Consider the following 57,671-nt stretch of genomic DNA (forward strand, 5'->3'; position numbering starts at 1 on the left):
TGCCTCTGTCGTAAGCATTGACTATTTTTTCTCGCAAATCTACTGAGTACGGTTTCATTATGGTCCTCAATACCCTTAATGTTCCCTTGAGTGTACCTCATATCTCTCAAAAGTGCTGTATCTTCTGACCTATAAATTTTGAAGTGCTTGCAGGTTGAGTAACTACGCTAACTTCTCCCTGTGCAGTTTTATTCACAAAGTAGGCGATTCCTCGATAGATCAATTTATAAGCTAGTGGTTGTACAGGAACTTCACTCTGCTCTGTATTCGGATCGAATCGATAGGTAAACCCACGGTAAATCAAATTATAAGCGGGACCAGAGCCACGAACTTGCTGAGAGGGCTGTCTTGTATTCTGGCTTTCAAGCTTTGAGGGGTCGTATTCGTAGCTAACACCGCGATAGTAAAGTTTCATGGTTTTACCTTTTGAATGAATGTAATTGGTTGATTTCAAGGCGAAAGAAGGTGCTGACTCGACATCTACCTTGTTGTTCTCATTCTTCACCAGACATTCCGTTTAGACCACGCAAGTTCTTTGAATTAAGCTGCAACTTATCGTGAAGCGTGGTATTCTTCAGGAAAAAAGACCCTGATTCAGTGGTTTGCAATTTGCACAAAAGGATGTAGCCCGCTATATAGCGTTTCTTACACGAGTGAGGTATCAAAGATTCAGTATTATCAAGCTTTCCAGCTTTGAAAATGTACCTCACGTAACCGAGAAACGCTATAATTGCTTTACTTTTTGAGCAAAAGGCTAAAGATTCTATGCAATAACTTGGAAGTCGCTGCTAAATAACCTGGATGTCGCTGCTAATCAGAGCTAAACCTGTTGAGAAGCTAGCAATTTGTACTTGTGCGCTTGCTCCTGTACCATCTGAATCAAAGAAGAGTGCGCCGTTTGATGAGTTGTAGATAAAGCGATGATCGGAATTAGTTGCCCCAACGCCGGTAACAAACTGAGAAGAAAGCAGAGGTCCATTTGCAGCTCCTGTTTCGGTGGTTATGTTGCCCCCAAAAACTGGGCCTGAAATCGCAAATTTATCTCCTTCTGCCCTGTTAAAGTCGATAATCCTATCAATACCATTACTGTCGGATGAGATGTAAAAGTAATCTGCACCGGCACCTCCAGTCAAGACATCGCTGCCAATACCTCCAATAAGGAAGTCGTTACCGTCACCACCTAGCATTGTGTCACTGTCGTTGGTGACAGCTCCAAAATTTGTGTCACCTCCAAAAATGGTGTCATTTCCTGCACCGCCCCAGAGGTAGTTATTGCTATTATTGCCACTGATATAGTTGTCGAGTGCATTGCCACCTCCGGAATTAGCACTACCGAGTAGCTCGAGGTTTTCTACGTTTGGGCTTAAGGTGTAATTGTTGGTAACAGAGAGGACAACATCTGTGCCGGCATCAACGCCTTCAATAATCACATCACGGTTGTGGTCTACGCGATAAATGTCATTACCCATGCCGCCGTCCATTATGTCAGCACCCTTATCTCCATCAAGGATGTCGTTGCCGGCTAACCCAATGATGCTATCTTTACGATCAGTTCCAGACAGATAGTCGTATTCAGATGTCCCAATGATTGTAGCCATGTTGATTACCCCTGATTAGTGCCGTTAAGTTTATTAAGAATGTGTGAGTGAGTTGAATCTCTACACTTCCTAGATTAGAAAGCAATACCCCTAATCACCATAAGCTCTACTTACTTGCAGGAATGCGTTTCCACAGCTCTGTAAGCTCAATAGTATCGAAGAATGCTATTACCTTGACAATACGCCCGTTTTTCATGGTCATATACCAGGAATAGGTGTTGGTATAGGGTTTGCCGTCTTTGGCTGTAGCTGTTCCATCCCATAAGGCGATTACCATATCGCCCTCGGTATAAATGCCTCGGACACTGGGTACTATTCTCTCGCTCAATCGCTCATTGATTGGTACTATGGCTTCCTCCAAAAACTGCTTGCGGCTGGTATAGGTTTTGGAAATTGGACTTCTGCCTGTAATCGTCCATTCCACATCATCAGCCAGCAGATCAAAGAAACTACCAGTGTTATTAGCCCATTTAGCAAAGCCTTCGCGTACTATTTCTTTATTCTGGCTCTCATTAGATTGCACAATTTTGCGAATCTCTGCTTGCTTTGGCTCGGCTTTAGTACTGGACACAGGTGCTGCGGTGGCTATCATCAAACCAAAGCCAATTAATCCAAAGCTAATTAGTAATTTACGGTGGGGGGCGGTGGTGTATTTTTTCATAAATCCTCTTTCTGGATTAAGCCTGTGTAGAAAACGCTATTTTGTCTTTGTTATCGAATCGAAACGTCAGGCTGCCTGATCTATCAGTATTTCCCATGCAATCAAAAACACCAGAGATAGGGCTGCCTTTTCATGGCTGAGTCTTCCACTCCTTATCTGAAATCGGTAGACTCAGCTAGAGTTCGCCATTTTGCCGTCTCTTGCTCGACGTAAGCATTCTTCTCGGCTATTGTCTGAAGTGTATCTGTGCCTAGAGGTAACCGCAGAGGTGGTTCCTCTGAGTTGACAATCTGAAGAATAGCTGGGGCGAGCTTAGTGGGATCTCCTGGCTGTTGGTAGTTAAGTCCAGCCGCTACGTCACGGATTTTCCCGACCGTCTGGGCATAATCAGGGATTTGCACTGCACTCGGACGTAGCGAACTGTTATCGAGAAAACCAGTGCGGAAGTATCCTGGCTCAACCACCGTCGCATGAATCCCCAACGGGGCTAACTCGCCATGCAGGGCTTCGGTAATGCCTTCGACGGCAAACTTGGTTGAGCCATAGATGCCCCATCCTGGGGAAAAGCGATAACCTCCGATCGACGAGATATTAATGATGTGTCCAGAGCGGTGCTGACGCATACTGGGCAGCACAGCACGGGTGACATTCAGTAGCCCGAAGACATTGGTACGATAAACACTCTCAACCTCTTCGGCACTGCACTCTTCGACAGATCCTAACAAACCGAATCCAGCATTGTTGACCAACACATCGATTTGTCCAAATTTTTCTAGACTTGTGGTGATCGCTGCTTTTACCTGAGCCTCATCGGTGACATCCATGCTCAGCACTAATACATCTTTGTTGGTATTAAACTGTTGTAAATCAGCCTGATTGCGGGCAGTGGCAATTAATCTGTCACCTGCTGCCAAAACTGCTTTCGCAATCTCGGCACCCAAGCCCCGTGAAGCACCAGTAATGAGCCATGTTCTCTGAGTCATGATTTATCTTCTGAAAATTCTTAGGGTTAGTAGCAAAGCTTCGATATGCAATATCTTGTATCCAGAAAAGTTGAATTTTGTAACTGATTTGCTATTGGCATTTGCATAAATTCAATATAGGAAATTGACTTGAACTTGTCGTCCCCTGAAGGTTGAAAGTTTTAGACAATAGAATGAGTGATGAATTAGCCAATCTAAAAATGGTAGGGTGATTCCAACTTTAGTTGGAATCTACATTCATCCGAAGGCACAACTTAGTTACAAAACAGGTGCTTCAGGTTTATTTCAAATATTTCTCGAACCATCTCAAGGCAGTCGTACTGGCAATCTCGAAGCTCGCGCCCTGGAAGGCATCAAAGTGTCCGCCCTTCAAGATTGTGAGAGACTTTGGCTCCATCGCTCGCGTATAGACAGCTGCGGCTAAGTCGGCAGGTGCAAGAAAGTCCTTCTCGCCAACAATCAGGCATAGCGGGGTGGGAAAGATTGCCTCTATGTAAGGAATCGGTTCGTAATAAAGACAGTGTTCAACCGATTCAAAGGTGAGCCGATTCTCCCATCTTCCGTCGCCGGCACTCTTAGCCGATTCAACCCAATCGAAAGCGTCGGGTGTTGGTAGCAAGCTGGGTTTACCGGGTGGAGCAACTAACGGGAAGTAGCCCACTTCTCCGGTTTGATACCGTTTTACCCGGTCTTGTGAAAGCAGTTTTGTGAGTTCTTCGAGTTCAAGTGGGGAGGTCTGGCGGCGGGAGTTAAGAAACCCACTCACTGTAGGCATCTGTGCCACGATCGCTTTCACACGCCGATCAAATGCGGCTAAATGCAGCGCGTGACCGCCGCTATAAGAAAAGCCCCAAACACCTATGCGCTCCGGGTCAACTTCGCTTTGTAGCTGAGTCCAAGTGATGGCATTGCGGTAGTCTTCATGCTGCTCGGTAGGGATAATTTGCCCACGAGGTTCTCCCTCACTAGCACCAAGGTAGCGATAATCGAACAGCGTGACAACGAACCCAGCTTGAACAAATAACTCAGCGAACTGAGGTAGCCCCATCTCTTTGGTCAAGCCAATTCCATGAGCCATAACAATTGCGGGATAGCGATCGCCAGATCCGATTTTATCCGGAGTATAAAAGGTGACGGAACACTTTAGATCTTTACTTTCAAAGCTGGTTCTTCTTTGCATAGCTGATGTGGGAGTTAGTAAATTTGTTGAAGATTGGTTCTGTTTTGAAATGAGTTCCTTATATGCTTTGCTATTGCCCGATATATCCACTTTTAGCCCGCTTCAAACCTTTGTCATATCGCCATCTATATGGACGGTTGTCACTATTGTGGTCGCGCTTTGCGGCGCTTTGACAAATTCCTAAGCAAGTTGATGACTGATATTGAGAACACTGAGCAATTGTGTTTTTTCAAGACATTGCACCATGTTTAGTTCTCCTTCAGCAATTTATTGTTCTTGCTGCCTCATGCTTGAGGTGAATTACTTGCAGTAGTAATGGCTGTTATCAAAGGATTAAAGTTCCAGTGACCGCTATATCGAATTCCATTAATAAACAAAGCTGGGGTAGCCGTTATTCCGCTGTGGATACCACTTTCAATGTCTTGATTGATGCGCTCAAGATGTATATGCTTAAACATGTCTTGTAGAAATTGGGAGATATCGAGTCCTAGATCGTTGGCATACTCTACTAAATAACCATCTCCTAACTGTTGTTGATGGATGAACAAAATATCATGTATTTGCCAAAACTGACCTTGGACAGCAGCAGCTTCAGCTGCTTCAGCAGCACGTAAAGCTTGAGAATGAAATTGTATCTGCGGAAAATGACGGAAAATAAAGCACAAATAATCCTCTCCCAGCGCAATACTTAGTTGTCGCCCAATGACTTTCAGTAACCGATAAACACCCGCACTTTCTTGACATTGATAATCTCCATACATCACCAGTATCACGGTTGCTCTTAACATACCCTGTTGATGATCCTGGGCTGAAGGTGGGACAAATAATAAACGGTGTTTAGGGTCATTATTCACTGAAACCTCCGAGGGGAAGTATGTTTACCGCAAGTAATACCTGCAGTGGGCTACGCTTACATTAGGCATCTCCAAAAATTGAATGTGTGTTACTTGAAACCCTTGTAAATACGTTGTATACATTGCACGACATCTTTCCGGTGAGATAGTAATAAAGAGGAGAAATAAAGATCTTAATGGTGATGGGAGCAAGAACATGGTCTTGGAGATTTTGACTCACTCCAGGTAGATCGACTACGACCGGAATGCCCAATGATTGCAGGTGTTCGGCACCACCAATACCCGAGAGCAACAATAGTTTGGGCGAGTCGAATGCCCCTGCACTGACGATCACTTCCTGGTTGACCCGAATCTGGTGCACCGTTGGCGTGGAATACCTCCACGCCAACGGTGCGAGTGCCCTCAAACAACAACTGAGTCAATAATGCACCTGTCGTTATTGTCAAACGAGGACGCTGGAGAATCGGTAGAAGGAATACCGCATCTGCACTATGGCGCTTCCCATCTTTGAGGGTTAACTGATAAAGCCCTGCCCCTTCTTATTGACAACCGTTGAAGTCAGGATTATCGTCATAGCCCATTGCGCTCGCGTTATCGACAAAGACGTTGAGACGTTACAGCCGGAGCCGCAATATCGGTGACGCTTGCAGGTGTCAATTGCGACTCAACATCAATTAACTTTGCTTCGGTTTAGTGAAGTAGTAACTAACTAGCGATCGCTTTCCTTGAGATCTGCGTTCTTTACGAAGCTAAAGCTCTTTCAATACGGCGATCGGGGATAAGCCACATGATTGCAACTAGGACATACAGCAGACAAGCCAGTTCTGGGTTTACAAAGGAAAGCAGAATTGCTAGGGCATAAATCGCCACTGATATCTTGCCCTTAAAATCTCGACCTAGCGCAACAGCAAGAGCGGAATCTTGACCGTGGCAAGCAATGAGGGTGCGAGTAAGAATGAAGTAAGCGATCGCCGAAAACAACAGCACTGTACCATAAAAGGCAACTGGCAAGGCGGCGAAGAGATTCTCGCCTGCCCATGCCGTGACGAAGGGAATAAGCGACAGCCAGAACAGCAGATGCAGATTTGCCCACAAGACGCTACCACTCACACGCCGAGATGCTTGTAATAAATGATGATGATTGGTCCAATAGATGCCGAGATAAATAAAACTCAGCACGTAGCTCAAAAACACCAGGATTAGGGGACGCAGCGCAGCTAAATTGGCTTCATGGGGCGCTCTCAATTCCAACACCATAATGGTGATAATAATGGCGATCACACCATCGCTAAATGTTTCTAACCTCCCTTTACCCATCTGTATACAGGCTCCTTTTTTGCTTAGTTCAAAGATTGTTTTCCTGCTGACAGCTTACGAGTAGAATCGCTCGTAATCATCAGATCTGTTGCGTTATAAGCTTGAAAAAGTTATGAAACCTAACCGTAATAAGGCTTTTGGGAATTTTTTTGGCCAAGGCTGTAATCCTTGCCCCGTGGGATTTCCAGCGATTTTTTCCCTTATAAAGCAACAGATCTATTAACGGCCAAGCTCACCTGCCCGAACCCTCGATGAGCCACGAACTCCGAAAAACCTATCGGCTGGGTCGGATGCAGCGCTTGGTTCGGATTGCCTTGATTGCTCAAACGCCAACACTACTTCGAGATCCTGCCCTGCGAGCATTTGCGCTCGCAGGGCAGCAGAGCCAGTCAGTATTTGATAACGGCCCGACCTACAATGTCACCCGTCCGCAGGAGGTCGATGTTTTCATTGATGTCGTCGAAGCGAATAGTCTTGACGGCATGCCGGATCTTGCCCTGCTGCGCCAGTGAAATCACCTCGCTGAGGTCGTTATAGTTGCCCCAGAATGAGCCGTGATAGGTGTGCTCGCGACCGACGAAGGGAAAGAGCGGCAGGCTGATCTTGTCTCCAACAAGTCCCACAGACGAGTAATGACCGGAAATGGAAAGCAGCTCGAATCCCAACCGGATCATTTCTTCGACCCCAGCGCAATCAATGACTGCATCGACCTCACCTTGACCTGTGGCTTTGCTCAACTCCTTGCGAATGTCATCGAGCGACTTGCCCCTCGTACTGATGGCATGATCAGCCCCGAAGTCCTTGGCTACGGCAAGTTTCTCTTCATTGCGGGCGAAAGCAACAACCGTCGCGCCGCCACCGAGTAACTTCGCGTACTGAACAGCGTAGCAACCGAGTCCGCCGATTCCAAAGACTGCCAAGATACGGTTCGGTCCGAGGGCACCGGCATCGCGCAATTTCTTGATGCCGCGGTATGGCGTTAGTCCAGCGTCGGTGAGCGGAGCGAGTTCCTCGGCTTTCAGTCCGAAGCGCTTGTCCACCTTGATGATGTACCTGGGGGGCACGGGCACGTATTCTGCATAACCGCCATACGGACCGAACCCAGGCCAATTTCTATGTGCACAGATTTGCGTATTGCCCTGCTGGCAGTGCCGGCACGTCCCGTCGCCCCAACCGCCTACAATAACCACTTGGTCGCCTTCCTGAAGTCCAGACGACTTGGGCACCCTACTTCCGACCTTCTGCACCTCACCCGCGATTTCGTGACCGGGTGTCGTGGGAAAGGCTAGCTCAGCATACTGCCGAAAGTAGCCATCCACCAATTGCACGTCGGTTCGGCACATACCCGCAGCCGTGACTTTGAGTAGCACCTCATCGGCCCTGAAGTCTGGGATCGGGATATCTTCGAGGACAAGGGGTTGCTCGTAACCGTGCATTCGCGCTGCTCGCATGGTGTGTCTCCCTACCTGTTTGTCGGATGAACGATATATTGGGTGTGTTGCAAAAATCCTTTAATAACCAACCAACTTGATCGTTTGCGTTCTTTTAAGCAGTCACTCCAAAGATTGCTTCGATAAATCTGGCTTGAGAGACATTTGTCCCCTTGTTAGATGTCTTGCATTTGCCGTTGCCGCATCACATTCATTGCTTCGATTCCACTAAAGGTTCGTTTGGCACAACTGAATGTTTTGAATCCCGTCATTGGCTTCATAATTCGCTTGATCGCTCGATGATCCTGCTCAATCACGTTATTCAAATATTTGCTTTGTTGTAATTCAGTGCGGGTTCAGTAACAGCGTTGGAAGATGGAGCTTAAACGGAGAGGGGTTCTCCAACAATCCAAGTGTCATGCTGAGATGAAAGCTCAGTCCAACCTTCAGGAGGCGTTTGACCTATTTGGGGGAAGAATTCCTCAATATCGCCGGGTACAAAGAGGAAAAGCATCCGAGCCACTCCGGGTCCAAGATTCACCCATCCATGCACGCTGTTACGGGGTACAACAACTGATGTTCCAGGCCCGACCTCGAACTCTTCACCCGCGCAGTGAAAGCGAAATCTGCCTTCAATTACTTCAAATATCTCCTCTCTCTCTTTATGATAGTGAAGTGGCGGGCCTGAGAACGGTGGGGTACGCACTTCGAGGATTGTGAAAGCCCCGCCGACATCTTTGCTATGTACGTGGATAGCCATTTGCTCACCAGGCATTGTCTCGAACCAATTGAGGTCTTCGCTCCGGCTGACAATTGCAACTTTGTTTTTACTCAATGCGGTGTTCATCATTATTTTATGTCTGATAATTGTGGGATTGAGGATCAAAGCACATCATTACTTACAGCGATAATTGCTGCCATCAACTCTGTTTTCAATCTTGGGTTGAAGATGAAACAAATAATTAACAGTGCTTTTGAGGATGAGCATATTGACCGCAAGTGATACCTGGGTTAGACTACGCCTACATTCCTCTGTGTGTCATCTGTATTCAGCAACCTTGAATCTTGTAACCCGATTGCTAGGTGTGTTTGCATAAAATTAATATATGCAATTGACTCTGGATTGTCGTCCACTCAGAGTTGGTACTTTTATTTAGTCGCATAGACGAGTGCATAACCCATCTCACAATGGAAGACTAACTCCAACTAAAGTTGGAATCGAAAGTTAACCAAAAGCATAGCCTACAAACTAATAATTCCGCGTTTGAACGCAATAATTACGGCTTGAGTACGATCACTTACTCCCAATTTACTGAGAATGCGATTGACATGGGATTTGACAGTGCTTTCTCCAATAGTTAAAGCAGTTGCAATATCTGAATTACTCATTCCTTGCCCCATTAAACCCAGTACCTCTAGCTCTCGAACGCTCAGTTCTGGGTTACTCATGCGCTGCACTAGCTTTGCCCCCACTAGGGGCGGAATGTACTGCTGACCGTGATTAATCATGCGAATGGCATTGAGAAGTTCGTTGGGTCTTGCATCCTTGAGCGGATAGCCTTTCGCACCTGCTTGCAATCCGCGATAGATATCTTTATCGCCATTATAGGTTGTTAGCTTCAGACGGCGACAAGCAAGCACCAATATAGATAAAGGGGTTCGTGGCACAAACCCGGTCGAAAAATCCCTGCTTATTGGCAGCAGGCTCTTTGTAGAGAAAAAATACGAATTGTAATAAATAAGTAAAGGTCGAGTTAATCTCGCAGGACCATTAACAAAATGATGCCCTCATTCTACTAAAATATCTGGAAGGATATCTGAAACCAGCACAGTTGATTACCTAAAAGATGGTGGTGTGGTTATTACAGCCCCAAAAGCAGGTAAGAATTGAAAGATTGGCAACAAGCTTGCCGTTACCAATTTTAGAAAATAGCCGTCGTCATATTCAACGGTTTTTAGCTCTAAGTAAATGAAGCGTATTGGCACTGTGGCTTCCGATTATTAAAGAAGTGAGTTTTCATCAAATTGAGCCGGGGAGTCAACTGATTATCCTCTTGGGAAGAACTCACCATTAAGAAAATAGTTTCTTAATGGTAAGTTCAATTCATCAAAAAAGAGTCTTTCCCCTATTTTGGAGGTTGTTGGATAAAAAAGGAGCTTGTAATTTCACAGAATAAAACTAAGTAGTATGTCCAGTTATCTGATTATTAAGTAAGTATAAATTATTGATTATTGGGGATAGAGAGTTTCAGAGTATAGAACTGGTGCAATAGTTACACATCAGCATCTTGGTTCTGTATCGCTAAAAATCCACCACACCTTTTCGCCAAAAGAGACAGCCATTTCAATTTTTAAGCACTATCCCGATTCAACCAAGTATTCATTTATTCTACCAGTATATTAGTTTCATGCAAAAGAAGGGTTTTGATCGGTTTAATTTAGCAGTTTTTTGGAATCGAAAATATAAAAGTAAACAAGAGTCAGAGCCTTGGTATTTATTGACTAATCTCCCAGACAAAACACGATAATTCGTGTTTATAGTCAACGTTAGGTCATGGAAACCATGTTTTAAGATTGTTTAACTGGCGGTTATAATCTCGAAGCTTCTAAAGTATCACTTAATAGATTAATTAGCTTGATCTTATTAATTATTTTGGTAATAAATTTTGTTTAGCTATAAGGTTAAAAAAAACTAAGATGCAAGACAAAAAAAATATGTTTTTCATATGATAAAAGCCTGTAAAACTAGAAGGAGATATAGTAAATTTTGGTTTGGTCTTTATGAAGAAAGTTGATTAATCGCTTTCTACTCTTGTCAATTATTAGTCGAGCAAATGCTTAACTATATTCAAAAAAAATTATTTTATCAACAAGATTTGAGAGCTATAACTCTGATCCAGCAAACTCTTTAGCTTTATTGCCGCCCCCCTGAAAATTGATTCGCTTAAGGGGCTACTTGTGCCTGAAACGCCTCGTAGTTTTTTGGTGTATCGAGATCGATAGCACCTTCTGGGAAAGGAACTCCAAAAATGGCTTGGGCGTGCTGTTTGATGATCTGTCTTGCACCTACATCGCCGCTGAGTGCGCTCAGTTCCGAGAACAAAGCGCGGCTGAATAGTGCAGGTACACCCAATATTTCTGCATATTCAGATGCAATAATTGGCTTACCCGTAACTCGGTAAGCTGCAACCAACCTATCAATAATTTGAGTGGAGACGAAAGGCTGATCGCAAAGCATCAGCACCACAGCTTCTACCTCTGAGTTGATTGCATTAAGAGCTTCTATACCAGTGCGAATTGAGGTACTCATTCCCTCTGCCCAGTGCGGGTTTTCGACGACTCGTGCATCGAGTGGCTCAACTTCCGGTTTAATGCGATCGCCACTTGCCCCCAGCACAACAATAATTGGATTGCAAACTGAGACGATCGCAACTTCGACAACATGACCAATGAGGCTCCTCTGTCCGAAATGTAGCAGTTGCTTCGGCATTCCCATCCGAGTGGATGCGCCTGCGGCTAACACGATCAGACCGACAGCAGACATAAGCTAATTTAAAAATGAAAGGTAGAAGGCTGATGGCAGGTGGCAGATGGCTTACTTTTTCTCTCATACATGAGCGGTTTTTCGACCGAAAGGGAGCAAGAGTTTGACTCTCCCACCAAAATCTTTAATTGGGTTGCTAAGAATTGAGCAGGGTTAAGACCCCATCCATACTCTTCGCTTCTGCCATCTGCCACCTGCCATCTCCCTTCTTTACTTCCTCGCTATGAATGGAGCCAATTCGTTCTCTCAATGCACCGCCAGAACGATTGGCAAGAACGGCTTGAATTTCTGCGACAATCGCTAGGGCAATTGCTTCTGGTGCATTAGCACCGATATCAAGACCGATTGGACTGTAAAGGCGATGCAGTTGAGCGGCTGTGGGGATGAATCCGTCGGCTTGCAAGTCCTGAAGCAATCGTTGAGTGCGACTTTTCGGCCCTAAGATGCCCACATAACGAAGCGGTGATGGAAGCAGTGATCGCAGCAGCGCTTGATCGCGCAGGTAGTTGTGGGTCATCACGACTGCAACCATGCGCGGATTAAAGGTGAGATGTGCCTGAATGTTCTCCGGTTCACTGCAAATAATTTCGTCTGCCAACGGAACGCGATCTCGTGTGGTGTAACCTGGTCGGCTATCAATTACCGTAACGTGCCAACCGAGTTGTTTGGCAAACTCAACAACAGGAATTGCATCGTGACCCGCTCCAAATACTAGCAGGGGGACGAGGGGTTGAATCACTTCGATGAAGACTTCTGCTGTACCGTTGGCTAACGTATAGGATCCTACCTGTGATAGCGTAGCCTTTCCGTCGGACAATTGCGCCTCGCCCAGCACCCGACGGGCATCTTGTAGCACGCTGTGAGCAAGCTGACGGTCTTCAATACCATTAACCACAGTACCATCCGGTTTCAACAGGAGGCGGGAGGCAATGCTAGCACGGGTTTCTCCCTCGACGCGGAATACCGTTGCGACCGCTCCGGGTTTGCCCTGATGCAGACAGTCTGCGATGAACTCAATCTGACTTCTTGCAGACGCATCGTTCAGGGACTCAATTAGCACGTCTACCACACCATTGCAACCCAAGCCCAATCCCCACACAATATCTTCGCTAGAAGTGGTATCGTACTGCACCACAACTGGTTTGCCGGAGTAAAACATCAGAGGTTGCGATCGCTCAAAGACATCACCTTCAAGACATCCGCCACTGATGGAACCGATGGTTTGACCGTCCTCTACGAGCAACATCCGTGCCCCAGGCCGGCGATAGACTGAGCCTTTGGTTTTCACGACCGTAGCAAGGGCACAACACCTACCATCATTTGCTATCTGCTTAAAGGCTTTAATGATGTCTTGGAATTCTCTCATAGCTGTTATGACCTGATTTTAGTTGTGCTGTTCACAGGAGCTTGTCAGGTGTGATAGGCAAATCGCGGATGCGCTTACCCGTAGCGTGGAAGATGGCGTTAGCAACTGCTGCTGCTGCGCCGACGATGCCGATCTCGCCGATACCCTTGATTCCTAAAGGATTAACGTGCGGGTCGTTCTCTTCAACAAAGACTGCATCGATGTCGGGGATGTCAGCGTTAACGGCAACGTGGTACTCTCCAAGATTGCCATTGACATAGTTGCCGTAACGTGCATCTAGTAGCGTTTCTTCATGAAGCGCCATGCTAATGCCCCAAACGACACCACCGACGATTTGCGATCGCGCTGTCTTGGGATTCAGGATGCGACCTGCGGCAATAACGCAGAGGAAACGCGGAATCCTTATTACGCCTGTGTCTGGGTCAACGCTCACTTGGACAAAGTGTGCGCCGAAGGCGTGCATGGAAAACTTCTGTGCTGCGTCATCGGGCTTCGAGTCAACCCGCACTTCCACGCCTTGTGCCAAGTTGTGCCGTTGCATGATGGCGACGTAGGACTCTCCCCGTGCGGGTTGCCCTTTGGTAAAGAGCCGTCCGTCAGCGGCTGTGATCGCCTCCTCGTTTGCGCCCCGGAGTGGGGAGTTGGCATCGTCACGCACCAAGGCAGCGAGGCGCTGTCGCAGTGCAACACACGCTTCCTGCACCGCCGTACAGAAGCTTGCTGCACCAAATGAACCGCCCGACGCTGGAGTTGGCGGAAAGTTACTGTCGCCGATTTCCACCTGCACTCGCTCCGGTGGCACTCCCAGTGCATCTGCCGCCACTTGCGTCAATACCGTGTAAGTGCCAGTACCCAGGTCGGTAGCGCCAGTGTGTACCTGCACGCGACCATCCGGTAAAACTCGCACGATAGCTGACGATGGACGGCGGCGTGCTGGGAAAGTTGCACTCGCCACACCATAACCAATGAGGTAGCGACCCTCGCGCATCGAACCGGGTTCGGCTAGGCGTTTCTCCCACCCAAAGCGCTTTGCCCCTTCGCGAAAACACTGTACTAGAGAGCGACTTGACCACGGTAAACCGCTTTCTGGGTCACGCGGAGGTTCGTTACGCACGCGCAGTTCGATCGGGTCGATCTTCAGCGCGTAAGCCAACTCATCCATTGCCGACTCCAAGGCAAATGAACCCGGAGCTTCCCCCGGTGCCCGCATAATCATCGCTCGCTCGAGGTTAAGAGGAACAATTCGGTGCGTCACCAAGCTGTTCGGACACTCGTACATCATGCGCGACATAACGCCATTTTGCTCGGCGAACTCGTCAAACACAGCCGTTTCCATAATGCTTTCATGGGCAAAGGCGGTGAGGCGACCATCGCGCTTCGCTCCGAGTCGCATGCGCTGCTGCGAGTGGGGGCGGTGTCCTACGCAGGTAAACATCTGCGCTCGCGACAGAGCGACTTTCACGGGGCGACCGATTTGTTTAGCAGCGATTGCGGCTAAAATAACGTGTTCGCGTGTGGGTACTTTGCTGCCGAAACCTCCTCCCACATACGGACAAACCACCCGCACGTTTTGCTTGGGGATGCGGAGCGTGCTGGCAACGCTTGTCTGGTTGGCATCAACGTGTTGGGTGGAGTTGTAGAGCGTCAGGCGATCGCCTTCCCACACAGCAATCGTGGCGTGCGGTTCGATTGGGTTGTTGTGTTCGATCGGTGTCGTGTACGTTACATCAATGCGGACATCCGCTGCACTCAAGCCCCGTTCCAAATCACCTTGCTGAGTATCTGTCGGGTAGCCTGCATTTATCCTTTCCGGTGCATAAGCGCGGTTGAGATTTGCTGCAAACTCCAGTGCCGGACGTTCTTGTGTATATGCAACGCGCACGAGTGTTGCGGCATATTGAGCTTGCTCGAATGTCTTGGCAACAACCAAGCCGACGTGCTGCCCATAGTGGTTAATCCGGTCGTCTTGCAGCACTGGAATCACTTTGAGGTAGCGATCGCTGACTTCGGGCGGGTCAGTGGTTGCAAGCTTGGGCGCGTTGAGGTGGGTAATAACGGCAATGACTCCGGGAGATTTTTCTGCTGCGCTGGTGTCGATGCTCTGGATGCGTCCACGGGCGATCGTACTCCGTACCACGACGGCATGAGCTAAGTTCTTCATTGGGAACTCAGCCGCGTAACGTGCTGCTCCCGTAACCTTGAGCCGCCCGTCAGTTCGATCCATCGGCTTGCCAATCGCTGAGTTCGTTGGCTTGTCAGCGTTACTTTGAGCTGAAAACTGCATAGGTAAGCGTTGTCCTTATTCTGTTCAGAGGAGCTTATCGGGTGTAATCGGTAAATCGCGGATGCGCTTGCCAGTGGCGTGGAAGATGGCGTTGGCGATCGCTGCCGATACGCCCACTATGCCAATTTCCCCAACGCCTCTTGCCCCTAGCGGATTTGCCTTGAGGTCTGGCTCTCCCACAAAGTACGTTTCGATCGCGGTAACGTCGGCATTCACGGGTACGTGATACTCACCGAAATTGGCATTGACAAAACGCCCATTACGTGGGTCTATTTGGGTGTACTCCATCAGCGCCTTGCCAATGCCGCCCACAACCGCACCAATCACCTGACTGCTTGCCGTTTTGGTATTAATCACCCGCCCGATATCGCAGACTGAGACAACCCGCGATACTCTCACCAGTCCAAAGTCCGGATCGATATGCACCTCAGCAAAGTGTGCGCCAAAGGAGTGCATGGAGAAGCGCTGCTTCTCGTCCCCCGGTTCAGAATCCTTTTCGGTTTCAATGTAGTCTCTGTTAGCGCGTTTCAGGATGTCTGTATAGCTCTCGCCCTTCGACGCATCCTGCTTTAAAAACAGGCGTCCGTCTTCCACCTCTACCTCATCTGCCTTGACGTTGGACAATAGTGAATTCGGCTGAGTACTTGCTAGAGACAGTGCTTGTTCGCGGACTGCTAGACACGCCGCTTGCACCGCAGAACCCAGACTAGCCGTGAGCATCGAGCCGCCTTGCACGGGGGAGTAGGGGAAATTTGTATCCCCCAACTCAAACCGCACTCGCTCGGGTGGCAAACCCAGAGCATCTGCCGCAATCTGGGTCATAATCACATAAGTTCCCGTGCCAATGTCGCTCCCTGCACTTTTCACCACCGCCGTGCCGTCAGCCAGGAGACGCGCTTTGGCAACGGCTCGCAAGCGATTCATCGGGTAAGTAGCAGTTGCCATGCCCATGCCAACCAAGTAGCGACCGTCACGCATCGATCTTGCTTCCAGTTTGCGGCGCGACCAGCCAAACTTTTCTGCTCCGACCTGGTAGCATTCCTTGAGAAATTTGCTCGACCAAGGCAGCCCATCTTCGGGATTGACTTCGGCATAGTTCCGCATCCTCAATTCGAGCGGATCGAGCTTGAGGGTATAGGCAAGTTCATCTAGACAGCATTCGAGGGCATACACGCCAGAAATTTCCCCCGGTCCCCGCATAAAGGTGGGCGTACTGGTGTTGAGTCGGACGAGACGGTATCGCGTTACCAGGTTTGAGCAGGCATAAAGCATCCGAGTCGCATTAAGCGTAGCTTCAGTATACTCTTCGTACATGGAGGTTCCCGCCGTTGCCTCGTGGACGATCGCAGTAAGCTTGCCACTCTTTGACGCCCCCAGTGCCACCCGTTGCACCGTGTAAGGTCGAAATCCCACTGAAGTGTACATCTGCTGGCGGGTGAGCACCAGCTTGACGGGACGCCCCACCTGACGGGCAGCGATCGCGGCTACAGTGACGTGGGGCCAACTCCGCAGACCCGATCCAAATCCTCCGCCAACGAAGGGCGAGATAACTCGCACGTTCTCTTCAGGCATTCCAAAGGTTAGGGCGACGTGCTTCCGGGTGTTGTACACCCATTGAGTTTTGTCGTAAAGTGTCAGTTTGTCGCCTTGCCAAGTTGCGATCGTGGCGTGTGGCTCCATCGGGTTGTGGTGTTCGATGGGAATTGTGTAGCTGCCCTCAACCCGCACCTCAGCACTCGCCAGAGCATCGGGATTGCCGCGTACCACATCGGAAGGTCGTCCTCTTTGGCTAGATTCGGTAGGCGGGAAGGCTTGCGCCATTGCTGCTTCTACAGTTGTCGCTGGAGTTTGCTCTTCGTAACGAACCTGCACCAGCGAAGCGGCATACTGGGCACGCTCCAGGGTATCCGCGACCACAACTGCAATGGGCTGACTGTTGAAGTAGATGGTGTCGCTTTGGAGGACGGGAAAGTGTTGCCCCACTTTGGGATCGATAATCGCCCGCTGCTCTGGTTTGTCAAAGTTCAGCTTTGGCGCGTTGAGATGGGTAATAACGGTAACTACTCCGGGAGCACGTTCTGTGGCTTGGGTGTCGATTTGCCGGATGCGCCCTTTAGCGATCGTACTCATGACCAGTACGGCGTGTACGAGGTCGGGTACTTCGACTTCTGCCGAATAGCGTGCTGCCCCAGTCACTTTCAAGCGCCCATCAACGCGATCCATCGGCTTGCCAACAGCAGCATTTTTCCCCTGGCTCATGCCGCACCTCCCTCGGCTACTGTGGTCAGCGCCTGCACGATCGCCCGCTTGCCCATCTCGATCTTGAAGGCGTTGTGTTCGTAACCCCGTGCTTCGCGCATCGTTGCTTCGGCGGCTTGCTGGAATGTCGCTGCCGTCGCCGGTGCACCTGTCAGTATCTTTTCTGCTTCCACTGCACGCCACGGCTTGTGTGCCACTCCCCCCATCGCTACCCGTGCTTGGCGGATTTTGCCGCCCCGGATGTCCAACGCGGCAGCAACGGAGACAAGAGCAAATGCATAAGAGGTGCGATCACGCAATTTTAGATAGTACGAGCGTGGCGCGAAAACGGCAGATGCAGGGGGTAAGTAGATCGCAGTAATCAGTTCGTCGCGTCGGAGATTCGTATCTACCTGTGGCGTATCCCCAGGCAAGCGGTGAAACTCCGACATGGGAATACTTCTTTGCCCTTGCGGCCCCTCAACTTGCACGATCGCATCCAGCGCCACCAATGCAACGCACATATCCGATGGATGGGTGGCAATGCACTGTTCGCTGCTGCCGAAAATAGCATGAATGCGGTTGTAGCCTTCCAGAGCACCACAACCCGTACCGGGTTCTCGCTTGTTGCACGGCATTGCTGTGTCGTAGAAGTAGTAGCAGCGCGTTCTTTGCATCAGGTTCCCGCCGTTGGTTGCCATGTTTCGCAATTGGGCGCTGGCTCCAGCCAGGATAGATTGAGAGATAAGCGGGTAGCGCTGGCGCACCAGTGGGTGATTTGCAGTATCGCTGTTGCGTGCCAAAGCACCGAGACGCAAGCTACCATCGCGTTCTTCAATGCCAGCCAGTTCCAGCCGCGAGATATCCACAAGGCGATCAGGCTGTTCCACGTTGTCCTTCATTAAATCTAGAAGGTTTGTGCCGCCAGCAATGAACTTAGCTGTTTGGTCGCTGCCAACAGTCTGGATGGCTGCGCCTTGCTCTGTCGTGCGCGTGTAAGCAAAGGGTTTCATGATGTCACACTCCTCTAAGCTTAGGGATTTCCGCTTGCTTCGCGGACAGCCGCGACGATGCCAGGGTATGCGCCGCAGCGACAGATGTTACCACTCATGCGTTCGCGTATTTCCGCATCCGTTAGCTCCACGCCTCCGGTTTGCCTAACATCAACCGTTACCGCACTTGCTGTACCTGCTGCTACTTCATCCAATAGCGCTACAGCCGAGCAAATCTGACCGGGCGTGCAGTAGCCGCACTGAAAGCCGTCATGCTTAATAAACGCCGCTTGCACTGGATGCAGCTCGTCTCCCTTAGCGAGACCCTCAATTGTGGTGATCTCATCACCTTCATGCATCAGCGCTAGGGTGAGGCAGGAATTGATGCGCCGTCCGTTAACCAGTACCGTACAAGCGCCGCACTGTCCGTGGTCGCAACCCTTCTTGCTCCCGGTAAGCCCAATGTACTCGCGCAAGGCATCGAGCAACGTGACACGCGGTTCTATTTTCATGGCGCGTGCTGTCCCATTCACCCGCAGTGTCACATTAACCGTGTCTGTTCCTGGGATAGTGCTAACTGATGGAGAAGATTGCGGACGAGTTTGGGCAAAGGCTTTAGCCGCCCAGTCTTCCAGTGCCGCAAGAATTGCGCCGAGCAGCATGAGCTGACCGAACCGTCGTCGTCTCAACCGAAATCTCATCGGCGTTCTCCTAAATTAAATCCTCTGGCATGGATTGATTAAACTTTGGATAATTGAAGATGTAGCTTACCTTAAAGCGACTTAACTTACATTTCAACTCAGGAGAGTTTTTGATTATTCTTTCTTAAAAATATTATTTGTTACAAAGGTAGTTCACCTAGCTTTAAATCAGTTGTCTTCATTCTTTAACTTTTATTCGATTGAGAACAGTCAAGTTTCCCAAGTCAATATGCAAGTTAAGCAGGGTGTACCCAATTCTATGAGTCTTCAGGGATGGTGGGGTAAAATGTATGAGCAGTTAGCGAAAACTTTGTATCACCAGCTACATTTTATTCGTCTTTAGGATGTGATCTCAAAAGTTTTCTGTCTACTGACATTGAAAACATTGATAGTCTCTATACATCACCAGCACCCTAAGCACTCCTTGAATGCGGTACTGGATTGAAGCTGGAACGAATAACAAACTGGAGTCACGCGTATCGCTCACTGATATCTCCTTTGAAAAGTATGCTCATCGTAAGCGACCGCTTACAACTATTTTTCCGCAATCTCTGTAAAAAAAAAACTCAAATTTTGGAATCCGATTGCTAGGTGTGTTTGCATAAAATTAATATATGCAATTGACTTTTGGTTGTCATCCACCCACAGTTGACACTTTTATTTAGTCGCATGGATGAGCGCATAACCCATCTCACAATGGAAGACTATCTCCAACTAAAGTTGGAATCGAAAGTTAACCGAAAGCACAGCTTACAAACTAACAATCCCGCGTTTAAACGCAATAATTACGGCTTGAGTGCGATCGCTTACTCCCAATTTACTGAGAATGCGATTGACATGGGATTTGACAGTGCTTTCTCCAATAGTTAGAGCAGTTGAAATATCTGAATTACTCATTCCTTGCCCCATTAAACCCAGTACCTCTAGCTCTCGATCGCTCAATTCTGGATTACTCATGCGCTGCACTAGCTTTGCCCCCACTAGGGGTGGAATGTACTGCTGACCGCGATTAATCATGCGAATGGCGTTGAGAAGTTCGTTGGGTTTTGTATCCTTGAGCAGATAGCCTTTCGCGCCTGCTTGCAATCCGCGATAGATATCTTCATCGCCATCATAGGTTGTTAGCACAATAATTCGGGCAAGTTTAAATTGGGTACAAATCGCAGTAATGGCTTCCACTCCTCCCATCTGCGGCATTCGCAAATCCATCAAAGTGACATCTGGTTGATGTTCGCGAAAGCAAGCGATCGCCTGTTGTCCATCTTCTGCTTGAGCAATTACCGTCATTTCAGGATCGCGGTTAATGATGGTTGCCAATCCTTGTCTTAGAATGGAGTGATCGTCAACAATTAAAACGCGAATTGTACTGGATTGGTCGCTCATAGTTCTCATCCTCGATTGACGATGACAATAATTTCTGTTCCTTGTCCTAGTTGGCTTTCTATTCTCAATTGCGCTCCAATTCGCTCTGCTCGTTCGCTCATTCCTAGCAATCCAAATCCGCCAACCGAGGAAGTACTACCTACGCCAAAGCCTTGTCCATTGTCTTTGATGCACAATGTAGTTAGCGTATCTGCATACACTAACTCAAGGCGAATTTCGTCAGCTTTTGCATATTTAATTGCATTGGTCAATGCTTCCTGTCCAATTCGCAGTAAATTATTCTCTACTTCGGCGGGTAAAGAGTAGGCTGTACCCTGGATTTCGTAGATCAAAACAGTATCGTCGGTAGCAGATCTCATTTGCATTACAAGACGATTGAGGGCGCTAGATAAATCACCTTCCTCTAACAACTGAGGGCGGAGTGCTGTGACTGAGCGACGAGCTTCACTCAGCCCGATTCGTGCCAATTCATCGATTATATCCAGATGTGTCTGTGTTGCTTCTGAATCATCTTCTAGGACTTGGATGGCTGCACCAACTTGAACCAAAATGCCTGTAAATGCTTGAGCTAGCGTATCATGAATTTCCCGTGCCATGCGGTTGCGTTCTTCTAAAATTGAGGCTTCTTCGGCACGTTTGCGATCGCTGATGTCTGTGATTAACCCATAGTATCCTTTCACTTGACCATTGCCATCGAAATCAGGAATGAGGAAATTACTGATATATTTCTTGCCAGACACACAGGAAATTTCTGACTCATAGGTTATGACTTGCCCTGCTAGTGCTTGATTGATGTACGGTTGTACAACTTGATAAGCCGCCTCACCCAAGTTTTCGCAAATGTGCTTGCCCCGAATCTCACCTCGGCTACAACCAAACCATTCCTCATAGGTGCGGTTGGCGAACCGATAACGCTGGTTGGCATCTATATATGTGATACAAACAGGTATAGCGTCCGTAATCACTCGTAATTCCTGTTCTCGTAAGCGAAGCTCGTCGTAGACATCGCGCAATTGGGCTTCGCTTTTCTGTAAAGCTGCTGTTCGTTGGGCAACCTGCTGCTCTAAGGTACGATTGTAATCGGCTAACAATTTCTCGGCTTGTTTTCGCTCGGTAATGTCTTCAAAGGTGGCTATCGCATAACTCACATTGCCCTGCTCGTCAAAGACAGGAGTTGCCCATACCTCAATGGGGATTGTGGCGTTGTTGCGGTGAATTTCCATATCATCAACTCTAATGCGTTCACCTCTTAGCGCTCGGATAATTGGTATTCTCTCAGCTAAATATTTTTGATCCGTTCCAGCTATATAAAGTTGATACTCTTCTGCAATTTGATTGGGTGTCACAGAAAGATCAAAATCTTTACCCAATAGTTGAGTTGCTCGATGGTTAAAATAGAAAAGGCGACCCGATGTATTTGCAACTGCAACACCGACTGGCATTGCTTCCATAAATTGAGTCATTTTACTTTCGCTCTCAAGTAGCTTTGAGTAGAGCCTAGCATTTTCGATCGCAGTGGCGGCTTGAGTTGATAATAGATGTAAAACTTGCGCTCGCTCTGGTGTAAATGCCCCAGCCGCTAATTGATTTTCAAGATACAACACACCTACTAGCTTGCTTAGATTCAGTAGTGGTAAACACAGGACTGATTGTGGTTGATAACGTTGAATGTAGGAATCATTAATAAAATTGCCTTCATGAGTTGCATTATTGAGGATGACTGATTCATGAGTCCGAATTACATATTGAATAATTGACTCAGGTAAGCAATTTGCTGTTGGAATTGATTGCAGCACTTGTGTCGTGGCAACACTTTCACCTTCCGCCAGTTCACAGTTCGCTTCAATCGTCCATTTTCCTGATTTTTCTAGAATTAGAAATCCAATTTGTGCGCCAGCATTCTCAATTAAGATTTGCATCAATGAACGAAGCAACTGCTCTAGTTCAATTTCCCGAGAGATGGCTTGTAATGCTCTTATCACTGTTGCTAAATCGAAAGCAATATGTGAGGTGATAGAAGTACTTCCACCAGTGGTGCGAACTGGTGTGGGAACCACATTCATCTGTTGAGGAAAGAACTGTGGATAGCGCATTTCTAAATCTTTGACTTTTGCAACTGCTCCCCATCGCTCATAGCAATAGTGAGCCTCTTTCATGTAGATCTGAGCAAATTTTTCCAAATCTCGTGCCAAATAATGCCTGGCAGCTAATTCATAAGCTAACGCTTCTTCTTGAATATATCCGTTTTCTCTAGCTCCTCGAATTGCTTGCTCATAAAGCCCTTCTGCCTCCAGCAACTGACCCAAAACTCGCGCTTTTTCTGCCTCAAGCAAATGATACTTATGCAAGTAATTCATTGGCGCATGATGTGCCCAGGATTTCATTTTCTCCTGGCCAAAGACAACTTTTTTAAGGATTTCTTCCTGCACTTGAGTGCTGCTTTCAGAATATGTAGCGAGTCTTGCTAGAGAGTCATAGAGGTAGTACAAAGGTTCGCCAGGGCTCGCCGTCATGTGGATTAAATAACGTTCAGCTATGATTGAGTTTTCAACTGCCTGAGAATACTTATAGAGCAGATAGCATAGGAAAAGTTTGTTGAAATAGACGATAAAGATTGAGCTTCTATCATTTGCTGCTTTGTGTTGTGGCAATCCAATTTCCTCATTGTAGGATTCGCCAATGAGACAGCATGGATTGGCCGAGTATCCCATCAAATTTAAAACAGCTTGCTGCCATACTCGATTCCAAGCGAGTACTGTTTCTTGCCTAATTTGACGGATTGCTTCGCTGTATGTTGTCATCTCGCGTTCAACCTCTACGAGTTCCTTTCCAAGGATAAAAAATTGGAGACAGTAGGCGTGAGCGCAATAGGCGGCATACTCTAAATCCCCAGTTTCTAATCCGCTTTGATAGCCTTCTAGTAATAGCTTTAGTGACTCTCCAATATGTTTTTTCCAAGGATTGATACACTGATTCACAATGGCCAAGGTCCTAGCTCTCAGTGAATGGGTATTCGACTGCGACAACAAACCCAAAGCAACCTGTCCAAATTGGTAGCCAGACTCGATATCTCCGCTTATCCCACAAAGCCACCCAAAGTTGGCATATACAAAGGGAGACATAAATGTATTGCCATACTGCATTAACAAGTTGACTTGTTTAGACATAAGCAGAGGCATCAGATCGGAATCAGCAATATAGGCAGCAATTGTGATGCTTGACAGGATTCGTATCGCTGCAAGATGGTTCGGCTCGGTCATTTGGGACAAATAGAGCAAGTTCGCGATCTGTTTCTCACTAAAGAGCGATGTAATTGTGTTTAGTTCAAAGCGAATATCTAACTGACTTGGGGTTTCGGGAAAACTAATCCCCATCTGCTGCAAAACTTGCAATGCAGTATTGATTGCTTTCAATGGCAGACTCTGCGCCATGAATGTTTGAATTTTAACTTCGTAAACTTTTACGGTATCGAGAACCGTTTCAGCTTCTTGCAGAACGATTGCTGCCCAGTATTTTACCTGCTCAAAATCGCCACACAAATACGCGACTTCTATGGTTTCTGTATATAACCTTAATGTTAAATCATAGTTTATTTGCCAGCTTGAAGCTGCTAGCCAATCTCTCCCGGTAGCTAAATATTTGTTTGCCACACCATAGGCGATCGCAGCCTTTGCCTTCTGACCTGCCAGCAGATTCAACTTGGCAATTTCATCACGTTCTGCTCGCTCGGTAACCAGTTCGATCCCATGATTGAGATGATCGACAATTTCAAATAGCCAGTCTGATAGCGATTCCGATTCAGTCTTCTCAAGTAAATTGCGCCCAATTTGAAGATGAATTGCCTGTCTCTGCGCCCGATCGATTAAGACATATGCCGCTTGCTGGACGCGATCGTGCAAGAATTTGTAATCCTGAACCAAGAGTTGTTCATCTAACTCAGATGTCGGCACAATTAAACCTGACTGAGCCGCTGCTATTAGCTGCGGGAAAATTTCCCTAGATGAGCTTTTACAAATGATAGAGAGGGTGCTTAAATCAAAATCAGCGCCAACACAAGCGGCGAATTGTAAAACTTGCTGGGTTGCTTGAGGCAGTTTTTTCAGTTTGCTAAGCATCAACTCCACTACATTATCGGTGATGTTCTTGGCTTCAATGTGAGTGATATCCCATCGCCAACTGAGATTTTCCAGGTCGAAGCTTAACAAGTTCTCTGCATAGAGCGTTTTCAGAAACTCATTGACAAAAAAGGGATTTCCGCCGGTTTTTCGCAATACTAATTCTGCCAGCGAGATGATTGTACTGATGTCACTGTGTAATGTGTCTGCAATCATTTGTGCGATCACGTTTAGTCCCAATGGTGCTAACGTAATTTGGCTGATAGTTGCTCCCTCTTTTCTGAGTCCCTCCAGCATTATCGCTAGTGGATGTGAGTAGTTCACCTCATTATCTCGATAGGCTCCAATCAGAAACAGATATTGCGTCTGGGTATCCGTCATCATCAACTCAATTAACTTGAGTGTTGCTGAGTCTACCCACTGAAGATCATCCAGAAAGATCACTAAGAGATGTTCTGCTGAACCAAATACCCGAATGAACTGCCCAAAGACTCGATTGAAGCGGTTTTGAGCTTCCGTTGCTCCAACTTCTGGAACGGGCGGTTGCTTGCCAATAATCAATTCAACTTCAGGGATCACATCAATGATGATTTGTCCGTTACTTCCCAAAGCTGTTAGAAGACTAGATCGCCACTGTTGCAAATGCTCGTCGGGTTCACCCAGCAGTTGTTGCACCAATTTTTGTAGGGCATGGGCAATCGCACTGTAGGGAATATTGCGCCCAAATTGATCGAATTTACCAGAGATGAAATAGCCGCGCTTTTGAGTGATTGGTTTATAGATTTCCTGCACTAACGCTGATTTGCCAATTCCAGCATAGCCAGACACCAACATCATTTCGACATTGAATTTTGTTTCTGTATTGTTGGGTAAAGCAGCGACGCCATTGTACTCTGGATATCCTACGCGACTGAAAGCCGATAATAACAGTGCAACTTCCTGCTCTCTTCCATATAGTTTTTGGGGAATTTGAAACTGCTCCGAAACGTCTTGAAGCGCCAGTTGAATGGTGTCAATTTGACCTATTTCTGTGAACTGACGAAGACAGATTTCTAAATCGGCTTTGATTCCCCAAGCACTCTGATAACGCTCTTCAGCATTTTTTGCCATCAGTTTCAAAATAATATCTGAAACGGTTTTGGGAATCGTTACCTTCAGTTCGTGAGGTGGAATAGGCTGTTTGGCAATATGACAATGGACTAGCTCAAGGGTGTCTGTTGTGGGAAACGGCAGATGTCCAGTTAAAAGCTCGTAGAACGTCACACCGAGCGAGTAAAAGTCCGTGCGGTAATCGAGGAAACGGTTCATACGCCCGGTTTGCTCAGGAGAGAGGTAGGCGAGGGTTCCTTCTAGAACATGAGGGCTTTTGAACGTTGGATTCGTGCGATTAAATTGGGTAGCAATTCCGAAATCAATAATTTTAACAACACCAGTATCTGGATTGAAAACAATGTTTCCAGGGTTGATATCCTTATGAATGACATTGGCGGCATGGATTTTGCCCAGAATATCTGTGATGTCGATGGCAAGACGTAGAAACGTCGATAAAGACATGGGGCAGAAGTCTGAGCGTTTGTGTCTCCATTTCTCTAGGGACTCTCCGCCAAAGTCTTCTAAGAAAATAACGAGCGTGCGTTGATATTCCTGCTGGCTGTATGCCTTAACAACTCCTTCCTTTTTGAGGAAACGGGTAATTTTATATTCCTGTCTGTAGCGGGTTAGTTCTTGAGGAGATGGATAATCTTGTTTGAGCATTTTTATGACGAGCGCTCGCTCGTATTGGACACTGATGCCCCGATACACTAGAGAATTGGAACTTTCGTAAATTTTGCTTAGAATAGCAATACCCGGTAGAGCAACCATAGAGCTTCTCTGGATGAGTCCGGTAGGAGATACCTTAAACTATAAAACCTATTTGAGATTTTTAGCGAACACGCTTGAGTAGTTAATTGCATATAGCAGTTGATTACGATTGTTCAGGTGAACGATCCAAAAGCTCTTTTTTTTGGGGATTCAGTTTAACTCCTATGGATCGCTGCATTGCGGTCGGGGTCTAGCATCAGTTTGCATTCAGGATAGCAATGGATTCTATAGAAATCTTAAATATTAAGATTTATAGCCGGTAAGATGCTTGCACTCCAAGCTTTTGGGCTAATGAGCATTAACCAATCACAGAAAATTGCTATATCTTTAATTCCTTTAGCTACTTTGACACCACATCCTAAGCCGCTTTGACAAATGCCGTTTGCATTCACGGTATTTGTCATTAATCCAGCATTTTCAGCTTTGATTGGGAGAATTTGTATAAATCGATACCATACAGTATGGTTAATTGAATTTGCTATTTGGGTCTTAGTAATACCTATTGAAATTAAATTAAAGGTAGATGAATTAGAGTGAGAGAAGTGGTTTAGCGCTCCCTCGTGGGGATTGGTGTGACTTTAATTCAAGTGCACGAAATGTTTGGAATATCTAACCGAGCAGTAATCTCTAGCCAAAGCCCTAAGCACCAAAAAACAATTGGAAGTGCTTTACCGGCTGAAACAGGACAATGCATTGAGTAGTAGCGCTATTGCTAAGGGGAGTGGCCAACATCGAAATACCCTGCACAAGACAGCTCACATTGACCGGCTGCTATACTCTCGACGTCGAGGTCGGATTGAAGTGACTAATGAACTGTCTGTTGTGATGTAAGTCGGCACTAAAGGTGGAGAGCTTGCGGAACTCGATAATCAAGCAAGCCTTTCCTAACCTGTGAAAATTTCACAACTTAGATCACCGACAACTCGCCTCACTGCCGGCTTTACCTTTGATTGGTGGTCAGTAGTGAAATTCCCTGTGCCGGCAAGTATCATCAACCAGTGGAACCTAAGCAACTAAACTTGTCTAAAGACGCCGGCAAGTAGTAGCAATGCAATAATTAGCTGATATTTCATCGAAATCCTCTTCTGGTAGTGCTACACAAGTAATGATGCATTGTAGTGATGGATGAAATACCAGATTGCACCAATGTGATTTTCCAACGATTTGGAAAAGGACAAGGTCTTTCGGACTAATCGAGATACACGTTGTCTCAATGTATTGTTGAAGCGCTCGATTTTGTTGGTTTTTCCGGTTTCTTTGCCGACAGCTCGATGTCGTTTACTCGGCAGAACTGCCCCATACGCTGCCCAAAAGTCGGAATAAGTGACTGCACATTGCCGATAGACAGGAGGCAATGATTGCCATAATTTGCGGGCTGCGCCTTCATCGCGTGCAGCAATGTAAACCCCCACAATCTCACGGGTGTCTGCTTCAAGCGCTAACCAGACCCATTGCTTATTACCTCGGTTGTCCACAAATGACCATAACTCATCGCATTGAATCATTAGCCTCCCCTTTTTTTAGGTGTCACCTGCACGCTTCGAGGCACGGGGGCATATTTCTCATTGACATAGGTTTGCAACCATTGTTCTGAAACCTGAAGAACACGGGCAATGCCAGCAAGAGAAATACGTTCTAGCAGCAAGCGATCAATCACTTCCCGTGTCGCTTGGTCAATCACTTTTTTAGTTGGTTGTTCAACAAACTGCCGTCCGCAGTCCTGGCATTTGAACCGTTGTTTACCGTTGTGGATGTGACCATTTTTGACCGTTTGGCAAGAAGCACAAATAGGGCAAACAGGCATAGGAGAAAAACAGCAAGAGAATTTACTTCTCCATCATTACATCTTGGACACTACCCCTCTTCTTAATGCTGCTGTACTCCAGCATTCCCAATTCAATTAGACTGTGACCAACCTCTATGAAAAAAGCGAAGGATAAATGGAACAAGCAACTTTTGCAGCCGGCTGTTTCTAGGGCGTTGAAAATGCTTTTCGTCAAGTTAAAGGCGTCACCTCCACTACAGCCGGTTATACACAGGTCGTTTGAAAAAGTTAGGGTCGTAGTAGTCAATCATCTTATTTCCTCCTGTCTTTAGTTTCAAGTCTGAATTAGCGCTCACTTGCGAGATTGGTGAGTAAAAGTTTAAATTTGAATGTCCTGCCATGCTTCAGTAGCCAAAACATCACCTTGATTTACGAGCTGCAACAGTGCATCTCTAGCTGCGTTGTAAAGATATATCGAAGACTTTAAGCGACTGTTGTGGTAGTACGTTATCTGTTGAGTTAAAAATTTTATCGCTTCAACATTTCCCACACCCAGATTGCCTATTTGTCTCAGGAATGCTGCCCCACTTGCCCATTCATCAGCATCAGCCCAGTTATACCAATGTTGATAAGCTTGAATCAACTGTGATACATCTGTTTGCTGAGCTGCCCATTGAATTTTGTTGTTTTCGCCTTCAGGATCACTGATTGCTGCCATTCTAGAATCTCCTCATTAAAAAGCAGTCTAGGAATCATAATGTTATAATATTCGTGTCATAAAATTGGTGGTCATTAGGTTCTAAGATTCTGGAAATGTTCTTAAGTTCTACGTCCGAAACTCAATAAGTCCCATCATATTGCTATCCTTTGTTGTGTAGCGTTGGTACTCATGAATAGATGCTGGCAAGATTGGGCGCATCGCACGTAGCCATTAAACCGACAAACCCGATGGCAGAGTGATTTATGCCGGCTATATCGGCTGGAGTTATAAGGCTGGCTTGAATCAGACGCTCTCGCCACTGAAAAGAAAATTGAGGTAAAGTGGATAGGGTGAAAAGCAGACTGAAACTTAAAGGTTAAACGTTCAAGCACTACCTTGCTCTTATTAAGAGCTAAAGGCAATCTAGCAGATACTTAAAAACCAAAGCACAGCATTTTTTACAATTTTAAAAGCGTGGTTAAATTTGATGATTAGTGTTATACTGCTTAGCAGTAGGGACAAGCTTATAAGTTTCAGCTAACGCTGCACCAAAAGAAGCAAGCACTACTATTCAAACTTATCACTCATAACTTTCTCTATAGTTTCGACACACACCTGGTCTGGCGAGTGCTTGATTTATTCAACGCTTAACAACCAATAATTAAATAAAATGGCAACCTTTACAAGGAGTTCTCCCGAACTCCTTTTTTTTTGTCTATTTTTACGTCGAATTCAATTGAAAGTTTGTTCACCGAATCAGAAAAGAGATTCTGACATGGCTAAACCCAAACATAAAAGTATGCGAAATCAGCCAGAGATGTACGACGAAACCAAACAACCGTTCACCCTTAGTCTTACCCCAACAGCCGTCAACAGACTGGATTCTTATGCCAAAATACACGGGATTTCTCGCTCAGAAGTTGTTGAGCAATTTGCTAGAAGACTGGAGCATTTACCAGCTCAACTACCAACCCAAAGTAACCATTAGTCGGAAGCCCAATATTTTTGACAAGCTAGCCCTTTATTAGTCTTACTGATTGCACTATGAATCTTTTTCTGTCCAAAGCTACACGACTGCATTTTGACTGTCAAATACAAAATCCAGAAGCCGCTGCCTTACAAGCAATAGCTACTCAGCAAGAGCTAATTTTCAGTAGTTTTAACCAGACCCGTGGTTGGAATCTGGGATTAATTTTCTATTTTGCTCAGCGTAGTAAAAGATTAGCTCATACGCATAAATCAAATTTTCCTGAGATTATAAGTAGCTGGAAGCTTATTTATAAAATAATCAGAATTATGAGGAGAAAAGCATTGTTCCATAAGGCTTGTAGCCGATTAAAACTAATAGTAAAAACGCCAGTAAACTCAGTCTGTTATTTGACTCTAGGTCGTCACCTCCAATACTGTTACTGTGCAGCTAATTGCGGCTGCTCCTGTCGGCGTTCAAGCTCCTGAATGTGACTGGACAGAAAACGAATAACCCAACAGAGGATGGTAAACATTCGCCAGATCGCTATCCGCCGCGATCGCCATTATGCAGTGCTTCATCGAGTCAAAAAGCAGAGCGCAACGGAAGGTTGTCGTTCTGTACTCATTTGTTGATTGGATTCCATGTAGCGATAGGCTTCGACGATTTGCTCAAACAGGAACGTGCGTTCAACAACAGGTTTAAATTGTTTATCTTGAATTCCTGTCTAGATTTACTGTAATCCCCGCTCTAACCGTTTTGGATTACCTAAGCTGAACCAGATTTTCTTTAGTCAAAGTGTGATTGATGGAAACAGCAGCGAGCGTCCCACTCGCGACTGCTACGGCGATCTGTGAATAAGGGCTAGACACATCGCCCACCGCATAGAGTCCAGGAATCGAGGTTTGCTTACTATCATCCACTTGTACAATGTCATCGCTGCCAAGTTTACAACCTAACTTTGCGGCTAGAGGGCTGTGCTGATACGATCGAGGGCGCAGCAATATACCGCGACGCGGTAGCACCTCATTGTTCGTAAAGACGATCCCTGTTAGTTTGTCGTCTTGATATTCGAGTCGAGCAATTTTTTCTTCGCGTAGCTGAACCCCCCAATTTGATAATTGCTGTCGTTGCTCATGAGTTAATTCGGCAGAACCATCTGAACACAACACTAAATCGCGGCTCCAGCCGGTCAGCTTGAATGTCATTTCAAGTCCTACCTCACCTCTGCCATAAATCGCTAAAGGTTGATCTCGCACTTCCCAACCATGACAGTAAGGACAGTGGAAAATGCTGCTACCCCAGAGTTTTGCGAATCCATCAATTGCCGGAAGTGAATCTTTCATACCCGTGGCTAACAGTAGTTTGCGACCGACAAATTGGTTGCCATCACTCAGGGTCACTTGAAAGCGATCGCCCAATTTTTGAGCATCGACCACTTCACCCACTTGAATTTCAACATCCTCATACGGTTGCAATTGCTCTCGTCCAATTTGCAGCAGTTGTGCAGGTGAAATTCCATCTCTAGACAAGAAACCATGAGCAGCATGAGCAAATTGATTGCGTGGCTTTCCAGCATCGCAGACCAAGACCCGTTTGCAGGCTCGTCCGAGCATCAAGGCAGCAGTCAAACCTGCTGGGCCGCCACCGACGATAATCACATCAAAAACATCAGTCCCTGAGTTAACGTTCATACCCTGTTCTAATGTTGTTGGCATTAAGTTAGCAGTAAGAAAAAATTGAAACCTATCATCGAGTGGGTTAGGCGATCGCAACCGCAGGAAGCCAACGCTACAGAAGTCAATCAGCGTGGAACCGATGGTCATGCCATGTTCAGTTGCGACACCATAACAACAGGGTTTTTAGCCTGAAATACCCCCCAGCATGGCAATCAATCCGCAGGCAGCAACTACTGTGAGCGCGCCCCACTTAAACGGCGGGTTTCTATCTAGCCAATCCGTGAAGCTGGGTACACTCAACTTGCCAAAGTCGCCCTCTACAGTGTCGTAACCAGAGATTGGGGCATATAGGTTATCCGGTGCATCTGCCGATTTTGGCTCACCTGTCAGTTGAGCGGTAAAGCCAACCTGGAGAAATAAGCGATCAATAATTGACGGGGCAATGCGTTGCAGCATCTCTAATACTCGCCCCATATCACCCACAACAAAGTCACGGGTAGGATGTTCAGCGACATATAAAATGGCATCGGCAACGGTGCTGGGTTTGTTGTAAGGCGGTAATCCAGCCGGCGCTACTCCCAACTTCGTCCGAATTTTGTTGAAAATGGGGGTATTTGTGATGGCGGGCATCACATTAGTGACGCTGATCGGCTGTTTCTGGTACTGCAATTCAATTCTCATGGAATCTAAAAAGCCTGCTACGCCGTGCTTGGAAGCTGCATAGGGACTTTGTAATGGAAACGGAACTCTTGCTGCTAATGAGGAAACATGAATGAGTGCGCCACCTCCCTCTTTTTTGAGGTGCGGTAGAGCCACCATTGCGCCATAGGCCTGTCCATTCAGGTTGACATCAATGACTCTTCTAAATTCCTCCGGTGTGATTTGGTCAAACGGTGCAACGATGCTGGTTCCAGATAGATGTACCCAGGTATCGAGTCGTCCGTAAGTGGCAATGGTCTGATCGGCGATCGCTTTCACCTGTTCAAATTCGCTGACATCGGCAATGACAGCGATCGCTTCTCCACCCAACTGTTTAATCTCCTCCACCAACGTTGCCAACCCAGACTCGCTACGAGCAGCAACAACAACCTTTGCGCCTCTTTTGGCAAACCGCAGGGCTGTCTCTCTGCCAATTCCACTAGAAGCGCCAACGATGGCGACTACTTGCTGACTGATAGGCTTTAATTTCATGGGTTCTACTCCTAAAATTGAATTCCTTTGAATACAGTCCACAATGCTTGCGGCGAATAATTGCCAATGCTTAAACCGGGGTTCATCCCTCTGAGAAAGATGTCTCACAGCAACGTCTAGTGTCAGTCCTTGAGGAACGATAGAAGGTCGTTGGTGAGTTGTTCCTTGTGCGTATCTGTAAAACCGTGGGGTGCGCCTGGATACACTTTTAGGATGGAATGCTTCACTCCGACTGTCGCTAGCGAGAGGATTAGTTGTTGGCAGTTTCAGGGTTTTCGTCAACGCATTTGGCGGAAACTGCTCCACGCCTCCTCGACGAGATAGTAGCCGTGATTTTGATTGTCTCGATCAGCTCGCTGTGAATCCACCATCTACGACCAGAGGTTGGCCAGTAATGTAGCTGGCAGCATCAGAGCAGAGAAAAACCACGGCTTGAGCGATTTCTTCTGCCTGACCCATGCGTCCCATTGGCACCATAGACGCTAAACCATCTGCCGTGCTGCCCAACTTGTCAGTGAAGCGATCCGTCATCTCAGTCGCAATCAAGCCAGGATTAATCGCATTGATCCGAATACCGTGTTTGGCATAGTCGAGCGCTGCCCCTCGTGTCAGCCCCATGACCGTATGTTTACTCGCGCTGTAAATAGATACCCCTGGAAAGGAAACTAAACCTCCGACTGAGGAGTTGTTGACAATCACTCCAGAGCCTTGAGACAGCATTTGCTGAATCTCATGTTTCATACAAAGAAAGAGTCCCCGCACATTGATTGCCATGAGTTTGTCAAAGTCTTCGATCAATTGTTCATGCAGGGGTTTTGGAGGTAGATCAATCCCTGCATTATTGAAGGCACAATCGAGACGTCCGTAAGTGTCAATTGTCTTCTGCACTAATGCTTTGACTTCTTCCTCACTCGATACATCTGAACGTACAAATAAACATTCAGCGCCAGCATGACGAATCATTGCAGCGGTTGCCTCTCCTTCTGTGTCGCGTCTGCCTGAAAAAACAACTTTTGCACCTGCGGTTCCTAGTGCAAGAGCAGTCGCTTTACCAATTCCTGACGTGGCTCCAGTGACTAAAGCGACTTTGTTCTCAAGTGTGATCATTCTTACCTCTGCTTTAAAGTTGATACGAGTGCAGATTAAACATTCCAGTTTCTCGTGACGCTCGCTGAATCTCTTTGTTGAATACAATCCCCAATGCTTGCGGCGAATAATTGCTAATGCTTACACCGGGGTTCATCCCTCTGAGAAAGATGTCTCACAGCAACGTCTAGTGTCAGTCCTTGAGGAACGATAGAAGATCGTTGTTGAGTTGTTCCTTGTGCGTATCGGTTAAACCGTGGGGTGCGCCTGGATAGATTTTCAGAGTGACATTCTTCACCAGTTTGGCGGCGGCTAGAGCAGCGGCACTGATTGGCACGATCTGATCATCATCGCCATGAATGATCAGCGTTGGTACGTCGAACTTTTTGAGATCACCAGTGAAATCTGTTTCAGAAAATGCCTTGATGCAGTCGAATGCGTTCTTGTGTCCTGCCTGCATTCCTTGGAACCAGAACCAGTCAATCATGCCGGGGGAGACGTTGGCACCCGGACGGTTGAAGCCGAATAAGGGGCCGCTAGCGAGATCCTTATAGAGTTGTGATCGGTCAGTCAATGAGCCAGCGCGAAGCCCATCGAATACCTCGATCGGCAGTCCGTCAGGATTATTCTCTGTCTTCAGCATCAGCGGCGGAACAGCGGAGATCAGTGCGGCTTTTGCAACTCGCGCTGTGCCGTGGCGATCGATGTAGCGGGCAACCTCACCGCCGCCTGTAGAGAAACCAATTAAGGTAGCTCCGCTCAGGTCTAGCGTTTCCATCAGCGTCGCGAGGTCGTCGGCATAGGTATCCATCTCGTTTCCGTTCCAGGGTTGGCTCGATCGCCCGTGTCCCCGACGATCGTGAGCGATTGCCCGAAATCCGTGGTCTGCTAGAAACAGCATTTGAGCTTCCCAACTATCAGAATTCAAAGGCCAACCGTGGCTGAAGACAACGGGTTGCCCTGTACCCCAATCTTTGTAGTAAATCTGTGTGCCATCTTGCGTTGTGATTGTGCTCATGGAATTCCTCCTGAATCGCTATGGGTTAGGTTCAAGGCGAACAAAGGCGCTGACTCGACATTTACCTCGTTGTTCTCATTCTTCAAGAGACATTCCATTTACACCACGCAAGTTCTTTGAGTTAAGCTGCAACTTATAGTGAAGCTTAGTATTTTTCAGGAAGAAGACCCTGATTCAGTGGCTGTCTCTTATATTTAGTGGTTTTAAAGAATCATCGACCCGACATCGGATGCGCTTCTGGTTGGTTGTGCCAGCCGTGGTCGCGCAAATAAGATTCAAAGTCCGTCGGTGCAGGAAAATCACGTTTCAACTGTGCTAAATCCGCTGCGTAGCCGACGTTCTCAAACCAGCGATACATGATGGTCAATTCCTCTCCAATTTGCTGCTCAAACGCTTCAAACGGAATTTGTTGGTATTCGACGGTTTTTCCTAAAACACGGCTGAACGCAGCAGCGATTTCCGGCATGGTCATGTCCACACTGGCAAGTTCAATTTCGCGGTTCATGAAGTCTGCGGGGTGATCGAATACATCAGCGACCATCTCCCCGTAATCTTCTTCAGAAAGCTGCTGCAACTTCGTCTCAGGACTCAATGGCTGAAAGAGCGTTCCGGTCTCAACCATCGGGCGCATCATGTTGTAGTTGTAGAAAAAGAAAACGGGTCGCAGGATTGTGTAGGGCAACTCGCTCGCTCGGATGTATTCTTCGACTTGAAACTTGCTGTCGAAATGCGGAATACCCGTGTTGCGTTCGGCGCTACCCACCGAACTGTAGACCAAGTGCTGGATGCCCGCCAATGAAGCCGCGTCTGCAACCGCTTTGCCCTGACGGATTTCGGTGTCTAATCCATCTTGAAAGATCTGTAGCGAAAAAACACCGTAGGCACCTTGCAAAGCGCGATCGAGGGAAGCGCGATCGTTGAGATCTCCGACTACGAGTTCTGCGCCGGCTTGTTGGAGGGCAAGAGATGCAGGCTTGTTTGGGTCACGCACCAAGGCGCGAACCTTGAAATTGCCGCGTTGCAAAAGATGACGGGCGATCGCGCTTCCCTGATTGCCTGTAGCGCCGGTGACTAAGATAAGTTGTTCTGCGTTGATTGACTGTGGCATGGGATTCCTCCTGAATTGGTATGGTTTGGGTTCAAGGCGCTGATTCAACATTTACCTTGTTGTTCTCATTCTTCAACAGGTATTTCATTTAGACCACGCAAGTTCATTGAGTTAAGCTGCAACTTATGGTAAAGCGTGGTATTTTTCAGGAAAAAAGGCACTGATTCATTGGTTTGTAATTCCCACAAAAGGATGCAGTCTGTTATAAAAAAGATTCGCTTTGCCCTTTTCCTCAACCCCCACTGCACCGGAAAACTTCGAGTTACTCCTTTCAGGGGTGGATAAAATTTATCGAAGCCGCTCCAATCGCGCCTGGTGCAAAGAGAAAAGAGAGAGGAATTAGACTCCGTGGACTTCCCTAGGGAAGTCCGCCAGTAACTGTCAGTCAGGAAAAGAAATACAAGCGGTAGAAGATGGGAGAGTTCTCATTACAGAGCGAGCGCAGAAGTTTTTGGTCTACTGACATTAGTTCAGTCGAGTCGGGTAAGAGGGAATATCTTAATGAGCACGCCATGTTAACTGTTGGCAATCGTAACGGCTCGATTCACATGCGTGTCCGTGGTCAACTGCTCTATGACGAACGCGGCCAGATCGGCGCGGGTTACCTGCCGGCCCTTCTCTACACCTGCGAGCACGCGCACAGAGCCGACAGCTGGCTGGTCATTCAACACGGCGGGGCGAACTAGCACATAGGAGATTCCTGCCTGTGCGATCTCCCGTTCCATGCCGGCCTTATCCGCTGTAGATCCGCGCAGGAATGTGGGCAGCAGCAGCAGCCGGAACAGTAGTGTTGCTTGCGCCGTGCTGTCCCCTACACCCAGAGCCGAGATCGCGATGATCCGGCTTATGCCGTGCTTCTTTGCGGCTGCGACGACGGCGCGGGCAACCCGTTGTTCGCTTTCCGTCTTCCGCCACGGCGTCTTGCCGCCGACTGTATCGATCACAGCGTCCTGGCCGGCTGTCGCGTGGGACATCGTCACTGGGTCGCTTGCATCCCCAGTGAGAACGCGAACGTTAGGCGGGGCATTGTATTGAGCACTATCACGGATGAAGGCCGTCACACTGTGGCCGGCGGCAACCGCCTGCTCCACCACCTGTCTTCCCGTCTTGCCCGCCGCTCCGATCACTAAGACATTCATCATGGTACCTATTTGGGGTGTATTGCAAAACTAGGTCATTCTCGAAAAGTCAGCCAGTGCGACCGCAAAGCCGCCAGCAACTGTAACTAGTAATGAGGAATTGCAGAATAAACTCAAGAATCAGAAAGCATTTAGTTGTACAAATCAAACGTACTGCCTTCTTATATCTTCTGATCTATAAAGTTTTGAAGTGCTTGCAGGTTGAGTAACTAAGCTAACTTCTCCCTGTGCAGTTTTATTCACAAAGTAGGTGATTTCTCGATACATCAATCTATAAGCTACTAGTTGTACAGGAACTTCACTCTGCTTTGTATTCAGATCAATACAATAGGGAACCCCACGGTAAATCAAATTATAAGTGGAACTAGAGTCACGAACTTGCTTAAAGGGCTGTCTTCTGTTTTGGCTTTTAAGCTTTGAGGGGTCGTATTCGTAGCTAACACCGCGATAGTAAAGTTTCATGGTTTTACCTTTTGAATCAATGTAAGGGGTTGGGTTCAAGGCGAACGAAGGCGCTGACTCGACATTTACCTTGTTGTTCTCATTCTTCAACAGGCATTCCATTTAGACCACGCAAGTTCTTTGAGTTAAGCTGTAACTTATGGTGAAGCGTGGTATTTTTCAGGAAAAAGACCCTGATTCAGTGGTTTGCGATTCGCACAAAAGGATGCAGCCCGTTATAAAAAGATTCGCTTTGCCCTTTTCCTCAACCGCCCACCCTACCGGGAAACTTTGAGTTACCCTTTCAGCGGCGGATAAAATTTATTGAACCCGCTCCAATCGCGCCTGGTGTAAAGAGAAAAGAGAGAGGAATTAGACTCAGTGTAATTCCCTTGGAAAGACCGGCAGTAACTGTCAGTCACGAAAAAAAATACAAGCAGTAGACGATGAGAGAGTTCCCATCACCGAGCGATATCTTCTCTACGAGAGGCTCCGCCAACGGTGAGCTTCGCTAACGCAGAAGTTTTCGGTCTACTGAGATTAACCCTATTTTTCAAACGGTCGATGGCTCAAGAACACACGCTTCGAGCAGTCTGAGCACCTCTATCTCCGTGTTGTGGCTCGCGAACTCCAGCGCAAGCTCCTTCGCCCGCTCACTATAGACAGGGTTGTCGAGAACTTTTCTCGCCGCTGCACGTAAGTCCTCTGCCGTTGCCTGATTGGTTCTCAGGTCGATTCCGACACCAGCCCACTGCACATGCGCTGACACCTCCTCCTTGTCCTCCGTCATCCCTGCCGAGACTATTGGAATCCCATGCGCGAGCGCCAGATTTACCGTGCCATATCCTCCGTTCGTGAGCAGCAGATCCACACTCGGCAGAATCAATTCGTAAGGCAGAAATGACGCGACATGGGCATTTGCCGGAATCTCGGTAAGAATCGACTCGATTGGTTGTCCGCCCGTGGTTGCCAGAACGATCACGTCCTCTTCCTTGGCGAGGCCAGTCAACGTTGGACCAATGAGTTGCCCGAGGTTGCGGTTCGTGAGCGTTCCCTGAGTCACAAGAACCAGGCGCTTTGTCCGATCAAGTTCATGCCACCACGTTGGCAGCGCAGGCTGTCCTGGGGGCATCGGTAGAAGACCTATATAGTGTACATGCGACGAGGATGACGAATCATCCGAATACTGGAAACTTTCGATTCCGTGTTGCAGATAAAGATCGGGCAGCACAGACATGCTCTCTAGGGGGGAACACGGTAGCGGACCGCAGCCAAGTTCGGCTAGGGCCTTATCTACCCCAGCCTGGGCTGGCTTATGAAACACACGCTCTCGTCTCTCACGTTCTGCAAGCTGCTCTTTCTCCGACATGCCCAGTTGTGGTGGACTGTTCTTCGCACTGAACAGATTCAGCAGCGAAATGCCTAGATGCACAATCGTGGGACGTTCCTCGCGTGATCCCAGGAGCATCGGCAGCGTACCGAAGAACGTCGCATCTGTCAGAATGACATCCGCAGGAAAGTCTTGCAGAGCCTGCTTGAGTCCTGCTGCCTGCCCGCCGATCTTTTTCGCAAAGAAATATTCGATATCGAAGGCTGCCATCTCCAGTCCTGGATTTGGATTCTTCGCCTGCTTCAGCTCCAAGTAGAGAGCCATCGCATCGGTGAAGTTGCTGGTTTCCTGAGGTTCCGGAGTAAACGGCACCCCTGCCGCCTCCACCATCGACCTCAACTCAGGTGCCGTCTGTACAACTACCTCGTGATTGTGTTTTATAAGAATTTTGGCAACTGCTAGCAGTGGATTCAAATGGCCTAGGGCGGCTGTTGATGCAATTAATACTTTCATTGGAAATCCTTTAGTATGGTTCGGTCACATCTTCAAGCGATTGCTTTACTCATGGATTCTTGCAAGACCGGCTTCCGGATTTGGGCTTCCAGATACCGCCCTATTTGTTTTCTTGATGGTTGATTGGCCGCCAAGGTAGTTAACCTAGCTTTCAATATTCTTCAACAGACATTCCATTTAGACCACGCAAGTTCCTTGAGTTAAGCTGCAACTTATCGTGAAGCGTGGTATTCTTCAGGAAAAAAGACCCTGATTCAGTGGTTTGCAATTCGCAAAAAAGGATGCAGCCCCTTATAAAAAAAACTCGCTTTGTCTTACCACTAGAGAAGGGCATTAGCCAGCGAAATTTATGTGATCGCTTCCGGATCAGTCTAGCCGCTGCTGGGGCAAGGTCTAAGCGAAAAAACTTGAACACTGTAGCGCTTCTTGAACAAAATACAGGTTGGAAGTCCGCTGGCTAACTCTGGTATCCACCTCAATAATTAGGCTCTTTATTAGCCTAAGGATTCTTTAATAGAGGTGCGATTGCACCTCACCTACCACACTCGAAAAAGTCCATAGCCAATCTAACCTAACTAGCTAGGTTTCTCTGAGACTTTAACGACCAGTTTTCCCTTCTTGTTACCGTCGAAAAGTTTTAGGATTGCTTTCGGTGCATTTTCCAAGCCCTCGATAACCTCCAGAGCATATTTAATTTTTCCCTGACTGAGCCACTGTCCAAGGTCGCTTATTGCTTCAGGCCATCGGGGAATATAATCGAGGATAATAAACCCCTGCACACGAACACGCTTTATTAGAATTTGGCTGTAATTATAAGGGCCGGGAACAGGCTCTGTTGCATTATAAGTTGAGATTAAACCGCATAGAGGAATACGTGCATACAGATTAATTGTCAGCACGGCATCAAGAATAGAACCACCAACATTATCGAATATCGAAATAAACATCAATCCCATCGGGACAGGCTTGAGCGATCTCGCTTTCCAAGTCAACGGTTTTATAGTTAATCGCTGCATCAAACCCAAGTTCTTCAACAAGCCAGCGGCATTTCTCATCAGAGCCAGTTATACCCACCACACGACAGCCTTTAATCTTGGCAATTTGTCCAACAATAGAGCCAACTGCTCCTGCTGCTGCTGATACGACCACAGTTTCTCCTTCTTTAGCCTGTCCAATATCCAAAAGCCCAAAATAAGCCGTGTACCCCGTAAGTCCTAGGGGTCCCATAAATGCGGTGAGCGAACAGGGCAAAGGGTCAGGTAGTCGCGTGAGAGAAAAGCCACTGTTCCCTTCAGCGATTGCATAATCTTGCCAACCCAACAGACCCGAAACCAAATCTCCCTGTTTAAAGTTTGGATTCTTAGACTCTTTAACCACACCGATAATAGCGCCGCGCATGACTTCCCCGATTTCAACGGGAGGCATATACTGCTCCATGTCGCTCATCCAAATGCGATTGGTCGGGTCTAGCGAAAGATAGATAGTCCGTACCAATATCTCACCTTCTTGAGGATTGCGGATTAGTTCTTCCCGATACTCAAAATCGCTTTCTTTGATGTCACCAACAGGACGAGATGCCAAGCGTAACTGCCGATTTATTCCTGTTTTTATAGCTTTATCCTTGAGTAGCCCTATTTATAAGTAGTTGCATAGCCTCACCAGTTTTTTTCAAACACGGTAGCCCAACATTCGGAAGTACAGTCCCTGTCGAGCAAGGAGCTCGGTATGGGTGCCGTCTTCGACGATCTCGCCCCCCTGCATCACAAAAATTCGATCGCAGTCTACGGCGGTTTCGAGCCGGTGCGTGACCAAGATGATGGTTCTCAACCGGCGTAGACGCTGGAGAGTCTCTATAACCCACTGCTCGTGTTTCAAGTCGAGCGCGTTCGTGGGTTCGTCGAGGATGAGGATAGGAGCCTTAGTGACGATCGCCCGTGCGATTGCTAGGCGCTGCCGCTGCCCGCCCGAAAGGTTTTGACCGCCCTCAGCGATCAAGGTATCATACTGCTCTGGCAAGGTTTCGATGAACTCAGCCGCCCCAGATTCGACTGCCGCCTCCCGAATCTTGTGGAACAAAGCGTCCGGGCGACCGTAGGCGATATTCTCTGCGATCGTTCCAGGGAAGAGTGGGCTACCCTGCGAGACGAGCGCCATGTGTTTGCGAACGTCAAAGACCTTAAGGGTGCGAAGGTCAACCCCGTCGAGGAGGACGCTCCCCTGTGTCGGGTCGTAGAAGCGCGGCAAAAGATTAAGCAGCGTACTCTTTCCTGTCCCGCTAGGACCCAAAAACGCCACCATCTGACCCGGCTCGATACTAGCAGTGATGTTGTGTAAGACGGGTTGCCCAGAGTTGTACTCGAAGCTCACACCGGCAAGAGTTAGTGTGCGGGGATGGACGGGAAGCGACCGCGCGTCAGGCTCGTCCGCAATCGCAGGCGGCTCGTCCATGACCGTAAAGACGCGATCACATGAGGCTACGAACGTCTGGATCTTCGTAGTGAACCCCAACACCCAACCGATCGGGTCCCAGAACTGATTGAGGTACGCCAGGAATACGATCAGATCGCCAAGGGTCAGGCCGTTCGGCACCGGACGAAAAAACTGGTCGCGATAGACCAGGTATCCGCCGTAGCCAAAGATTACCCCGCTTCCCAGGGCGAAGACTACCTGAACCGCGAGCGGATAGAGGTTCTCTTGCCAATGGAGTCGCATGGCGGCACCGACGCTGCGATCAACCACCCGTGCAAAGCGCCGTGACTCCGTCGCTTCTCGACCGAAAGACTGAATCAGTCCAATCAACTCTATCGCTTGTTGCATGGTTGAGGTCATCACCGCATCGGTCTGCTTCGACTCGAACGCTCGACGCCTAATCCTTCCCTCAAAGTACCAATTTGCGAGTAACAGAAGCGGCGTGAACGAAAGTGCGAATACGGTGAGAAGGACATGGCGCGACAGCATGATCCAGATCATCGCCGTCAGCGTGACTGATGCCGCAGTGGAGCCGATGAGCGTATCGATCACCCCCCAAGGGCCGAGGCTGTCGTAGCTCAACCGATAGATAGCGTCGCCCTGCGAGCGGGAGCCGTGCCAGCCAAGACTAAGCGCCTGCATTTTGTCGTAAAGTTCAGTACGAACCCGCAAGGTTCCGTTGTACTGAATGCGATAGTTCAACATCTTACGGAGCATTATGACAGTATCGCTCAGTATCCTGATGAGCATCGCGACGAGCGCCATTCCGAAAATTTGGTTCAGCTTGCCTTCACCGAACGGGGCAAGAAACAGCCTATGAATCCAGTTGGGGTTTGGGGTTGGTGAGAGAACCGTATCAACTAGAATTGCCATAGGCCAGGCGTTGAGAAGGTTCAGAGCCACCGATGCCCCGATCAGAACCAACAGCGCGATGATCAGCCATAAGTCCCTACGGAAGTAGGAGATTGATCGGAGGACGATCCGCACCAACCAATGTTGGTTTATTGACCGCATCCCCAGTTTTGCTGAAATTTTCTGGCTCTTCAAAAGTGCTTTGAGTGGAGAAGACATGGATGTGCTGGAGACTATTCGACTGGTGCAAAATCTAAGTTTAGATAAAGGGACGCTATTACTGTTATCCGTTGAACGATCTCGCTTTCCAAGTTTACGGTTTTATAGTTAATCGCTGCACCAAACCCCAGTTCTTCAACAAGCCAGCGGCATTTCTCTTCAGAGCCAGTTATACCCACCACACGACAACCTTTCAAAGCAGGGGAGCAGGCGAGAGAATAGATTCAACTTCTCCTAGATCCCTGATTTACAAAAACGAGATGCTCCTCTGCCAGATTACTAGGCAGGGTGAATTGCCAACCCAAATTCTGCCACAGCACAGTACAACATGGATCGGTGGCGATTTTTGAGCATCCGCTTCTAATTCTGCATTAGCGATCACGGCTTCTGTTGAGTATAGAAATCCAGAGTGTTTATTGGCTGAGTGCTTTTAGGGGTAGGGTTGTGCCAGTTTGATAGTAAACGCTGCGATACTTCAGGCTAACTGTTGGTTGCAGCACTGGCGGCTTTTTCAAATTGCGGAATTTCCAATCTAATCCCCGGTACTTTCCACCGACTTCACCTAAAGTGGTTTCAACTTCTGGGGGATTGTATGAGTAAGTCACACCGCGATATTGAAGTTTCATGATTTCACCTTTTGAATAAATGTAATAGGTTGAGTTCAAGGCGAACGAAGGCGCTGACTCGACATTTACTTCGTTGTTCTCATTCTTCACCAGGCATTCCATTTAGACCACGCCAGTTCTTTGAGTTAAGCTGCAACTTATGGTGAAGCGTGGTATCCTTCTGGGAAAAAGCCCTTGATTTAGTGGTTTGCAATTCGCACAAAAGGATGCAGCCCCTTAGGAAAAAGACTCGCTTTACCCTTTAATCCGGTAACTTGCTTATGGATGCCAATGCCAAGAAATCCAAGCACAGTAGAGTTGCCTCTGCACGAGCCAGAGGAGTCATTCTGTCGCCGCATGGATGGCAGCGATTTCAAGTGGCAAAACAGCAGGCAGAATCGGAGGAAATCTGGGGTAAGCGTTTCACCCAGGAAGATCTCAACGAACGCACAGGACTCTCACTCAATACCCTTGGCCGAATTTTTAAGCGTGAACTCGGAGTGGATCGGCAGTCGCTAGAGATCCTTTTTCAAGCATTAGGGCTGGAATTAACGAAGACTGATTATGTATCCCCGATTGCATCAGGGGAATCGTTGGAAAGCCAACGGGCAAATCCGCAGCAGGATTGGGATAACGCGGTTGATGCCTCAATGTTTTACGGTCGTGAAACCGAACTGGCGCAACTGTGGCAGTGGATAGTAGCTCAACGCTGCCGCGTGGTTGGGTTGTTGGGGATCGGGGGCATTGGCAAAAGTACGATTGCCGTTAAAGCAGCGCTACAGACGCAGTCTGAGTTTGAGATTGTGATATGGCGATCGCTGGCCAATGCACCCTCGTTAGATGAACTTCTGACCAGCTTGCTAAAATTTCTGATGCCACTTCAAGGAGACGATCCCATCATTCCGGCAACACTGGATGAAAAGTTGTCAAAGTTGATGCAGTATTTGCGCTCGCAGCGGTGTCTGTTGATTTTAGATAACGCTGAAACCCTTTTGCATAGTGAACAAGTTGGCCAGTGGCGATTCGGCTATGAAGCTTATGGACAATTTTTAAGAACGCTGGGCGAAACGCCCCATCAAAGCTGTTGCTTGTTGACGAGTCGCGAAAAGCCACGGGAAATCGCGTTGATGGAAGGCGAACAGAGCGTAGTGCGCTCGCTGCTTCTGGGTGGACTCACACCCGATGATGGACGCGCCATTTTTCGACAAAAAGGAACATTTACAGGGTCAGATGCCGAGTGGCAAACCCTGATCAATCACTATGGCGGCAATCCTCTGGCGCTGAAGTTGGTGGCAGCCGCCACGCAAGATGTTTTCAACGGCAGCGTTGCAGAGGTTTTAACCTATCTAGAGCAGGGCGTTTTTGTCTTTGAAGACATCCGCGATCTGCTCGATTGCCAATTCAATCGCCTATCGGTAGAGGAACAAAAAATTCTCTACTGGTTTGCTATTCACCGAGAGCCGGTGGCGATCGCAGAGATTCGTCAAAACGTGATTGGTTCAGCCCCACAACGAAGCGTTCCCCAACAAGTAAATTCGCTGTTCCGGCGGTCCCTACTCGAAAAAACAGATGGATTATTTTTCTTGCAGCCTGTGGTCATGGAATATGCCACGGAACGATTGATTCAACAGATCTGTACAGAATTTACAACCCAACAGCTTGATGTATGGCAAAGCCACTCCTTAATTCGGGTGCAGGCGAAAGACTATATCCGAGAGATGCAATTACGATTCATCGTACAGCCTGTAATGGAATGGCTTTTATCGTCTTATCGAAATGTGTCAGAAGTTGAAGATAGAGCAAGGCTGCTCCTGGCACAACAGCGGCAACGGTCAGAATATGGAGCAGGATATGCGGCAGGGAATCTGATCAATCTGCTGGTGCAGCTCAAAGTAGATTTACAGGGTTCCGACTTCTCTGAACTCGTGGTGCGGCAAGCCGACCTGCGGAAGGTTAATTTGGTAGGGGTCAATTTTCAAAATTCTGATTTAGCGACCTCCCTTTTTTCGGAGACATTAGGGGTGCCAACATCGGTTGATATTAGTCCAGATGGCCAAGTTTTTGCTGTGGGCGATATCAACGGTTTTGTGTATTTGTGGAATGTTGCATCCCATCAACTCATTGCGACGTTTGAAGGACATTGTGGTGGGGTTTGGGCGGTCGCATTTAGTCCCGATGGCACAACACTAGCGAGTGGTGGTAATGATGCAACGGTACGATTGTGGAATGTGGAAAGTGGTCAGTGTTTGTGGATTTTGACAGGGCATAAGAGTCGAATTTGGTCTTTAAGCTTTAGCGCTAATCGTCAATGGTTAGCCAGTGGTAGTGATGATGAAACCGCAAGAGTGTGGAATTTACGGGGTGACTGCTTGCACGTTTTGAAAGGACACACCAAAAATGTTTATTCCGTTCACTTCTCACCCAATCATCCAATTTTAGCCAGCGGCAGTAAGGATACCTCGATTCGGATTTGGGATGTTGAGACTGGAAAATGCCTAAATGTGTTGCAAGGGCATTCTTCCGGTGTTCGCTGCGTGCGCTACAGCCCGGATGGTCAACGGTTGGCAAGTGGCGACCTCGATGGCTGCATTCAACTATGGATTCATCTGGTTGATTCTAAAACTCATTCATTTAATCCTGAATTATCGCTGCGCGGGCATACCAATTGGGTTCGGAACATTGTATTTAATCCAGAGGGTGACACTTTAGTAAGCGGCAGTGATGATGGCTCCCTTCGGCTTTGGAATGTGCAAGACGGACACTGTACGAATATTCTGGGCGAGCAGACGGTATCGGCTCTGGCGCTTGCCCTTGCCATCAGTACCGTTCGCGGAGCGTCCCCGGAGGGGTTTGGTCAGGTCTTGATCAGCGCCAACCAAGATCGAACCGTGCGGCTGTGGCAGATGCCGGGTGGGCAAAGCCTCAAAACATTAAGCGGTTATACTTATGGAGAACACTCCTTAAGTTTTAGTCCTGTCACAGGTACGGCAGATGAAGATCAGAATGATTCTGCCTCTGCGGGAACTGGGTCGCCGAATCAACTGCTTGCCAGTAGTAGTAGTCAAACGGAAACGATTCACTTATGGCAATGGCAGGTTGATAGAGAGCCATTAAGTTCGCCTCCCTACAGAACCCTCTACAGAGAAAACAGCCAAAGCCAAATTTCAAATTTAAGCTTTAGCCCGGATGGTCAAACCATTGCCACCAATGGGCAAGGTGGCTCCGTTTTTCTATGGGATGTGCAAACAGGACAGGGCGATCGCTGGATTGCTCACGATGCTCCCGTATTAGCGGTACGTTTTAGCCCCGTTGGGCAAACCCTAGCAACCAGTAGCTATGATCGAACAGTGCGTCTGTGGGATGTGCAAACTCACCAATGCTTACACGTGCTACAAGGTCATCAGAGCAGTATGCGGGCGATCGCCTTTAATCCTCAAGGGCAAATGCTGGCAAGTGGCAGTTATGACCAAACCATTCGGTTATGGGACGTGCAGACAGGGGATTGCCTGCGGGTGCTAGAAGGACACAAAGGCGGGGTTTACACGCTAGCCTTTCATCCAACCGAGCCGATTCTAGCAAGCGGCAGCTTTGACCAAACGATTCGATTGTGGGATGTACAAACTGGAGCCTGTCTAAGGACATTACAAGGGCATACCAGCATCGCGTTTACCATTGCTATTAGCTCTGATGGTCAAACTGTTGCCAGTGGCAGTGATGATCAAACCGTTCGCCTCTGGAATCTGAAGACGGGGGAATGCCTTCATGTGATGGATGGACACGCCAGCTGGATTGCATCGGTTGTCTTCAGCCCCGACGGTCAAATTCTATTGAGCGGGAGCTTTGATCGCACGATTAAAATGTGGGACGTTGCAACAGGACGCTGTATCAAAACGGTGAGGGGCGATCGCCTCTATGAAGGCATGAATATTCAAGGCGCAACAGGGTTGACAACTGCTCAAAAAATAACATTAAAAGCATTAGGAGCAATTTCACGCTAAGTTCTCCCGTGCTTACAACACCTTGCAAAATAATGATCGCCCAGGCACAGCAAAGCTGGTTAGCTTAACTCAATGCTTATCTTGCAGATTTTGAGTGGTGCAATTTGGAAAAGTTTTGCAAACTGAGTTCATGTCGCAAGAGCTTACGCATAAGCTATTTAGGAGAAAAGCCATGAACGAAACAATTTCTGTCAATGCCCAAGCTACATTAGTTCAGCAAGGTAAGGGTTCCACATATTTAGTGCTGGGTGACTTATACACCTTTCTCGCTGTGGGAGAAGATACGGGCGGAACCTATTCGTTATACGAGATAGTGATGCAACCCCAAAGCATTACGCCACCCCACAGTCACGACCAAGCGGCTGAATCCCACTATATTCTTGAGGGTGAGGTTGAGTACCAGTTTAACGAACAAACTACTGTCGCAACTCAAGGAACCTACCTCTCCTTTCCTAAAGGTTTGCGCCACGGTTTCAAGAACGTCGGGTCAAAGCCTGCTAAAGTGTTGGTGATAGCTACACCTTCTGGACCTGAGCAGTTTTTTGCAGAAGTAGGTCAGCTAGTGAACGTGCCAATGAACCCTGAACAAGAGCGCAATCAAAATCGCCCCCCTAGTCCCGCCGACATCGAAAAAGCTGTTGAAATCGCTTCAACGAACTATGGGATAAAATTTTCCCTATCCTGATTGCCTGAAAGCATCGAGCCAGAGGAATTCTTAGCTTGCCCTGCGCCATCGCAAATACTGCATTAATAAGACAAGCTTTTCGTCAAGCGTAGCGGGGATAATCGGATCATCTCCCTGAATCGGCATCAGAAATTTTAGCCGGCTAGTCAGGAGTTTATCTAATGAGGGTGCATTGGCCAGCGACCGCCATACCACGATTTTAAACTCTGCCTGCATTTGCAACGCCGCTTTGACGGCAATCGTACTTTTGCCAATGCCCTCGATCCCTAGTAGCCCAAACACGCGACAGCGTTGGGCTACTACCCACTGCCACAGTTGCGCTAGTTTGGTTTTACGATCGTAAAACACCGATGCATCAACTGCGTTACCCTAATCCTGCTGCGGATTTGCCTGTGGGAAAGCCAATGATTCCGCTGATGCAATTGGGGATACACTCCTTGAGTTTTAGTCCCGTCTCGTTGACAGCATCTCCAAAGCAGAATGGCTTTATGTCAGCGGGAACCGAGTCAGCCACTATGAGTCACCTGTTTGCCGGTAGTAGTGATGACCAAACCGTTCGCCTCTGGAATTTGAAGATGGGAGAATGCCTTCATGTGATGTACAAACAGACCAGTTGGATCGTATCAGTTATCTTTAGCGCAGATAGTCAAATTCTATTGAGCGGAAGCTTTGATCGCACCATAAAACTGTGGGATGTTGCAACTGGTCGCTGCATCAAAACGTTGATGGGTGATCGCCTCTATGAAGGCATGAATATTCAAGGCGCAACAGGGTTGACAACTGCTCAAAAAACAACATTAAGAGCATTAGGAGCAATTTCCCGGTGAAGCGATTGTTTACAGCACTACCGTTCTCACCGCATCTTGCAGAAAAGCGATTGCCTACGGCATAGCAAGGCTGATCGCTTGTCTTATTCTTTTTGCAACATAAGCTTATTGTTCACGCCAGCGATACTCCACAGGCACCCAAGCATAGCCCTGATTCTGTGCACGAATATGACCGACTCCTGGAAAAGAGACATGGGCGGCTGCGACGAGACGACGAGATGTTTCTGCATCGGCAAATTGTTTCACCCGTTGCGCTGCTGCGGCATTAGGATCAACGTCAAAGTCGATCGTGATTTCGGGCTTCGGAAATTGAACCGAGGCGACGTGTACAATATCGCCCCAAAACTCGATACTCTCGCCTTGGCTTTCCGCCCTGAAGAAACTGTGTCCGGGTGTATGTCCTGGTGTAGGGCGTGCGGTAATCCCAGGTATAATCACCGTCTCGCTGGAAAACGGCTTCAGCTTGCCCATATCGAGATAGGGTTTGACTGTTTTAACTGCTTCGTTGAAATATCTTTGATAGTCTGGCGATCGCTCTGCATTAGCAGGGTTAAGCCAAAAATCAATATCGGGTTTGCCAACATAGACCGTAGCAGCAGGAAACATGGGTTGACTACCTACAACCAAACCACCGCTGTGATCGGTATGGATATGAGTAATGAGAACGATATCGATCTCGTCGGCCCTATAACCTGCTGCTTGCAACGACATCGGTAGCTTGCCACCGAGTTCCCCAAACAATTCCCCTGAACCTGTGTCTACCAACACCTGGTTGTCTCCAGTGTCGATGAGAAATACATTGATCGAAGTTTCAACGGGGTTTTTAAGGAAGCTGTGATGCAGGAGGCGGTCAATTTCTGCCTGGTTCGTATTGGTCAGGATAGGATGCAGATCCAATGGCACTGTGCCATCGCTGAGGGCGGTAATTGTGAAATCGCCTAACTCGAATTGATAGACACCCGGTACTTGAGGTTTTGCCGTTTTCTCTGCGGTAATTCCCTGAAACATAATTGAGGTTGCAATAATCAACACTGTGGTGATAACAGCTATGACAAGCCTAAAAAACATGGTGGAGATATCCCAATGACAATTAAAAATTAATGCGACATAATTAGTTTGCAAAACCATACCAAAAATTACGACTCAAGAGCAACCAGTTTCGCCCTGATTTTAAGAGGGTGGGAAAAACTGGGTAGCTCACCATAATGAAGAATTAAGTTAAAATCGGATACCTCATTAATGAGATGGTGAAGGATGCGCCGGTACTTCCTCAAGTTTTGCCGCAGATTGCTATTGTTTTAAATAAATATTTGCTGGCCTATAATCTCGAATTTAATACCCGCGTTCTGAACTATTGCTGCAAACTGCAGCGACTGCCGATGCTGGGGCTAAAGAAAAGTAAGTAGCTCCACCTAGTTAAAATGAAAACGCTTAACAAGATATTGTCCTTGAGCAGCTCGGGTTTCCATACCGGAAATGATGGCAAGGGCTAAGTCGTACTCATCGCTAAAAATTTGACAAGCTAGTTCATCGCGCTTCAGATGTAGCCATTGCTCCTCAATGCGGTTCATTGGCGGACTATAGGGTGGTAAAAAGAAGATAAACATAACCCTGCTGCTGCCATCGCTGCCAGTGCTGTTGCGTTAATTGGCAGCGATGGACTGAAGCATTGTCTTGAATGATGACCGTTAGCTTGCCAGTCTGTTCAAGTCAAGAGCGTTACCTCTACGGCAGTCGGTTATACTGGTGGTCATTTTCCCAATCCCTGCTATCTCGATGTCTGTGCCAGAATAACAGGTCACGCCGAAGCAGTCCGGGTGGAATATGACCCGATTTTGATTACCTATGAGGAGCTGCTAGAAGTTTTTTGGAATTGCCACGACCCGACCCAATTCAACCGACAGGGACCAGATCGAGGTGAACAATTATGACCAGTGAAATGGTTTGAATGGTGATGTGATTAAAGATAATCCATTTGTAGGAATGGTTAAGAAATGGAAAGAGGGTGAGTCTTACGCTATCACGCTTCCTATCCCCTCTAAAGTAACAGGAAAACCTTTGGTAGAGAATCTTGCTGCGAAATCGAACACCTTTTTTATGGTAAGAGCGCTACTGTTAATTATTACAAGAATGAACCATGTGTTGGTGCCTCTAAAATCGTTTTCATATCGGATACCGAGACAGTTAAATTTGCCAAAGAGGTTGTTCCAAAGCTAGAGCCTAATTGCTTTGAGGTTTTTCGAGAGATGTTTAATTTGATAAAATCAAAGTGTTAAATATCTGTAGTTCGACGTAGATACATAAGCAAATAGGGTATGGCTCGGAGGTATGATTCTTCCAAATACCAATCGAGTTTTCACAGCTTTAAGCTATCTGTTCATACCCTGAATCAGCAACATCGTAGATATGTAATTTAAGTCAGATATAGCGTTTCTCGATTGAATGAGGTATAGTAGAAAGCCAGAAAACGTAAAAAGGCTTTGAATTGGCAACAACGATGAAACCCTACAGTCTTGATCTGCGCCAGAAAATTATTGAGGTTTATACAAAAGAAAAAATTTCCGGGCGGCAACTGGCTATTCGGTTTAAGGTTGCCTTAAGTTTTGTTCAGAAGTTAATCAAACAATACGATAACACGGGAGATATTCAGCCCCGGCCACATGGTGGGGGAAAGAAGCTAAAGTTGACAGAGGAACAATTAGAAATATTAGGAGAAATCGTCTCTAAAAATAGCGATACGACTTTAGAAGAACTTTGTAAATTACTCCAAGAGAGAACCACAGTTAAGGTATCTCGGGCCACAATGGGGCGAATGATGCAGCGCTTAAATTTTACGTTCAAAAAAAAACGCTACAGGCAACAGAGCGAAACACAGAACGGGTTCAAAATCTCAGAGTCGAGTTTTGGCAGACGCTGAAAAATCTTAATCCTGAAGACTTAATTTTTCTTGACGAATCTGGAGTTAACCTGGCAATGGTACAACTGTACGCGCGGGCTTTGTGTGGTCAACGAGCTTATGGAACTCGTCCCCAAAAACGCGGGAAAAATGTCACGCTTATTGGAGCAATTTCCTTAGAGGGTATCGTTGCCTGGGCTTCGATATGGGGATTTCTTGATGCCGTAACGTTTGAAGCTTTTATTATCAGAAAATTAATCCCCCATTTATGGCCAGGAGCAACAGTGGTCTTAGACAATTGTACATCCCATAAAAATCCCGAAATTATTAATGCCATCCATAAAGTTGGGGCAAAGGTTGTTTACTTACCTCCCTATTCACCTGACTTTTCACCGTAGGGCTACGCCCCGCCGAAGGCGTATGAAAACTTTTGGGCAAAAGTTAAATCTCTTCTAAAAAGTCTGGGTGCGAGAACCTACCAAGCTTTGGAAGAAGCCATTAGAGAAGCCTTCAGACAGGTCACGGTTCAAGACATTCAAAATTGGTATACTCATTGCTGCTACTCTACCTGATCCAATTGAGAAAGGCTATATACAAAATTAAACTATGCGCTCGCCTGCGGTAGCAAAATTCCTGAGATTATCCCGTAAACGTTGATGAACGTGATCGCTCTAAAATCGAAAAGATTCTGCTGCAAACCCTACTCTATCTCCAAATTCGACCCGATGACTTAATGGCTCCTACTACTGCTGTCACGATTTCCACCAAGGCCAAAGGTTTTGGAGAGAAGAAATCAGGTAGAGAGCGCCTCAATCCACATTTTCGCCAATCAGGTCCGGAAGAATTACAAAAGTCAATCAATGTACATTGCTCATTCAGGTTTAATTATATGCGATGAATAAAGCAATGTACATTGATTTTTCAATCTATATATCTATTTTTTAATTCTTAAAAACCTCCTTGATGCTATCAACAGTGCGCTCAACAGCATTCTTTGTATTGTCTACTGCTTCTTTAGTTCGAGCCGCATCTTCCTCTGCTCTTTGCTCAATTCGATCCCTATCTCTCTTGGCTTTGCGCTCAACGAAACTACCATCGTCATCCGTTGCTTGATCAACGCGAGCGGCATTTTTATTTGCAGTTTCCTTAACCTTATCTTTCGTATCCTCGATGAAATTTTTGGCTCGGCCAGCATCAACACTTGCTTTTTCTTGAACCTGATTGCCCGCGTCTGTCGATGCGATCAAGCTTGCAGCAGGAGCAGCCATTGCGGCGGTGTTCGAGAAAAACGCACCTTGCCAAACGAAGGTGATCGCTGACAGACAAAACAGAGTTGTTGCTATCCAGCGTCCTACAATGGAAAGCCGTTTCGTAAAATTATTCAGTTTCATTGAATACAATCTTTATGAGATTTAGCATTCTATTTCTACTTGATTTGGCTCATTGAGCATATCGTCCCCCAGATAGAGGTTCTTCTGTCATGAGTTTTTGAACGAATTCACTAATTTGATAGATTGAACGCGACGGTTCCCGTGCTTGTCATACTTACTGGAGTTTAGACCGAGAACGTTGTCAACACAGCTCAAGCGACCGCAACTGGGAACCGCTTTGCTAGATTGGGCGGGTCAAGGCACTCCCGAGAAGCATTTTTGGATAATCTTCCATCCTTTGTCGGCATCTGCCAACTGCACGGCTTGAATAGAGGGGTACCAATTCATGTGTTGCAAGCCACGCTGGGGCTGGTGATGCAGGAGAGTGTCGGTTTACCGCCAATGGGTGACGGGTTTGGGGGTCGAACATTGCAACGGAGGGAGTTATACGATTGCCGTCCTGGTTGTGCAGAACTATCGCCTGTCCTTTGTCTGGTTCCCAGATGGCAATGGCTGAATTAGTTGTCCCTAAGTCAATCCCCAGGATATCTACCTCGTTCACCGCTTGCTCCTCGATTTTTGGTCTGGACGTTTGCCTTCCTATGCTTTGAAAAAGGTGTAGATATAGTAGGGATGAAGTGCATCTTTTTTCATTGTCCGTTTTCTCCTTTCTTCTGTTGCGATTATGGCACCGAGTTTTCCAGGGCTGAACCTTTATCAGGAAAATCCCTCATTGTGGTCGGAGGTTCACTCCTGGCTGATTGTCGAACTGGCGCGAGCGCTCAATCTGTTTTCGTCAAGTCAAAGGCGTCACCTCCACCACAGCCGGTTATACGGGTGGTCATTTTCCGAATCCCTGCTATCTCGATGTCTGCGCCAGAATAACAGGTCATGCCGAAGCAGTCCGGGTAGAATATGACCCGGCTTTAACTACTTAATATAAATAATCACTGGGTCATAGTACCAAATAATGTATATGTTTCAGCCCATGATGGAGGCAATTCACGAGATTGGAACGATGTAGAATTCGTGAATTTTTCCCCAATAATATTTTCGGCACAAGGGTCACATGCGATGTACTTTACAGCGGGTGAACACACCTACAAAACTGTTTTAACGGATATTTGCAGTAAGGGAAAAGTATTGGATTGCTCCCAAAACGGAAAAACCGTAGAGAGTCCTTGCCAATTCTTCAACCATTAATAATTGAGCAAGATCGTGTCTATAACACGATTATCCAAATCAATTAGCTTCTTCTAGCTTATGTCAAGCTATTTGCCACGCCATCTCCTGACCGGCCCGTAGGGGTACAAGTCCAGATTCAGTAAAGGGAACTTCATCGGGAACGCGCCAAGTCGTTCTGGTCAAGGTAATCTGTTCGGTATTGCGCGGGAGTTGATAAAAATCTGGCCCATAGAAGCTAGCGAAAGCTTCAAGTTTATCGAGTGCATCAACGCTCTCAAAAGCTTCTGCATATAACTCCATAGCATGCAGAGCCGAATAGCAACCGGCACAGCCACAGGAACTTTCTTTGCCATTGCGGGGATGCGGGGCGCTATCAGTACCAAGAAAAAACTTAGGATTGCCAGAGGTTGCTGCTTGCAAAAGCGCCAGACGATGCTCCTCTCGTTTCAAAATGGGCAGGCAGTAAAAATGAGGACGAATGCCACCTTGAAAGAGGATATTGCGGTTAAACAATAAATGTTGTGGTGTAATCGTTGCAGCGATATTGTTGGCAGACAGGACATACTGCACAGCATCTGAGGTGGTGACGTGTTCAAGCACTACGCGCAGGTTGGGAAATCGCTGCTTGAGGGGGATCAAATGTCGCTCGATAAACGCTTTCTCGCGGTCGAACATATCCACATCTGGATCGGTCACTTCCCCGTGCAGGAGTAAAGGCATATCTACCTGCTGCATCGCTTCAAAGACGCGATCGCACTTACGAATGTCCGTCACGCCAAGGTCTGAATTGGTCGTTGCACCGGCTGGATAATACTTTACCGCTTTGACAAACTGGGATTCTTTAGCTCGGATAATTTCTTCGGGGCTGGTGTTGTCGGTGAGGTAGAGCGTCATCAGCGGCTCAAATCGTTGACCAGCCGGAATCGCTGCAAGGATGCGATCGCGATAGGCCGCAGCATCCGCTACCGTGCGTACTGGGGGCTTCAAGTTCGGCATGATGATAGCGCGGGCAAACTGACGCACCGTATGGGGCAGAACCGCTTTCAGCGCTGCACCATCGCGTAGATGTAAATGCCAGTCGTCGGGTCGGGAGATCGTAAGGTTTTGCATTTTTCCATCATAAAACACGTAGAATAGTTGGGCGGAGAAGCCGTCACCAAATTAGCTGCTATTTGTGACTTTATGAACAATGAAGCAGCTTAGTCTTCGGTAAAGAGGCAACCAAAAGGCTATTTGTCGATGCTTAGGATTGAATTATTTTGAGGTTGCGGTAGGGCGGCAGGTGAAGGGTATCTGCGAAGCAGTTTAGGCTTTATTGTGGTGCTCAGACCCTTTGCCAACTTGATAGGAGGACATCAACGTGACTGATGAACAACATTCCCTGCTGAAAGCATCAGACATCAATTCAATGGATGCGTTTGAGTTTCATCATCCGCTTAACCCCAATTCAGAAATTTATTTACGCTTCCTTGGGCGTGCTGTCGGTCTTAAACGCATTGGTATAACAATTGCTCGTGTACCATCAGGCAAGGAATCTTTCATTTTCCACGCTCACCAGAATGAAGAAGAATGGGTTTACATTTTGTCGGGTCGAGGTATTGCGGAAATTGGAGATGTGGAGTGCGAAGTCGGGCCAGGAGACTTCATGGGCTTTGGGCTACCTCAACAACCCCATCATCTTCGTAATCCATTCGATGAAGACCTTGTATATCTGATAGGTGGAGAAGCAGGACGCTTAGATGTTGGCGTTTTTCCTCGGCTTGGTAAACGAGTGATTAGAGATGGTGAGTCCGCCTATATATTTGATGAGTCAGCGCTTCAACTTTTTTGGAGCAGCAAGCAATCTACTGAGGATTGATATCTGTTGGAGTGGTCGCGGCATAACAACCCTAGCGCAGCGGCCACTTGTGGAGTTAAATAAAGTGTTGGCAACCGCTGGCCAAGAGTGTTCGGCTGAAATTTATTCTAAGTACAGCTAGGGTTCATAGAAAAGACTTGAGGGATCACAAAATGCAAAGCCAGAATATAGATTTAATCCGAACCCTCTTCCAAAGCCGCTTAGCGACTCTTGAGCATCTTTTAGAGTCAGCTCAGACTCATTTTTATGATGACGAGTCGTTCCTTCAAAAGCGCATTGTGGCTGATATGCTTCCGTTCGGTACACAGATTGCTTTCACCTGCAATCAACCATATAACTTTGCTCTCTGGTGTAACGGCAAACCTGCGAATAATCTAGATCCAGACGTCATAGATCTCACACAGGCATACGAGCACATAGCAAACACTAAGGAACTTCTTTTGGGTGTTAACGCTGAAGATGCAAAGCTAGCTGAGGTGACGCGCATTGACTTGGGTCAGAGCCTCTACGTGGAGTTGTCTGGTAATGCTTACGTGAATGAATTTCTAATTCCAAACTTTTACTTTCATCTGGTCACAGCTTACGATATTCTTCGCATGGCTGGTGTACCAATTGGAAAACGAGATTATATGCTGCACTTGGTGCCATTAATCAGAAAGAATGAAGCCTAACTATCCAAATGCAGCGAACGGTCAAGAGTCACTCGCTCTAAATTCGAGATTATTGCCACAGCGTAAACCAGTGTCATAAAGCAACTTAATTAAAAGTTGATATACGCCGGATAACTTTTGAATAATTGCTAAAACTTCATCTTTTGTCAAAACGGTTGGTAAATAGTTAGATTTCTTTGCACGAACTGCATCGACTTTCAAATCTAAATCTTGTTTTAATACCTCTTTGTAGAGAAAAAAACAGCATAAAGTGCTTGATTCTTCGTTGATGCAGCCACATTTTCATTGACAGCAAGATGTGTTAAAAATTCTTCAATTTCCTGACTTCCCATATCTTTGGGATGGCGCTTATTATGAAAAAGGATATAGCGTCTAATCCAAGAGATATAGGTTTTCTCTGTTTGATAAAAATAATGCTTAAGCCTGATAACATCTTGCACCTGTTTGAGGAGTTTCTTTGGACGTTGTTCCATTGGAAGTTGTGCAGAAAATTCCGTGTAATATCCTAAATAAGGATGTTATACGGAAAATTTCTATATAACATCAAGGGATACACGAAAAAATTCCATATAATCCTCCTGTAAAGGGTG

48 protein-coding genes and 5 pseudogenes are annotated in these 57,671 nt (G+C 47.2%); 11 read left to right on the forward strand and 42 right to left on the reverse strand.

Features of this window, described 5'->3' with window-relative positions:
* Window positions 1-106: 106 nt before the first annotated feature.
* From H6F93_RS09545 to H6F93_RS09655, 22 genes and pseudogenes are all read right to left on the reverse strand, one after another.
* Window positions 107-415, reverse strand: a complete 309-nt coding sequence (locus H6F93_RS09545; RefSeq protein WP_190680238.1) for a DUF4278 domain-containing protein — start codon at window positions 413-415, stop codon at window positions 107-109.
* 373 nt (window positions 416-788) lie between these two features.
* Entirely contained in the window at window positions 789-1,598 is an 810-nt protein-coding gene (locus H6F93_RS09550) for a calcium-binding protein (protein ID WP_190680239.1), read from the reverse strand.
* A gap of 106 nt (window positions 1,599-1,704) precedes the next feature.
* Entirely contained in the window at window positions 1,705-2,259 is a 555-nt protein-coding gene (locus H6F93_RS09555) for a nuclear transport factor 2 family protein (RefSeq protein WP_190680240.1), read from the reverse strand.
* Between the two features lie 152 nt (window positions 2,260-2,411).
* Complete coding sequence (locus H6F93_RS09560) at window positions 2,412-3,242, reverse strand: oxidoreductase (RefSeq protein ID WP_190680241.1); 831 nt, start codon at window positions 3,240-3,242, stop codon at window positions 2,412-2,414.
* 280 nt (window positions 3,243-3,522) lie between these two features.
* Window positions 3,523-4,422: an alpha/beta hydrolase gene (locus H6F93_RS09565; protein ID WP_190680242.1), complete on the reverse strand. Its 900-nt coding sequence runs from the start codon at window positions 4,420-4,422 to the stop codon at window positions 3,523-3,525.
* Between the two features lie 284 nt (window positions 4,423-4,706).
* Window positions 4,707-5,276 (reverse strand): thioredoxin domain-containing protein, encoded by a 570-nt coding sequence (locus tag H6F93_RS09570; RefSeq protein ID WP_190680243.1) that lies wholly within the window; start codon window positions 5,274-5,276, stop codon window positions 4,707-4,709.
* 173 nt (window positions 5,277-5,449) lie between these two features.
* Window positions 5,450-5,746: pseudogene (locus tag H6F93_RS35730) on the reverse strand (hypothetical protein); the annotation flags it as partial.
* Between the two features lie 271 nt (window positions 5,747-6,017).
* Window positions 6,018-6,593, reverse strand: coding sequence for a TMEM175 family protein (locus H6F93_RS09580; protein WP_190680244.1), 576 nt, complete (start codon window positions 6,591-6,593; stop codon window positions 6,018-6,020).
* A 389-nt stretch (window positions 6,594-6,982) separates the two neighbouring features.
* Window positions 6,983-8,044 (reverse strand): NAD(P)-dependent alcohol dehydrogenase, encoded by a 1,062-nt coding sequence (locus H6F93_RS09585; RefSeq protein WP_190680245.1) that lies wholly within the window; start codon window positions 8,042-8,044, stop codon window positions 6,983-6,985.
* Between the two features lie 155 nt (window positions 8,045-8,199).
* A pseudogene (locus tag H6F93_RS09590) lies at window positions 8,200-8,352 on the reverse strand (DDE-type integrase/transposase/recombinase); the annotation flags it as partial.
* 53 nt (window positions 8,353-8,405) lie between these two features.
* Entirely contained in the window at window positions 8,406-8,873 is a 468-nt protein-coding gene (locus tag H6F93_RS09595) for a cupin domain-containing protein (RefSeq protein WP_199313597.1), read from the reverse strand.
* A 392-nt stretch (window positions 8,874-9,265) separates the two neighbouring features.
* Window positions 9,266-9,691, reverse strand: coding sequence for a response regulator transcription factor (locus tag H6F93_RS35110; protein ID WP_524537922.1), 426 nt, complete (start codon window positions 9,689-9,691; stop codon window positions 9,266-9,268).
* A gap of 1,276 nt (window positions 9,692-10,967) precedes the next feature.
* The gene (locus H6F93_RS09605; protein ID WP_190680247.1) at window positions 10,968-11,567 is read right to left on the reverse strand and encodes a nucleotidyltransferase family protein; all 600 of its coding nucleotides are present in this window, start codon (window positions 11,565-11,567) and stop codon (window positions 10,968-10,970) included.
* A gap of 136 nt (window positions 11,568-11,703) precedes the next feature.
* The gene (locus H6F93_RS09610) at window positions 11,704-12,933 is read right to left on the reverse strand and encodes an XdhC family protein (RefSeq protein ID WP_190680248.1); all 1,230 of its coding nucleotides are present in this window, start codon (window positions 12,931-12,933) and stop codon (window positions 11,704-11,706) included.
* 31 nt (window positions 12,934-12,964) lie between these two features.
* Window positions 12,965-15,217 (reverse strand): xanthine dehydrogenase family protein molybdopterin-binding subunit, encoded by a 2,253-nt coding sequence (locus H6F93_RS09615; protein ID WP_190680249.1) that lies wholly within the window; start codon window positions 15,215-15,217, stop codon window positions 12,965-12,967.
* A gap of 24 nt (window positions 15,218-15,241) precedes the next feature.
* A complete protein-coding gene (locus H6F93_RS09620; RefSeq protein ID WP_190680250.1) occupies window positions 15,242-17,476 on the reverse strand; it encodes a xanthine dehydrogenase family protein molybdopterin-binding subunit in 2,235 nt (744 codons plus the stop codon).
* The gene (locus H6F93_RS09625; RefSeq protein ID WP_190680251.1) at window positions 17,473-18,468 is read right to left on the reverse strand and encodes an FAD binding domain-containing protein; all 996 of its coding nucleotides are present in this window, start codon (window positions 18,466-18,468) and stop codon (window positions 17,473-17,475) included. The genes H6F93_RS09620 and H6F93_RS09625 overlap by 4 nt, the downstream gene beginning before the upstream one ends.
* A gap of 20 nt (window positions 18,469-18,488) precedes the next feature.
* Complete coding sequence (locus H6F93_RS09630; RefSeq protein ID WP_190680252.1) at window positions 18,489-19,148, reverse strand: 2Fe-2S iron-sulfur cluster-binding protein; 660 nt, start codon at window positions 19,146-19,148, stop codon at window positions 18,489-18,491.
* A gap of 750 nt (window positions 19,149-19,898) precedes the next feature.
* Window positions 19,899-20,531 (reverse strand): response regulator, encoded by a 633-nt coding sequence (locus H6F93_RS09635; protein ID WP_190680253.1) that lies wholly within the window; start codon window positions 20,529-20,531, stop codon window positions 19,899-19,901.
* Window positions 20,532-20,536: 5 nt separating this feature from the next.
* Complete coding sequence (locus H6F93_RS09640; protein ID WP_190680254.1) at window positions 20,537-26,509, reverse strand: AAA family ATPase; 5,973 nt, start codon at window positions 26,507-26,509, stop codon at window positions 20,537-20,539.
* Between the two features lie 1,094 nt (window positions 26,510-27,603).
* Window positions 27,604-28,313, reverse strand: a protein-coding gene (locus H6F93_RS09650) for an IS1 family transposase (RefSeq protein WP_242043375.1) whose coding sequence is annotated in 2 segments (ribosomal slippage) — window positions 27,604-28,028 and window positions 28,028-28,313 — 711 coding nt in all. Because the reading frame shifts where the segments join, the coding sequence is not laid out codon by codon here.
* Between the two features lie 340 nt (window positions 28,314-28,653).
* The gene (locus H6F93_RS09655; protein ID WP_190680256.1) at window positions 28,654-28,992 is read right to left on the reverse strand and encodes a hypothetical protein; all 339 of its coding nucleotides are present in this window, start codon (window positions 28,990-28,992) and stop codon (window positions 28,654-28,656) included.
* Window positions 28,993-29,749: 757 nt separating this feature from the next.
* Here H6F93_RS09655 and H6F93_RS09660 point away from each other — a divergent pair.
* Window positions 29,750-29,962 carry a hypothetical protein gene (locus tag H6F93_RS09660; protein ID WP_190680257.1) on the forward strand — a complete coding sequence of 71 codons (213 nt, stop codon included), beginning with the start codon at window positions 29,750-29,752 and terminating at the stop codon, window positions 29,960-29,962.
* A 743-nt stretch (window positions 29,963-30,705) separates the two neighbouring features.
* Here H6F93_RS09660 and H6F93_RS09665 read toward each other — a convergent pair.
* From H6F93_RS09665 to H6F93_RS09715, 12 genes are all read right to left on the reverse strand, one after another.
* Window positions 30,706-31,767, reverse strand: a complete 1,062-nt coding sequence (locus H6F93_RS09665; RefSeq protein WP_199313598.1) for an NAD(P)/FAD-dependent oxidoreductase — start codon at window positions 31,765-31,767, stop codon at window positions 30,706-30,708.
* 36 nt (window positions 31,768-31,803) lie between these two features.
* Entirely contained in the window at window positions 31,804-32,811 is a 1,008-nt protein-coding gene (locus H6F93_RS09670) for an SDR family oxidoreductase (protein WP_190680258.1), read from the reverse strand.
* Window positions 32,812-33,159: 348 nt separating this feature from the next.
* A complete protein-coding gene (locus tag H6F93_RS09675; RefSeq protein WP_190680259.1) occupies window positions 33,160-33,918 on the reverse strand; it encodes an SDR family oxidoreductase in 759 nt (252 codons plus the stop codon).
* A 172-nt stretch (window positions 33,919-34,090) separates the two neighbouring features.
* Window positions 34,091-34,915 carry an alpha/beta fold hydrolase gene (locus H6F93_RS09680; RefSeq protein ID WP_190680260.1) on the reverse strand — a complete coding sequence of 275 codons (825 nt, stop codon included), beginning with the start codon at window positions 34,913-34,915 and terminating at the stop codon, window positions 34,091-34,093.
* A gap of 211 nt (window positions 34,916-35,126) precedes the next feature.
* The gene (locus H6F93_RS09685; RefSeq protein WP_190680261.1) at window positions 35,127-36,023 is read right to left on the reverse strand and encodes an NmrA/HSCARG family protein; all 897 of its coding nucleotides are present in this window, start codon (window positions 36,021-36,023) and stop codon (window positions 35,127-35,129) included.
* A gap of 515 nt (window positions 36,024-36,538) precedes the next feature.
* Window positions 36,539-37,165 carry an NAD(P)-dependent oxidoreductase gene (locus H6F93_RS09690; protein WP_190680262.1) on the reverse strand — a complete coding sequence of 209 codons (627 nt, stop codon included), beginning with the start codon at window positions 37,163-37,165 and terminating at the stop codon, window positions 36,539-36,541.
* Window positions 37,166-37,306: 141 nt separating this feature from the next.
* Window positions 37,307-37,726, reverse strand: coding sequence for a DUF4278 domain-containing protein (locus tag H6F93_RS35120; protein WP_347277270.1), 420 nt, complete (start codon window positions 37,724-37,726; stop codon window positions 37,307-37,309).
* 430 nt (window positions 37,727-38,156) lie between these two features.
* Window positions 38,157-39,446 (reverse strand): glycosyltransferase, encoded by a 1,290-nt coding sequence (locus H6F93_RS09700; RefSeq protein WP_190680264.1) that lies wholly within the window; start codon window positions 39,444-39,446, stop codon window positions 38,157-38,159.
* 575 nt (window positions 39,447-40,021) lie between these two features.
* Window positions 40,022-40,402, reverse strand: coding sequence for an MDR/zinc-dependent alcohol dehydrogenase-like family protein (locus tag H6F93_RS35735; protein WP_242043376.1), 381 nt, complete (start codon window positions 40,400-40,402; stop codon window positions 40,022-40,024).
* A complete protein-coding gene (locus H6F93_RS35740; RefSeq protein ID WP_242043377.1) occupies window positions 40,371-41,027 on the reverse strand; it encodes an MDR family NADP-dependent oxidoreductase in 657 nt (218 codons plus the stop codon). The genes H6F93_RS35735 and H6F93_RS35740 overlap by 32 nt, the downstream gene beginning before the upstream one ends.
* A gap of 87 nt (window positions 41,028-41,114) precedes the next feature.
* A complete protein-coding gene (locus H6F93_RS09710) occupies window positions 41,115-42,986 on the reverse strand; it encodes an ABC transporter ATP-binding protein (protein WP_199313599.1) in 1,872 nt (623 codons plus the stop codon).
* Window positions 42,987-43,399: 413 nt separating this feature from the next.
* Window positions 43,400-43,612 (reverse strand): DUF4278 domain-containing protein, encoded by a 213-nt coding sequence (locus H6F93_RS09715; RefSeq protein WP_190680265.1) that lies wholly within the window; start codon window positions 43,610-43,612, stop codon window positions 43,400-43,402.
* A gap of 260 nt (window positions 43,613-43,872) precedes the next feature.
* Between H6F93_RS09715 and H6F93_RS09720 the strand changes: the two genes are divergently transcribed.
* Both H6F93_RS09720 and H6F93_RS09725 read left to right on the forward strand, forming a co-directional pair.
* Window positions 43,873-47,589 carry a WD40 domain-containing protein gene (locus tag H6F93_RS09720; protein ID WP_190680266.1) on the forward strand — a complete coding sequence of 1,239 codons (3,717 nt, stop codon included), beginning with the start codon at window positions 43,873-43,875 and terminating at the stop codon, window positions 47,587-47,589.
* A gap of 172 nt (window positions 47,590-47,761) precedes the next feature.
* The gene (locus H6F93_RS09725) at window positions 47,762-48,274 is read left to right on the forward strand and encodes a cupin domain-containing protein (protein WP_190680267.1); all 513 of its coding nucleotides are present in this window, start codon (window positions 47,762-47,764) and stop codon (window positions 48,272-48,274) included.
* A gap of 30 nt (window positions 48,275-48,304) precedes the next feature.
* On the opposite strand, the gene H6F93_RS09730 is transcribed toward H6F93_RS09725, so the two are convergent.
* Complete coding sequence (locus H6F93_RS09730) at window positions 48,305-48,622, reverse strand: NB-ARC domain-containing protein (RefSeq protein ID WP_199313600.1); 318 nt, start codon at window positions 48,620-48,622, stop codon at window positions 48,305-48,307.
* Between the two features lie 2 nt (window positions 48,623-48,624).
* On the opposite strand from H6F93_RS09730, the gene H6F93_RS09735 reads away from it, so the two are divergent.
* Window positions 48,625-49,101, forward strand: a complete 477-nt coding sequence (locus H6F93_RS09735; RefSeq protein ID WP_199313601.1) for a WD40 repeat domain-containing protein — start codon at window positions 48,625-48,627, stop codon at window positions 49,099-49,101.
* A gap of 105 nt (window positions 49,102-49,206) precedes the next feature.
* Here H6F93_RS09735 and H6F93_RS09740 read toward each other — a convergent pair whose 3' ends face one another.
* On the reverse strand, window positions 49,207-50,169 hold the full coding sequence (locus H6F93_RS09740; RefSeq protein WP_190680268.1) for an MBL fold metallo-hydrolase: 963 nt from the start codon (window positions 50,167-50,169) through the stop codon (window positions 49,207-49,209).
* A gap of 176 nt (window positions 50,170-50,345) precedes the next feature.
* On the opposite strand from H6F93_RS09740, the gene H6F93_RS09745 reads away from it, so the two are divergent.
* On the forward strand, window positions 50,346-50,507 hold the full coding sequence (locus H6F93_RS09745; protein WP_190680269.1) for a 3'-5' exonuclease family protein: 162 nt from the start codon (window positions 50,346-50,348) through the stop codon (window positions 50,505-50,507).
* Window positions 50,508-50,513: 6 nt separating this feature from the next.
* Here H6F93_RS09745 and H6F93_RS09750 read toward each other — a convergent pair whose 3' ends face one another.
* On the reverse strand, window positions 50,514-50,708 hold the full coding sequence (locus H6F93_RS09750) for a hypothetical protein (RefSeq protein ID WP_190680270.1): 195 nt from the start codon (window positions 50,706-50,708) through the stop codon (window positions 50,514-50,516).
* A gap of 111 nt (window positions 50,709-50,819) precedes the next feature.
* Here H6F93_RS09750 and H6F93_RS09755 point away from each other — a divergent pair.
* Window positions 50,820-51,032: pseudogene (locus tag H6F93_RS09755) on the forward strand (peptide-methionine (S)-S-oxide reductase); the annotation flags it as partial.
* Between the two features lie 566 nt (window positions 51,033-51,598).
* Window positions 51,599-52,569 (forward strand): annotated as a pseudogene (locus H6F93_RS09760) (IS630 family transposase).
* 369 nt (window positions 52,570-52,938) lie between these two features.
* Here H6F93_RS09760 and H6F93_RS09765 read toward each other — a convergent pair.
* Both H6F93_RS09765 and H6F93_RS34600 read right to left on the reverse strand, forming a co-directional pair.
* On the reverse strand, window positions 52,939-53,388 hold the full coding sequence (locus tag H6F93_RS09765; protein WP_190680271.1) for a hypothetical protein: 450 nt from the start codon (window positions 53,386-53,388) through the stop codon (window positions 52,939-52,941).
* Between the two features lie 220 nt (window positions 53,389-53,608).
* Window positions 53,609-53,929 (reverse strand): Hsp70 family protein, encoded by a 321-nt coding sequence (locus H6F93_RS34600; protein WP_190680272.1) that lies wholly within the window; start codon window positions 53,927-53,929, stop codon window positions 53,609-53,611.
* 123 nt (window positions 53,930-54,052) lie between these two features.
* On the opposite strand from H6F93_RS34600, the pseudogene H6F93_RS35135 reads away from it, so the two are divergent.
* Both H6F93_RS35135 and H6F93_RS09780 read left to right on the forward strand, forming a co-directional pair.
* Window positions 54,053-54,142, forward strand: a pseudogene (locus tag H6F93_RS35135) (DUF4058 family protein); the annotation flags it as partial.
* Complete coding sequence (locus tag H6F93_RS09780) at window positions 54,129-54,305, forward strand: peptide-methionine (S)-S-oxide reductase (protein ID WP_199313602.1); 177 nt, start codon at window positions 54,129-54,131, stop codon at window positions 54,303-54,305. The pseudogene H6F93_RS35135 and the gene H6F93_RS09780, both read left to right, overlap by 14 nt.
* A 328-nt stretch (window positions 54,306-54,633) precedes the next feature.
* Here H6F93_RS09780 and pyrC read toward each other — a convergent pair whose 3' ends face one another.
* Complete coding sequence (gene pyrC, locus H6F93_RS09785) at window positions 54,634-55,662, reverse strand: dihydroorotase (protein WP_190680273.1); 1,029 nt, start codon at window positions 55,660-55,662, stop codon at window positions 54,634-54,636.
* Window positions 55,663-55,912: 250 nt separating this feature from the next.
* On the opposite strand from pyrC, the gene H6F93_RS09790 reads away from it, so the two are divergent.
* Together H6F93_RS09790 and H6F93_RS09795 are read left to right on the forward strand one after the other, a co-directional pair.
* Window positions 55,913-56,410 (forward strand): cupin domain-containing protein, encoded by a 498-nt coding sequence (locus tag H6F93_RS09790; protein WP_190680274.1) that lies wholly within the window; start codon window positions 55,913-55,915, stop codon window positions 56,408-56,410.
* Between the two features lie 152 nt (window positions 56,411-56,562).
* Window positions 56,563-57,081, forward strand: a complete 519-nt coding sequence (locus H6F93_RS09795; RefSeq protein ID WP_190680275.1) for a DUF1993 domain-containing protein — start codon at window positions 56,563-56,565, stop codon at window positions 57,079-57,081.
* Window positions 57,082-57,102: 21 nt separating this feature from the next.
* Here the strand turns inward: H6F93_RS09795 and H6F93_RS33955 are convergent, their stop codons facing one another.
* On the reverse strand, window positions 57,103-57,282 hold the full coding sequence (locus tag H6F93_RS33955) for a hypothetical protein (protein ID WP_242043378.1): 180 nt from the start codon (window positions 57,280-57,282) through the stop codon (window positions 57,103-57,105).
* Window positions 57,283-57,296: 14 nt separating this feature from the next.
* Window positions 57,297-57,554, reverse strand: a complete 258-nt coding sequence (locus tag H6F93_RS33960) for a phage integrase N-terminal SAM-like domain-containing protein (protein ID WP_242043379.1) — start codon at window positions 57,552-57,554, stop codon at window positions 57,297-57,299.
* Window positions 57,555-57,671: the final 117 nt, after the last annotated feature.

Source organism: Leptolyngbya sp. FACHB-671, from assembly GCF_014695745.1.
GTDB lineage: Bacteria > Cyanobacteriota > Cyanobacteriia > Elainellales > Elainellaceae > JAAUTN01.

Coding starts and splice junctions, on each gene's coding strand:
- H6F93_RS09585 (WP_190680245.1), bottom strand. CDS start 8,044: ATGCGAGCAGCGCGAATGCACGGTTACGAGCAACCCCTTGTCCTCGAA.
- H6F93_RS09685 (WP_190680261.1), bottom strand. CDS start 36,023: ATGCCACAGTCAATCAACGCAGAACAACTTATCTTAGTCACCGGCGCT.
- H6F93_RS09690 (WP_190680262.1), bottom strand. CDS start 37,165: ATGATGAATGTCTTAGTGATCGGAGCGGCGGGCAAGACGGGAAGACAG.
- H6F93_RS09605 (WP_190680247.1), bottom strand. CDS start 11,567: ATGTCTGCTGTCGGTCTGATCGTGTTAGCCGCAGGCGCATCCACTCGG.
- H6F93_RS09565 (WP_190680242.1), bottom strand. CDS start 4,422: ATGCAAAGAAGAACCAGCTTTGAAAGTAAAGATCTAAAGTGTTCCGTC.
- H6F93_RS09655 (WP_190680256.1), bottom strand. CDS start 28,992: ATGGCAGCAATCAGTGATCCTGAAGGCGAAAACAACAAAATTCAATGG.
- H6F93_RS09545 (WP_190680238.1), bottom strand. CDS start 415: ATGAAACTTTACTATCGCGGTGTTAGCTACGAATACGACCCCTCAAAG.
- H6F93_RS09640 (WP_190680254.1), bottom strand. CDS start 26,509: ATGGTTGCTCTACCGGGTATTGCTATTCTAAGCAAAATTTACGAAAGT.
- H6F93_RS09715 (WP_190680265.1), bottom strand. CDS start 43,612: ATGAAACTTCAATATCGCGGTGTGACTTACTCATACAATCCCCCAGAA.
- H6F93_RS09675 (WP_190680259.1), bottom strand. CDS start 33,918: ATGATCACACTTGAGAACAAAGTCGCTTTAGTCACTGGAGCCACGTCA.
- H6F93_RS09555 (WP_190680240.1), bottom strand. CDS start 2,259: ATGAAAAAATACACCACCGCCCCCCACCGTAAATTACTAATTAGCTTT.
- H6F93_RS09625 (WP_190680251.1), bottom strand. CDS start 18,468: ATGAAACCCTTTGCTTACACGCGCACGACAGAGCAAGGCGCAGCCATC.
- H6F93_RS09735 (WP_199313601.1), top strand. CDS start 48,625: ATGCATCAACTGCGTTACCCTAATCCTGCTGCGGATTTGCCTGTGGGA.
- H6F93_RS09560 (WP_190680241.1), bottom strand. CDS start 3,242: ATGACTCAGAGAACATGGCTCATTACTGGTGCTTCACGGGGCTTGGGT.
- H6F93_RS09670 (WP_190680258.1), bottom strand. CDS start 32,811: ATGAAATTAAAGCCTATCAGTCAGCAAGTAGTCGCCATCGTTGGCGCT.
- H6F93_RS09665 (WP_199313598.1), bottom strand. CDS start 31,767: ATGACCATCGGTTCCACGCTGATTGACTTCTGTAGCGTTGGCTTCCTG.
- H6F93_RS09610 (WP_190680248.1), bottom strand. CDS start 12,933: ATGAGAGAATTCCAAGACATCATTAAAGCCTTTAAGCAGATAGCAAAT.
- H6F93_RS09595 (WP_199313597.1), bottom strand. CDS start 8,873: ATGATGAACACCGCATTGAGTAAAAACAAAGTTGCAATTGTCAGCCGG.
- H6F93_RS09660 (WP_190680257.1), top strand. CDS start 29,750: ATGGCTAAACCCAAACATAAAAGTATGCGAAATCAGCCAGAGATGTAC.
- H6F93_RS09765 (WP_190680271.1), bottom strand. CDS start 53,388: ATGAAACTGAATAATTTTACGAAACGGCTTTCCATTGTAGGACGCTGG.
- H6F93_RS35120 (WP_347277270.1), bottom strand. CDS start 37,726: ATGGAATGCCTGTTGAAGAATGAGAACAACAAGGTAAATGTCGAGTCA.
- H6F93_RS09700 (WP_190680264.1), bottom strand. CDS start 39,446: ATGAAAGTATTAATTGCATCAACAGCCGCCCTAGGCCATTTGAATCCA.
- H6F93_RS09795 (WP_190680275.1), top strand. CDS start 56,563: ATGCAAAGCCAGAATATAGATTTAATCCGAACCCTCTTCCAAAGCCGC.
- H6F93_RS09720 (WP_190680266.1), top strand. CDS start 43,873: ATGGATGCCAATGCCAAGAAATCCAAGCACAGTAGAGTTGCCTCTGCA.
- H6F93_RS09750 (WP_190680270.1), bottom strand. CDS start 50,708: ATGTTTATCTTCTTTTTACCACCCTATAGTCCGCCAATGAACCGCATT.
- H6F93_RS09745 (WP_190680269.1), top strand. CDS start 50,346: ATGGTGAAGGATGCGCCGGTACTTCCTCAAGTTTTGCCGCAGATTGCT.
- H6F93_RS09615 (WP_190680249.1), bottom strand. CDS start 15,217: ATGCAGTTTTCAGCTCAAAGTAACGCTGACAAGCCAACGAACTCAGCG.
- H6F93_RS09630 (WP_190680252.1), bottom strand. CDS start 19,148: ATGAGATTTCGGTTGAGACGACGACGGTTCGGTCAGCTCATGCTGCTC.
- H6F93_RS09620 (WP_190680250.1), bottom strand. CDS start 17,476: ATGAGCCAGGGGAAAAATGCTGCTGTTGGCAAGCCGATGGATCGCGTT.
- H6F93_RS09740 (WP_190680268.1), bottom strand. CDS start 50,169: ATGTTTTTTAGGCTTGTCATAGCTGTTATCACCACAGTGTTGATTATT.
- H6F93_RS35735 (WP_242043376.1), bottom strand. CDS start 40,402: ATGGGATTGATGTTTATTTCGATATTCGATAATGTTGGTGGTTCTATT.
- H6F93_RS09710 (WP_199313599.1), bottom strand. CDS start 42,986: ATGTCTTCTCCACTCAAAGCACTTTTGAAGAGCCAGAAAATTTCAGCA.
- pyrC (WP_190680273.1), bottom strand. CDS start 55,662: ATGCAAAACCTTACGATCTCCCGACCCGACGACTGGCATTTACATCTA.
- H6F93_RS33960 (WP_242043379.1), bottom strand. CDS start 57,554: ATGGAACAACGTCCAAAGAAACTCCTCAAACAGGTGCAAGATGTTATC.
- H6F93_RS09580 (WP_190680244.1), bottom strand. CDS start 6,593: ATGGGTAAAGGGAGGTTAGAAACATTTAGCGATGGTGTGATCGCCATT.
- H6F93_RS09635 (WP_190680253.1), bottom strand. CDS start 20,531: ATGAGCGACCAATCCAGTACAATTCGCGTTTTAATTGTTGACGATCAC.
- H6F93_RS09680 (WP_190680260.1), bottom strand. CDS start 34,915: ATGAGCACAATCACAACGCAAGATGGCACACAGATTTACTACAAAGAT.
- H6F93_RS09550 (WP_190680239.1), bottom strand. CDS start 1,598: ATGGCTACAATCATTGGGACATCTGAATACGACTATCTGTCTGGAACT.
- H6F93_RS09725 (WP_190680267.1), top strand. CDS start 47,762: ATGAACGAAACAATTTCTGTCAATGCCCAAGCTACATTAGTTCAGCAA.